This is a genomic window from Nocardia spumae, assembly GCF_020733635.1.
Lineage (GTDB): Bacteria > Actinomycetota > Actinomycetes > Mycobacteriales > Mycobacteriaceae > Nocardia > Nocardia spumae.
In genome coordinates this window covers 1,268,149-1,325,819 of record NZ_JAJFZL010000001.1, presented here as the reverse complement: position 1 = coordinate 1,325,819, position 57,671 = coordinate 1,268,149, and the positions used below count along the sequence as shown (strand labels likewise).

General features: G+C 68.6%; 51 protein-coding genes and 1 pseudogene (2 of these 52 only partly in view). 18 read left to right on the top strand and 34 right to left on the bottom strand.

Annotated elements, in window-relative coordinates:
* Positions 1-135 carry the beginning of an FUSC family protein gene (locus LKD76_RS05085; protein WP_227979795.1) on the bottom strand. 1,641 nt of this gene lie to the left of the window's left edge, so only the first 135 of its 1,776 coding nucleotides appear in the window; the start codon lies at positions 133-135; its stop codon lies off the left edge, out of view.
* A gap of 241 nt (positions 136-376) precedes the next feature.
* Positions 377-1,357 (bottom strand): AraC family transcriptional regulator, encoded by a 981-nt coding sequence (locus LKD76_RS05080; protein WP_227979794.1) that lies wholly within the window; start codon positions 1,355-1,357, stop codon positions 377-379.
* A gap of 212 nt (positions 1,358-1,569) precedes the next feature.
* Here LKD76_RS05080 and LKD76_RS05075 point away from each other — a divergent pair, with 212 nt between their 5' ends.
* A complete protein-coding gene (locus tag LKD76_RS05075) occupies positions 1,570-1,722 on the top strand; it encodes a hypothetical protein (protein WP_227979793.1) in 153 nt (50 codons plus the stop codon).
* A gap of 43 nt (positions 1,723-1,765) precedes the next feature.
* Here the strand turns inward: LKD76_RS05075 and LKD76_RS05070 are convergent, their stop codons facing one another.
* From LKD76_RS05070 to LKD76_RS04985, 18 genes are all read right to left on the bottom strand, one after another.
* Positions 1,766-2,371, bottom strand: coding sequence for a TetR/AcrR family transcriptional regulator (locus LKD76_RS05070; RefSeq protein WP_227979792.1), 606 nt, complete (start codon positions 2,369-2,371; stop codon positions 1,766-1,768).
* The gene (locus tag LKD76_RS05065) at positions 2,361-2,792 is read right to left on the bottom strand and encodes a hypothetical protein (protein WP_227979791.1); all 432 of its coding nucleotides are present in this window, start codon (positions 2,790-2,792) and stop codon (positions 2,361-2,363) included. The genes LKD76_RS05070 and LKD76_RS05065 overlap by 11 nt, the downstream gene beginning before the upstream one ends.
* Positions 2,792-3,097, bottom strand: coding sequence for a hypothetical protein (locus tag LKD76_RS05060; RefSeq protein ID WP_227979790.1), 306 nt, complete (start codon positions 3,095-3,097; stop codon positions 2,792-2,794). Before LKD76_RS05060 ends, LKD76_RS05065 begins: the two co-directional genes overlap by 1 nt.
* Positions 3,098-3,181: 84 nt before the next feature.
* Positions 3,182-4,516 (bottom strand): ACP S-malonyltransferase, encoded by a 1,335-nt coding sequence (fabD, locus tag LKD76_RS05055; RefSeq protein ID WP_227979789.1) that lies wholly within the window; start codon positions 4,514-4,516, stop codon positions 3,182-3,184.
* 1 nt (position 4,517) lies between these two features.
* The gene (locus tag LKD76_RS05050; protein WP_227979788.1) at positions 4,518-5,423 is read right to left on the bottom strand and encodes a 3-oxoacyl-[acyl-carrier-protein] synthase III C-terminal domain-containing protein; all 906 of its coding nucleotides are present in this window, start codon (positions 5,421-5,423) and stop codon (positions 4,518-4,520) included.
* Positions 5,420-11,731 (bottom strand): type I polyketide synthase, encoded by a 6,312-nt coding sequence (locus LKD76_RS05045; protein WP_227979787.1) that lies wholly within the window; start codon positions 11,729-11,731, stop codon positions 5,420-5,422. Before LKD76_RS05045 ends, LKD76_RS05050 begins: the two co-directional genes overlap by 4 nt.
* On the bottom strand, positions 11,728-14,880 hold the full coding sequence (locus tag LKD76_RS05040) for a type I polyketide synthase (RefSeq protein WP_227979786.1): 3,153 nt from the start codon (positions 14,878-14,880) through the stop codon (positions 11,728-11,730). Before LKD76_RS05040 ends, LKD76_RS05045 begins: the two co-directional genes overlap by 4 nt.
* A gap of 5 nt (positions 14,881-14,885) precedes the next feature.
* On the bottom strand, positions 14,886-22,442 hold the full coding sequence (locus LKD76_RS05035; RefSeq protein WP_227979785.1) for an amino acid adenylation domain-containing protein: 7,557 nt from the start codon (positions 22,440-22,442) through the stop codon (positions 14,886-14,888).
* 9 nt (positions 22,443-22,451) lie between these two features.
* Positions 22,452-24,245, bottom strand: coding sequence for a carbamoyltransferase family protein (locus LKD76_RS05030; protein WP_227979784.1), 1,794 nt, complete (start codon positions 24,243-24,245; stop codon positions 22,452-22,454).
* Between the two features lie 12 nt (positions 24,246-24,257).
* Positions 24,258-25,082 (bottom strand): class I SAM-dependent methyltransferase, encoded by an 825-nt coding sequence (locus LKD76_RS05025; protein ID WP_227979783.1) that lies wholly within the window; start codon positions 25,080-25,082, stop codon positions 24,258-24,260.
* Between the two features lie 15 nt (positions 25,083-25,097).
* A complete protein-coding gene (locus tag LKD76_RS05020) occupies positions 25,098-26,243 on the bottom strand; it encodes an acyltransferase (RefSeq protein WP_227979782.1) in 1,146 nt (381 codons plus the stop codon).
* Between the two features lie 2 nt (positions 26,244-26,245).
* Positions 26,246-27,904, bottom strand: a complete 1,659-nt coding sequence (locus LKD76_RS05015) for an AMP-binding protein (RefSeq protein WP_227979781.1) — start codon at positions 27,902-27,904, stop codon at positions 26,246-26,248.
* Positions 27,874-28,131, bottom strand: a complete 258-nt coding sequence (locus LKD76_RS05010; protein WP_227979780.1) for an acyl carrier protein — start codon at positions 28,129-28,131, stop codon at positions 27,874-27,876. The genes LKD76_RS05015 and LKD76_RS05010 overlap by 31 nt, the downstream gene beginning before the upstream one ends.
* A gap of 17 nt (positions 28,132-28,148) precedes the next feature.
* Complete coding sequence (locus tag LKD76_RS05005; RefSeq protein WP_227979779.1) at positions 28,149-29,123, bottom strand: ferritin family protein; 975 nt, start codon at positions 29,121-29,123, stop codon at positions 28,149-28,151.
* A gap of 486 nt (positions 29,124-29,609) precedes the next feature.
* Positions 29,610-30,797 carry a divisome protein SepX/GlpR gene (gene sepX / locus LKD76_RS05000; RefSeq protein WP_227979778.1) on the bottom strand — a complete coding sequence of 396 codons (1,188 nt, stop codon included), beginning with the start codon at positions 30,795-30,797 and terminating at the stop codon, positions 29,610-29,612.
* Positions 30,798-30,975: 178 nt separating this feature from the next.
* A complete protein-coding gene (locus LKD76_RS04995; RefSeq protein ID WP_227979777.1) occupies positions 30,976-31,626 on the bottom strand; it encodes a GNAT family N-acetyltransferase in 651 nt (216 codons plus the stop codon).
* A gap of 9 nt (positions 31,627-31,635) precedes the next feature.
* The gene (gene glp, locus LKD76_RS04990) at positions 31,636-32,889 is read right to left on the bottom strand and encodes a molybdotransferase-like divisome protein Glp (protein ID WP_227979776.1); all 1,254 of its coding nucleotides are present in this window, start codon (positions 32,887-32,889) and stop codon (positions 31,636-31,638) included.
* A 65-nt stretch (positions 32,890-32,954) separates the two neighbouring features.
* On the bottom strand, positions 32,955-33,920 hold the full coding sequence (locus tag LKD76_RS04985; RefSeq protein WP_227979775.1) for a UTP--glucose-1-phosphate uridylyltransferase: 966 nt from the start codon (positions 33,918-33,920) through the stop codon (positions 32,955-32,957).
* Between the two features lie 292 nt (positions 33,921-34,212).
* Here LKD76_RS04985 and LKD76_RS04980 point away from each other — a divergent pair, with 292 nt between their 5' ends.
* The 4 genes from LKD76_RS04980 (at position 34,213) to mscL (ending at position 36,666) form a co-directional block, all read left to right on the top strand.
* On the top strand, positions 34,213-34,827 hold the full coding sequence (locus LKD76_RS04980; RefSeq protein WP_227979774.1) for a 5-formyltetrahydrofolate cyclo-ligase: 615 nt from the start codon (positions 34,213-34,215) through the stop codon (positions 34,825-34,827).
* A gap of 96 nt (positions 34,828-34,923) precedes the next feature.
* On the top strand, positions 34,924-35,259 hold the full coding sequence (locus LKD76_RS04975; protein ID WP_227979773.1) for an FmdB family zinc ribbon protein: 336 nt from the start codon (positions 34,924-34,926) through the stop codon (positions 35,257-35,259).
* A 110-nt stretch (positions 35,260-35,369) separates the two neighbouring features.
* Positions 35,370-36,113, top strand: coding sequence for an RcpC/CpaB family pilus assembly protein (locus LKD76_RS04970; RefSeq protein WP_227979772.1), 744 nt, complete (start codon positions 35,370-35,372; stop codon positions 36,111-36,113).
* 145 nt (positions 36,114-36,258) lie between these two features.
* On the top strand, positions 36,259-36,666 hold the full coding sequence (gene mscL, locus LKD76_RS04965; RefSeq protein WP_227979771.1) for a large conductance mechanosensitive channel protein MscL: 408 nt from the start codon (positions 36,259-36,261) through the stop codon (positions 36,664-36,666).
* Between the two features lie 57 nt (positions 36,667-36,723).
* Here the strand turns inward: mscL and LKD76_RS04960 are convergent, their stop codons facing one another.
* The 6 genes from LKD76_RS04960 to LKD76_RS04935 form a co-directional block, all read right to left on the bottom strand.
* A complete protein-coding gene (locus tag LKD76_RS04960; protein ID WP_227979770.1) occupies positions 36,724-37,398 on the bottom strand; it encodes an MspA family porin in 675 nt (224 codons plus the stop codon).
* A gap of 160 nt (positions 37,399-37,558) precedes the next feature.
* On the bottom strand, positions 37,559-37,783 hold the full coding sequence (locus tag LKD76_RS04955; RefSeq protein ID WP_227979769.1) for a hypothetical protein: 225 nt from the start codon (positions 37,781-37,783) through the stop codon (positions 37,559-37,561).
* 4 nt (positions 37,784-37,787) lie between these two features.
* Positions 37,788-38,282 (bottom strand): MogA/MoaB family molybdenum cofactor biosynthesis protein, encoded by a 495-nt coding sequence (locus LKD76_RS04950; protein ID WP_227979768.1) that lies wholly within the window; start codon positions 38,280-38,282, stop codon positions 37,788-37,790.
* Between the two features lie 98 nt (positions 38,283-38,380).
* The gene (locus tag LKD76_RS04945; protein ID WP_227979767.1) at positions 38,381-39,880 is read right to left on the bottom strand and encodes a S1C family serine protease; all 1,500 of its coding nucleotides are present in this window, start codon (positions 39,878-39,880) and stop codon (positions 38,381-38,383) included.
* Between the two features lie 197 nt (positions 39,881-40,077).
* Positions 40,078-41,475: a sensor histidine kinase gene (locus LKD76_RS04940; RefSeq protein ID WP_227985097.1), complete on the bottom strand. Its 1,398-nt coding sequence runs from the start codon at positions 41,473-41,475 to the stop codon at positions 40,078-40,080.
* A gap of 88 nt (positions 41,476-41,563) precedes the next feature.
* The gene (locus LKD76_RS04935) at positions 41,564-42,253 is read right to left on the bottom strand and encodes a response regulator transcription factor (protein WP_227979766.1); all 690 of its coding nucleotides are present in this window, start codon (positions 42,251-42,253) and stop codon (positions 41,564-41,566) included.
* 319 nt (positions 42,254-42,572) lie between these two features.
* On the opposite strand from LKD76_RS04935, the gene LKD76_RS04930 reads away from it, so the two are divergent.
* From LKD76_RS04930 to LKD76_RS04910, 5 genes are all read left to right on the top strand, one after another.
* Positions 42,573-45,533 (top strand): HAMP domain-containing sensor histidine kinase, encoded by a 2,961-nt coding sequence (locus tag LKD76_RS04930; protein WP_227979765.1) that lies wholly within the window; start codon positions 42,573-42,575, stop codon positions 45,531-45,533.
* Positions 45,530-45,940 carry a roadblock/LC7 domain-containing protein gene (locus LKD76_RS04925; RefSeq protein WP_227979764.1) on the top strand — a complete coding sequence of 137 codons (411 nt, stop codon included), beginning with the start codon at positions 45,530-45,532 and terminating at the stop codon, positions 45,938-45,940. Before LKD76_RS04930 ends, LKD76_RS04925 begins: the two co-directional genes overlap by 4 nt.
* 8 nt (positions 45,941-45,948) lie before the next feature.
* Positions 45,949-46,323, top strand: a complete 375-nt coding sequence (locus LKD76_RS04920; protein WP_227979763.1) for a DUF742 domain-containing protein — start codon at positions 45,949-45,951, stop codon at positions 46,321-46,323.
* A 124-nt stretch (positions 46,324-46,447) separates the two neighbouring features.
* Positions 46,448-47,071, top strand: coding sequence for a GTP-binding protein (locus LKD76_RS04915; protein WP_227979762.1), 624 nt, complete (start codon positions 46,448-46,450; stop codon positions 47,069-47,071).
* A gap of 28 nt (positions 47,072-47,099) precedes the next feature.
* Positions 47,100-47,939 (top strand): MHYT domain-containing protein, encoded by an 840-nt coding sequence (locus LKD76_RS04910; protein WP_227979761.1) that lies wholly within the window; start codon positions 47,100-47,102, stop codon positions 47,937-47,939.
* 88 nt (positions 47,940-48,027) lie between these two features.
* Here the strand turns inward: LKD76_RS04910 and LKD76_RS04905 are convergent, their stop codons facing one another.
* A complete protein-coding gene (locus LKD76_RS04905; protein ID WP_227979760.1) occupies positions 48,028-48,678 on the bottom strand; it encodes a DUF8020 domain-containing protein in 651 nt (216 codons plus the stop codon).
* 631 nt (positions 48,679-49,309) lie between these two features.
* Here LKD76_RS04905 and LKD76_RS04900 point away from each other — a divergent pair.
* Both LKD76_RS04900 and LKD76_RS04895 read left to right on the top strand, forming a co-directional pair.
* Positions 49,310-49,714 carry a hypothetical protein gene (locus tag LKD76_RS04900; RefSeq protein WP_227979759.1) on the top strand — a complete coding sequence of 135 codons (405 nt, stop codon included), beginning with the start codon at positions 49,310-49,312 and terminating at the stop codon, positions 49,712-49,714.
* Between the two features lie 365 nt (positions 49,715-50,079).
* Positions 50,080-50,304, top strand: coding sequence for a hypothetical protein (locus tag LKD76_RS04895; protein WP_227979758.1), 225 nt, complete (start codon positions 50,080-50,082; stop codon positions 50,302-50,304).
* 3 nt (positions 50,305-50,307) lie between these two features.
* Here the strand turns inward: LKD76_RS04895 and LKD76_RS04890 are convergent, their stop codons facing one another.
* The gene (locus LKD76_RS04890; protein WP_227979757.1) at positions 50,308-51,177 is read right to left on the bottom strand and encodes an NAD(P)H-binding protein; all 870 of its coding nucleotides are present in this window, start codon (positions 51,175-51,177) and stop codon (positions 50,308-50,310) included.
* A gap of 135 nt (positions 51,178-51,312) precedes the next feature.
* Between LKD76_RS04890 and LKD76_RS04885 the strand changes: the two are divergent.
* Positions 51,313-51,663 (top strand): annotated as a pseudogene (locus LKD76_RS04885) (winged helix-turn-helix transcriptional regulator); the annotation flags it as partial.
* Between the two features lie 67 nt (positions 51,664-51,730).
* On the opposite strand, the gene rpmF reads toward LKD76_RS04885, so the two are convergent.
* From rpmF to mrf, 3 genes are read right to left on the bottom strand one after another with little or no spacing between them, the layout of a single operon-like run.
* The gene (rpmF, locus tag LKD76_RS04880) at positions 51,731-51,904 is read right to left on the bottom strand and encodes a 50S ribosomal protein L32 (protein ID WP_227979756.1); all 174 of its coding nucleotides are present in this window, start codon (positions 51,902-51,904) and stop codon (positions 51,731-51,733) included.
* Position 51,905: 1 nt separating this feature from the next.
* Positions 51,906-52,184 (bottom strand): type B 50S ribosomal protein L31, encoded by a 279-nt coding sequence (locus tag LKD76_RS04875; RefSeq protein WP_227979755.1) that lies wholly within the window; start codon positions 52,182-52,184, stop codon positions 51,906-51,908.
* 4 nt (positions 52,185-52,188) lie between these two features.
* Positions 52,189-53,493, bottom strand: a complete 1,305-nt coding sequence (gene mrf, locus LKD76_RS04870) for a ribosome hibernation factor-recruiting GTPase MRF (RefSeq protein ID WP_227979754.1) — start codon at positions 53,491-53,493, stop codon at positions 52,189-52,191.
* Between the two features lie 95 nt (positions 53,494-53,588).
* Here mrf and rpmB point away from each other — a divergent pair, with 95 nt between their 5' ends.
* The 4 genes from rpmB (at position 53,589) to rpsR (ending at position 54,642) form a co-directional block, all read left to right on the top strand.
* Positions 53,589-53,825: a 50S ribosomal protein L28 gene (gene rpmB, locus LKD76_RS04865; protein WP_227979753.1), complete on the top strand. Its 237-nt coding sequence runs from the start codon at positions 53,589-53,591 to the stop codon at positions 53,823-53,825.
* A complete protein-coding gene (gene rpmG, locus LKD76_RS04860; RefSeq protein WP_227979752.1) occupies positions 53,825-53,992 on the top strand; it encodes a 50S ribosomal protein L33 in 168 nt (55 codons plus the stop codon). Before rpmB ends, rpmG begins: the two co-directional genes overlap by 1 nt.
* Entirely contained in the window at positions 53,992-54,297 is a 306-nt protein-coding gene (gene rpsN / locus LKD76_RS04855; RefSeq protein ID WP_227979751.1) for a 30S ribosomal protein S14, read from the top strand. The genes rpmG and rpsN overlap by 1 nt, the downstream gene beginning before the upstream one ends.
* A gap of 90 nt (positions 54,298-54,387) precedes the next feature.
* On the top strand, positions 54,388-54,642 hold the full coding sequence (rpsR, locus tag LKD76_RS04850) for a 30S ribosomal protein S18 (RefSeq protein ID WP_227979750.1): 255 nt from the start codon (positions 54,388-54,390) through the stop codon (positions 54,640-54,642).
* 124 nt (positions 54,643-54,766) lie between these two features.
* Here rpsR and LKD76_RS04845 read toward each other — a convergent pair whose 3' ends face one another.
* Positions 54,767-55,153, bottom strand: coding sequence for a hypothetical protein (locus tag LKD76_RS04845; RefSeq protein WP_227979749.1), 387 nt, complete (start codon positions 55,151-55,153; stop codon positions 54,767-54,769).
* A gap of 189 nt (positions 55,154-55,342) precedes the next feature.
* On the opposite strand from LKD76_RS04845, the gene LKD76_RS04840 reads away from it, so the two are divergent.
* A complete protein-coding gene (locus LKD76_RS04840; RefSeq protein WP_227979748.1) occupies positions 55,343-55,804 on the top strand; it encodes a hypothetical protein in 462 nt (153 codons plus the stop codon).
* A gap of 80 nt (positions 55,805-55,884) precedes the next feature.
* On the opposite strand, the gene purH is transcribed toward LKD76_RS04840, so the two are convergent.
* Together purH and purN are read right to left on the bottom strand one after the other, a co-directional pair.
* Positions 55,885-57,459, bottom strand: coding sequence for a bifunctional phosphoribosylaminoimidazolecarboxamide formyltransferase/IMP cyclohydrolase (gene purH / locus LKD76_RS04835; RefSeq protein ID WP_227979747.1), 1,575 nt, complete (start codon positions 57,457-57,459; stop codon positions 55,885-55,887).
* Positions 57,452-57,671: the final stretch of a phosphoribosylglycinamide formyltransferase gene (gene purN / locus LKD76_RS04830; protein WP_227985096.1), read on the bottom strand. 425 nt of this gene lie beyond the right edge of the window; 220 of the gene's 645 nt are visible here — the last part of the coding sequence; its start codon lies beyond the right edge, outside the window; the stop codon is at positions 57,452-57,454. Before purN ends, purH begins: the two co-directional genes overlap by 8 nt.

The following is a 57,671-nucleotide window of genomic DNA, read 5'->3' as shown; positions in this document are numbered from 1 at the left end:
GCCGATGGCGAGCACGGCACACAGCGCCGACTGGTACCAGGTGTCGGCCACCGGCCGCATCCGGAACACACCGCGCAGCGACAGCATCCGCGAGACGGCGCGGAGGCGGGCGGGGAGTGCGGGACGAGGCGGCATCCCAGAAGCTTAACAGGTATTTTACTAGGAAACTATACAGGTGACCGGTGCCACTTCCGGCCGCGGCCGAGAGGTAAGGAATGCCACCACGCAATTCACCGGCATTCGATCGCCATATTGCGAACGCAAAATTCTCACACGTGTTCTCGCGGAGAAATCCGAAACACCTTGTTACACATTCTTGCGACGGCGCGCAATCGAAGACTCCCGGAAATCCGAAAGCGCGCTCGGGCACAATCCGCTAACGATCGCGAGTGAGCGACCTCCGATATGCCCGCGGCGACATCCCCATCCAGCGAGTGAAGGCATGGGTGAAATTCGCCGTCTCCGCATAGCCCAGCCGCCGGGCCACATCCTCGACCGTCGAACCCGCGCGCAGCAGTTCCGAAGCCGTGCTCTCGCGCACGGTGTTGAGCAGGCCACGGAAGCTGGAACCCTCCGCGGCCAGCTGGCGACGCAGCGTCCGGACGTTGATGTGCAGCTCAGCGGCCACTTCGGCCATCGACGGGACGGTGCCCGGATCGCGCAGCAGGCGTTCACGCACGGCCGTCGACAACTTCCATCCACCACTCAGCAGCAGCTGCAACGCCTCCCGGCACTGCCGCTCGATCAGGCTGGCGGTATGCGAATCGGCATGCGGCATGGTCAGTTCCAGGAACGACCGTGGCAGCACCAGCGCCGTACGCTCGCATCCGGACAGGATCTGTTCCACCGACGCGAACTCGGCCAGCGCCGCGGCGCGCTCGGCGTCGAGCTCGAGTTCCAGTCGCACCGCGGGTATCTCGACATCCAGCGCCCGGCCCGCGACGAAGATCAGCGCGACCTCCCGCTCGACGAAGAAACCCCGCAGGTCGGCGGGTATCGCGGAACCGTCGGCCACCAGGGCGACCTCATCGCCACCGGAATCCTCGAGGTGGTATCGCGCGGCGACCGACACCAGATCCTGGTAACGGATCGCGATGGTGAGGACATCACGCATCGTCGCACTGGCCAGGGCCGCCAGGCCGACCAGACCGGCCTTGCCGAGGGTGGCCTGGGCGGCGGTCTGGGCCCCGAGTCCGGGCCGATCGCCGACAGCGCGAATCAGATTGCGAGCGACCGCGAATTCCTGTTCCGGCCAAATTCGCGGCTCCTCATCCGTCAGATCGGCGGGCGTGATTCCGGTGCCGGCCAATAACAGCGTTTCGTCCAATCCGTGCGCGAGCCCTACAGCAATCATCATGCGCACACTGACACTGCCGTGCGGTAGCACATCCGACGGCGTACCGGTCCCAACCACAGTCCGAAATTACCAATATTCGGCCCGATCGGCACATTCCACACTTCGAAACCATGGGCATAACCTCAACGAACCGCCATCGGCACGGGATGGCCGATCGGGCAGGCAGGGATCGAGGAGGGCGACGGACCGTGGATATGTTCAGTACTTGTTGGATGGAACCCCTCGATCTCACGGCGCAGAAGGCGCACCAGATCATGCAGATGCATCGCGGCTGCCGCACCGACGAATGCCCGCGCCGCCGGGCGGCGTTGCGCGTTCTGGTGGAGGCGGGCCGGTTGATACCGGACTCCTCGCGGGTGCACTGAGAACGAGTCGTGCGGAACGGGCGCGCCGCGGTCGATGCCGCGGCTACCCCACCCAGCGATCGGTCCAGCCGAGCGCGATCCGGCGAGCACGGGCGGGCGGCATCCGATCGGGTTCGGTCAGCACCGCGAGGGTGAGACCGTCGAGCAGGGCGAGCAATTCCGCCGCCGCGTCCTCGGATTCGCCCGCACGTTCCGGATTCACCGCGACCAGCGCCCGGGTGACCAATTCCTCGGTGCGCCGCCATTGATCACGATGGAGCTCCGCGATCCGCGGGTCGTGCGCCGCGCGGGCCACCAGCGCCAACCACACCCGAGCCAGCCGGTCGTCACTACCGGGCGCGATGAGCAGGTCGACGAGGCGTGACAAGCGTTCCCGCGGTTCCAGCCGGGCCACCGCCGCGACATCGAAACGCGCCGCGGCCTCGTCGCGAACGTACTCCCAAACACGGTGCAGCAGCTCACTTTTCGTCGAAAAGTAGTACTGAACGGTGCCGATCGACACTCCGGCACGACCGGCCAGGGTGCGAATACTGACCCCCTCGATGCCGTCGTCGGCGATCACATCGGCCAGACGGTCCAGCAGTTGGCGACGGCGATCCAGCACACCCCCGGCGGCAACGGTCGAGCCCGCCGCTCGCTCAGCGCCCATCGCCCCGACTCCTCTCCCGCTGATTGCGGACCTGATAGTAATGCCAGGCCTGTGCGCCCACCCGGCGTGCCACGGCCACCGGTTCACGACGGCCGTCGCCACGCGACTCCCGCTCCACCACCGCCGCGAAGAACAGCAGCAGCACACCGATTCCGCCGAGTCCGAAGTAGACGGTGTCACCCAGCAGGTTGACGAGCATGCGGGCCGAGTCGTGTTCGGCGCCCTCGAGCGCGGGCAGGACGGCCTCGAGCTGAATCAACCGCAGCCCCTCGGCGAGCGACCACACCACTGCCGCACCCGCCAGCGACCAGCCCGCGACGCGGTAGTCGCGGGCCAGCCGCATCCCGACCAGCAGCGACACCACCGCCAGGACCACCACCGCCAGCTCCCCGGCGCCGAAGACCCACTGCGCGCCGCTCATCACACCCGCTCCCCTCGTGCGGGCCGGCGCGCGGCGGCGAGGAGCAACAGCGCCCAGGCGAACACCAGCAGCAGATTGCGGACGCCGGCCCCGAATTCCATGCGATGGGTTATCCCCTCCGCACCACCGGATCCGAACCACATGGCCCGGCTGGTGATCAGCCCGACCACGGTGCCGAGTACGGCCACGACCGCCGCGAGTATCGCGCTGCCGAAGGCGCGCCCCAGCCGCCGCCGGTAGTACAGCACCATCGCCACACCGAGCAACGGTGCGCAGAGTCCGAGCAATTCGACCAGGCGAAACATGTGCGGCCACCCCTTTCATACATTCGTATGGGACCGACCATACGCATGTATGAGACGGCCGTCAATACGATTGTATGAGAGCGGTCAGCCGGCGGTGAAACTCCACTCGTCGCCATCGGACCAGACAACCCGGCTGCCGTCGGTGCGGCGCATGGTGCCCGCGGCATCCACCGTCCACTCCCCCGGGTCGAAGGTTTCTCGACGCCCCGCGGGATGCACCACGCCGGTATGGTCCGCGCGCAGGTAGGCGCCGTCCTCCCGCGCGCGCCACGCGACCGGGTCGAAGGTGTGCAGCCGATCGTCCGGCGTGATCATCGCGAGCGCGCCGTAGCGGTGCATCCGGCTGCCGTCGGGCAGCGCGGTCCAGGCGTCGGCGGTCACCGGTTCCGGGTCGTTCGCACCCGCCCACACGATCTCCGCCGCGCCGGGCGCGTACAGGTCGCCACCGTCACCGACATGCCACTGCCCCAACTCACGTCGTAGCCACGGCGACTCACCGAGCAACTCCGCGACCGTGGCCAGATCCTCGGGATCGCCGAAATGCGCTGTCCGAATACTCTTTTCCGCGCGCCGCAGCATCGAGGTGAGGCGAGCGCCGGGGCCGACCTCGATCGCGTATCGCACCCCGTGCGCCGACAGTCCGGCCATCACCGCGTCCCAGCGCACCGGCGCGCAGATCTGCGCGGCCAGCGATCCGACGGTATCCGCACCGGCGCGGCGCCACACCCCGGAAGTACCGTCCACCACCGGAATTCGGGGTTGCGCGACATCGACCTCGGCCAGCGCGGCCCGGAAACGCGCCGCCGCCGGTTCCATCAGCGGGCAGTGGAAGGGCGCACTGACGTCGAGTTCGCGGGTGATCGCGCCGCGCTCCTCGGCCAGCGATCGGACCCGCCCGACCGCGGCGCGATGCCCGGAGATCACCAGCTGACCGGCCCCGTTGTAGTTGGCCACCGCGACCACCTCGGACTGAGCCGCCGCATCGCAGAGCCCGTCGACCACCTCGGCCGCCAATCCCATCACCGCGACCATCGCACCCGCTCCGGCGCCGACGGCCTCCTGCATCAGCGCGCCGCGACGGCGGACCAGGCGCAATGCGCTATCGAAGTCCAGGGCTCCGGCGCACACGTGCGCGGTGATCTCGCCGAGGCTGTGCCCGGCGACGACCAGCGGATGACATCCCGTCTCCGCCACCAGCACCCGGTAGGCGGCCACACTCACCGCGAGGATCGCGGGCTGGGCGTACTCGGTCCGGGACAGCCGGTCCGGATCACCGTGGAAGCACAACTCGCCCAGACCGAATCCCAGTGCCGCGTCGGCGGATTCGAAGGTCTCGCGCGCGATCGCCGAGGTGTCGGCCAGCGCCTTGCCCATTCCGGGGAATTGCGCGCCCTGACCCGGGAATACGAATGCGAGCATGTCAGCAGATCCTCAACAGTGCGACACCCCAGGTTCCGAACCCGTGGCTGATGGTCATGACGACCTCCCCCGGCGCGACACCGTCCTCGAGGTAGGTCTGCAGATTGATCAGATTGTCGGCGGAGTGCACGTGCGCGTAGTCGCCGACGTTGTCCAGGTAGCACAGGTCGTGCTCGAGACCGGCGGATTCGGCCATGAACCGCACCGCTTCCTCGTTGACGTTGTTGGCGATGATCCGCCGCACATCGCCGCGATCGAGCCCCGCGCGGTCGAGCATGTCGGCCACCGCACGCGACAGTCCGCGCTTGGTCAGGCCCGCCAGCGCCGGCATCGTGGCAACCCGGATCAGCTGGTTCGTCCCCTGATTGGCGCCCAGCACCTCGATCCGCGACGGATGCGCCGAGGTGATCAGACAGCTCGCGGCGCCATCACTGAGCACCGACACCGCGTCGCGCAGGATGCGGGCGTCGGGATCCGGGCACGCGTCGGCGGTGATCACCAGGACATTGCGCGCCGATCCCGCGGCCACCAGGCTGTGCGCGATCCGCAGCGCACTGCCGAAGTTCGCGCATTCGGCCAGCGTCACGCCGATCGGGGTCGCCCGGGTGAGTCCGAAACGCTCACAGAAGCGCAGGAATTCACCACCTGCGAGCGTGCCGCTCTCCGGACTCGAGGTGGCGTAGATCAGCAGATCGATCTCGGCCGCGTCCACCGGGACGCGGGCCAGAGTCGCGCTGACCACCTCGGCGGCGAGCTCCAGCGGAGACTGCTCGGCGCGACAGTAGTGGTTCAGCCCCAGACCGCGCATATCCCGCAGCAGCGCGGGGTCGGCCCGCAGCGGCGGGAGCGAGGCGATCGGCTCGCGGGCGCCGACCGCGTAGGCGATCCCGTGCAGGTAGACGTTCATCGGACGGCCGCGTCCTCTCGCAGCCGTGCGGACAGATAGGTGTGCATCGCCCGCACGGTCGGATGGTCCCAGTGCACGGCGCCGGGCAGATCGATACCGAGCGCGGCCGCCAGTCCGTTCTTGTACTCGAGCAGCGCCAGCGAACTCATCCCGAGCTCCAGAAACGGTTTGCCCGGGTCGATCTCGTCGGCATCGATGCGCAGCACGGCCGCCGTCCTGTCGGTCAGCAGCTGCCACAGTGCGGCGTCCCGCTCCTCGACCGGCAGCGTGCGCAACTCGTCGGCGAGCACCGGGACGGAGCCGCCGCCCGTGGCGCGCAACGAATCGTAGAGCGGGATCGATCGGGCGTACGGGTGCGCGCCCAGCCACGCCTCGGGATCGATATCGATGACCGCCGCACGGGCCCGCCCGTCGTCGAGCAACGTCCGCAACAGGGTGTGCGCGACCGCTGGTGCCAGCGATCGGATTCCGCGCCCCGCCAGATAGTCCCGGGTCGCGGCGTCGCGGGCAGCCAGGCCCACCGCACCGAACGGACCCCATGCCACCGCGGTCGCGGCCAGCCCCTGACTGCGGCGATAGTTCGCCAAGCCGTCGAGAAACGCGTTGGCGGCGGCATAGTTCAGCTGACCGCCGGAGGGCAGCAGGGTGGCGGTCGAGGAGTACATCACGAAATACTCCACCGGATCGCCGGCGACGGCACGATGCAGATTCCAGGCGCCCAATGCCTTCGCGCGCAGGACCGTATCGAATTGGGACCAGCTCTGATTCGTCAGCACGCCGTCGCGTAGCACCGCGGCCAAGTGGAAGACACCGCGCACCGGGCCGACCCGCGCCCGAAGCCGGGCCACCGCCGTCCGGACCTGGTCCTCGTCGCCGACATCGGCCAGTGCCACCGACACCCGTTCGCCGTCGGCGTTCAACTCGTCCAGAACCGCGCGCTCGGCGGCGGTCGGCTCCCGGCGCGCCAGCAGCGCGATATGCGCGACACCGTGCCCGGCCAGGGTGCGGGCCAATTCGAGTCCGAGTCCGCCCAGGCCGCCGGTGATCAGATGGCAGCCGGGTTCGCCCCATGCCTGGGCGGCACCACGGACCATCTCGGTCGCCGCGGCTTCGTCGGTGGTCAGCACCAGTTTGCCGATATGCGCGCCGGAACTCATGGTCCGGAATACCTCGGCGGCCCGGGCAATCGGATACGACTGCACCGGAAGCGTTGTCAACTCGCCGGCGACCACTCGGCCGAGGGTGTGGTGGAGCAGATCGGCGAAGCGGTCCGGGCGCTCGCGATGCAGGCCGGCCATATCGACGGCGGTATAGGTGATGCGGCGTTTGAAGTACTCCAGCGGCAGCCGGCCCGACGCGTAGATATCGCGTTTGCCCAGCTCCAGGAAGATGCCGTCGGCGGCGAGCGTGCGCATACTCGCCTCGGCGGCCGCACCGGTGAGCGAATTGAGCACGACATCCACGCCGGCGCCGTCGGTGACCGCGCGGACCTGATGCTCGAATTCCATACTGCGCGAGTCGAATACGTGCTCGACGCCGGCCGCGCGGAGATAGGCGCGCTTGTCCTCGGTACCGGCGGTGGCGATGACCTCACACCCGTGCCGGCGCGCCACCGCGATCGCGGCCAGACCCGTACCACCGGATCCGGAATGGATGAGAATGCGCTGTCCCGCCCGGACCCGGGCGAGATGTTCGAGGGCATAGCAGGCGGTGGTGTACGCGGTGGGCAGTGCCGCGGCGTCGGTGAACGCGAACGTCTCCGGTAGCCGGTGGACCAGCGCGGCATCCGCGACCGCGTGGGTGGCCAGGCAGTTCGACGCCACCGCGGCCACGCGGTCACCGACCTGTACCGAATCCACCGCCGCGCCGACGGCCACCACGGTGCCCGCGCATTCGGAGCCCAGTGGCACCGCGGCCGACTCCGGATCGGTGAAAAAGCCCATCGCCCACATGACATCGGCGAAATTCAGCCCGGCCGCGGCCACCGCGATCACCACCTCGTGCGGTGCGGGTCGCGGCCGGGCGCGCCCGCGCAGGGTCAGCGTCTCCAGGCGGCCGGGCTCATCGATATCGACGCCGAAGCCGCGCGACTGCGCGCGGCCCCTCGGCGGCTCGGGTTCGAGCCGGACCCGGTCCAGGCGCGCCACGTGACGAATTCCGTTGCGCAGCGCGATATGCCGCTCACCACCGTCGGACAGTTCGGCCACCAGGTCGGCCACATCGTCACGATCCACACCGGCGTCGGCGGCGAGATCGACCAGGGTGGTCTGCAATTCGGGATGTTCGGCCGCCAGTGCCGTACCGAACCCCCAGAGGGTGGCCTGCCAGGGATCCACACATTCGCCCGCGACCGCCTGGCCGCCGCGCGTGACCACCCACAGTCGCGGCGCCGGAGCCCGGAGCGCCAGTGCGCGAGCCAGCGTGAGCAGAGCGGACAGATCCTCGAAAGCGGTGGCGCCGTCCTCGGTCCCGGCGAGACAGACGACGTTGTCGGCGGATCCGAGATCCGGCAGCGGCGCGGCCACATCCGGCTCGGTCGCACCGGTGACGGGCGGGTGTGCGATCGTCACCACGCCGCCCGCCGCGGTGAGATACCTGGCCAGCCCCCGCACCGATACCGGTGATTCGTCCTCGTCGGTCGCACCGACGACCAGCCAGTGCCCAGACAGCGGGGCGGCGGCCGCGAGCGGTCGCCGCTGCCAGTCGATCGCCAATACCTGTGCGGTGGACCGGGATTCGGTGTCGTCCACGCGCTGGGCGGTCAGGCCTCGCACGGTGGCGACGAGCGACCCGTCGTCGGCGTAGATATCGAGATCGGCGGTCTGGAGCCGGCCGTCCCGAGCGTAGTCGCGGACGTGGACGTGCACCTGAGCCGGAATGTGGTCGGGAATATGCAACTCACCGATCCCCGAGGGCAGGAACAGTTCCGAACCGGCCAGCGCCCCCACGACCTGGAAGCACCCGTCGAGGACCGGCGCGATCGCCACCCCGTCCTCCGGATCGCGGGCCCCGGACGCCGCGCACACCCGGCCCAATGCCTGACCGTCGCCGACGAACAGCTCCGTCACCGTGCGGAAGGCCGGTCCGTAGCGGGTCCCGGTGCGGGCGTAGGCGGCGTAGAGCTCCTGCGGCTCGACCGTCGTCGTACAGATTCGCTGCGCCACAGCCAATCCCGGCGCATCCGATTCCGGCGCCGTGTCGGCCGGCTCCGCGTCGGCGATGCGGCCGCGCACATGTTCGGTCCACCCCGTCGCGGTCCCGGCCGGTGTACCTATCCGGAATTCCCGGTCACGCAGGACCACCTGTACCTCGCGCCGGCTGCCGGCGGTGAAGGTGAGGACCTTCTCGAACCGTACATCGGTGAAGCGGCAGCCCGGTCCGAGACCGTGCCGGCGCCGCGCGGCCGCCGCGAGGTTGACCGACCACGCCCCGGCGGCGACCACGAGTTCGCCGACGGCGTGGTCGGCCAGCCACGGGCTGCGGCCGAGATCGACCACGCGCGCCAGGATGCGTTCCCCGGTGAACGGTGATTCCAGCACCGCCTGTCCCCCGGTGCCCGCTCTGTCGGCATCCCAATCCGATCGCGCCCAGAACCGCTTGTGCTGCCACGGATAGGACGGCAGCTCGGTGATCCGTCCGGTGACCCCGGCGGCCGCCCAGTCCACCGCGAGCCCGTGCACGAACAACCGGGCGACCAGTTCCAGCACGTCCCGCCGCGCGTACCCGTTGCGTTTGAGCGATCCGACGACCCCGGCCCGTGCCCCGGACGCTTCGATGCGGGCTCGGATACCGTCGACCAGCACCGGATTGGGCCCGATCTCGACGAAGGTAGCGGGTCCCTCGGCCAGCGCCCGCTGGACCGCGGCATCGAGCCGGACCGTATGGCGCAGGTTACGAACCCAGTAGTCGGCAGACAGGGTGCCGGTCGGCTGATACTCGGCGTCGACGGTGGACAGGAATGCGGCGCGTCCGCCGGGTACCGGGCGCACGGCCTCGATGCGTCCGGCGAATACCGGGAGATGCGGATCGAGCTGGCGGCTGTGCGCGGCCGATTCGATCTTCACCCGGCGTGGGTCGTATCCCGCCGCGGCCAGGGCCTTTTCCAGGCGATCCAGATCCGCGACGGTTCCGGAAACCACCACCTGGGATGGGCCGTTCATCGCGGCGAGATCGACATCGCCCTCGATCTGCCCGGTCCACTGCCGGAGTTCCTCGGCACCCATCGGGATCGACAGCATGCCCCCGGCGCCCTCGACCGCGCGCAGCACCTGATTGCGGTGATAGATGATCGCGGCCGCGTCGGCGAGGGTCAGGGCGCCCGCCACATGGGCGGCCGCGATTTCGCCGACGCTGTGGCCGATCACGGCATCGGGGCGAAAACCCTGTTCGGCCAGCAACTCCGACAGCGCGACCTGCACGGCGAACGACATCGGCTGCGCGAGATCGATACGCCCGCCGTCGGATTCGCCCGCGGCCAGCACATCGGCGATATCCACATCCAGATACGGCGCGAAGGCGGCCGCGCACCGGCGCACTGCGTCGGCGAACACCGCGCTCTCGGCCATCAGCTGTGCGCCCATCCCCGCCCAGTGCCCGCCGAAGCCGGCGAAGACGAAGATCAGCGCACCGGTTTCACCGGCCCGGCGACCCCGGATCACCCCGGCGCGATCGCGATCCTCCGCGATCGCGGTGAGACCGCGGTGCAGTGCGGCGCCCGTCTCACCGATCACCACGGCACGGTGTTCGAGCGCGGCCCGGCGCGACGCGGTGAAGCACAGATCGCGGCACTGCTCCGGCGTAATGCCGGCCACTCGGTCCTGCCATCGGACGGCGGTGTCCCGCAGCGCCTGCTCCGATGCCGCGGACAGCGGCAGTACCAGCAGCTCCCGGCCGGGCTCGGGGGCGGCGTCGACGGCCACACCGGTCTCGCGCGGGCCGGTGACGATGGTGTGCGCGTTCGTTCCGCTGAATCCGAAAGCGCTGACCCCGGCGTAGACGGGTTCGGAGCCCGGCAGCTCCTGCGTCCGGGTCGGCACCACGATCGGCATCCGGTCCCAGTCCACCAGCGGATTCGGCGCGTCGAAATGCAGGGTGGGCGGGATCACCCGATCGCGCACCACGGTGATCGCCTTGAGCAGGCCCGCGATCCCCGCTGCCGGTTCCAGGTGACCCAGATTGCTCTTCGCCGAACCCACCGGCAGTGGGCGCTGCCGTCCGGGCCCGAAAACAGCTGCCAGGGCGCGTAGTTCGATGGGGTCGCCGAGCGGGGTGCCGGTGCCGTGCGCCTCGATGTAGTCGATCCGGTCGGGCTCGATTCTGGCCTCGCGCAACGCATCCCGCAGTACCTGCTCCTGAGCGCGGCCGTTCGGCGCGGTCAGGCCGTTACTTCGCCCGTCCTGATCGACCGCGGTACCGACGATCGACGCCAGTACCCGATCACCGGCATCCCGCGCGACGGATTCGCGCTTCAGTACGACCACTCCGCAGCCCTCGCCGCGCACCAGTCCGTCGGCGGCGGCCGCGAACGGCGCGCATCGGTCGGTCGGCGAAGGCGCCCGCAGCTTCGACATCGAGATCATCGACTGCGGCGAGACGATCAGATTGACCCCGGCGACCAGCGCCAGCTCACATTCGCCCGCGCGCAGGCTCTGCACGGCCAGGTGCAGCGCCACCAGCGCCGACGAACAGGCGGTGTCGACCACCAGGGCGGGGCCTCGAAGTCCGAGATGGTAGGCGATCCGCCCGGCCGCCACCGACGGCGCCAGTCCGGTGGCCGAATAGATATCGATCGCGGCCGGCTCGGACGCGGCGGCGGCGTAGTCGTTGGGACACATTCCGACGAAGACGCCGGTCCGGCTCTCGCGCAGGGTTTCCGGCGGGATCGCGGCGTGTTCCAATGCCTCCCAGACGACCTCGAGCAGCACCCGCTGTTGCGGATCCATCGCCTCGGCCTCGCGCGGGGAGATACCGAAGAACGCGGCGTCGAAATCGCCGATATCGGTGAGCGCGCCCAGCTTTCCGATATAGGTCCGGCCCGGCGCCTCGGTGTCCGGGTCGTAGTAGTGCCCGACATCCCAGCGGCCCTCGGGGACATCGACCACACCGTCGCCACCCGCGCGCAGGAATTCGGCGAAGCCGTCGAGGGAGACGACCCCGCCGGGCAGCCGGCATCCCGCACCGATGACCGCCACCGGCTCGCTGCGCTGCGCCAGCACTCCCCGTGCCGTACGCAACGCGGCGATGGTCTCGCGCAGCGCGTCGTTGCTGTCGGCGCCGTCGGCGAGCGGGTTGGGGGGTGTGGGGGTCAAGGCAGTACCTCTTCCAGAGCGGCCAGTTCGGCGCGGGCCAGCGCGATGAGGTCGGATTCGTCCGCACGGGTGGTGGTGTCGGCGGGTCCGGCGACCGGGGCGGGCCGGGGTTCGGGTGCCGGGGCGGATTCGGGCGGCGCCGGTGCCGCGGCCGAGAGCCGGATACTGATCTCGGCCGCTTGCGCTGCCGCCGTCGGGAATTCGAATGCGAAGGCGGCCTCGATCGGCAGGGCCAGGGCCCGGCTCAGGACCGCGCGCAACTCGAGCGCCATCAGCGAGTCGAAGCCCAGCTCCTGCAGCGGGGTATGCGGATCGAGCGTGTCGGTGTCGGCCATCTCGAAGACCCGCCGAATGCTCGCGGCCACCACCGCGTTCACCCGTCGGCGCAACAGGAACAGATCGGCCTCGGCGACCGCGGGCACTGCGGTGGCCACCTCGGGAACAATCGGATCGGAGGCCGGTCGCGGGGTGCGGGCCGGGACGGGCGCCGGCGTACCGGTCTCCCCCGCGACGGATTCGGCGGCGTCGAGCCAGTACCGACGGCGTTGAAACGGATAGGTGGGCAGCGTCGTTCGCCGGTAACGCTCGGCGTGCAGATCACCGAGATCGTCCACGGCCCCGGCAGCGAACAATCCGGCTACCCCGCGCACCTGTTCGGCATGGGTGGTGCCGGTGCTGAGCCAGCGGCGGTCCTCCGCCCACGGGCGAGATCGGCCGATATCGCTCAGCGCCGCGCCGCCCGCCTCCACCAGCACCGAGCAATCCAGTTCCCCGATGGTGTCGAAGGCCTGTTCCACCGCGGCCGGCCACAGCGGGCGGGAGGCCCAGTACTGCGCCCGCGCCGCCTCGGCGCCCATACGGACACCGGTGTGCGCGGAGACCACGGTGAATTCGGGCGCGCTCGGGGATGCCTGATCCGGCACACCCGCGCCCACCCGATCGCGCAGGTCGGCGCGCGTGGTCACCGCGATGCCGGCGGCACGCAACCGATTCAGCAGCAATTCCCGGCCACCGGGCTCCGCCTGCAGCAGATACCGATCACCGATGCGGCCGCACACCGCCGCACCGGTTTCGCTCACCACGGCGGCGAGCAGTTCCGGGTCGTCGGTGCGCGCCATCGCCCGCTCGTCGACCAGTGCGGCGGCGGTCACCGACGCACGCAGTGCCGCGGCGGGTTCCAGAATTCCGGAGATGGCGGCGGCCACGTACTCACCGACGCCCACCCCCAGGACGGCCGCCGGGCGCAGACCGAGCGACTGCAATCGGCGGACCAGGGCATACCGGTGGACGAAGGCCAGGGCGTCCGCCAGACCGGGCACGCGCTGCGCCTGATTCGGAGCCAGACCGGCGAAGAGGGCGGTCCGGAAGCTGTCCCGCGACACGGTGGCGGCCAGACATTCGTCGACGGCCGCCCGGAAGGCGGCCGACCCCGCATAACTCGCGCGATCGAGGGCCTCCACCCCCGGACCGCGATGTCCGATCAGCAATGCGGTCCGCACCGAACCGCCGCGGGGCACGTGGCCGGAAGCCACCGTCGGATGATCGTCCCCGGCCGCGTGCGCGTCCAGGCCGACGGCCAGTGCCGTCGTGCTGCCCGCCACCACCGCCAGTCTGTGCTCGAACTGTCCGCGACCGAGATTGGCGGTAGCGCAGACGGATTCGAGATCGCCGGGTTCGGCGGTGCGCAACGCGACCGCGAAGCGCCGGGCCTGTGCGCGCAGGGCCTCGGAGGTGCGCGCGGACAGGGTCAGCAGGCCCGAGGAGACCGGACCGCCGGATGCCGGCGCCGCCACCGGAGGTTGCTCGACGACGATGTGCGCATTGGTCCCGCTGAAACCGAACGAGCTGACTCCGGCGATCCGCGGCGCCCTCGGCCATGCGGTGGTCTCCGTCGCCACCCGCACCGATCCACTCGCCCAGTCGATACGCGGATTGAGCCGCCGCACATGCAGAGTGGGGGGAATCGCGTCCCGCTGCACCGCCAGCGCCGCTTTGATCAGCCCGGCGATACCGGCGGCCGTCTCGGCGTGGCCGAAGTTCGATTTGATCGAGCCCACCCACAGCGGTGTCCGCCGGGAGCCGAATACGGAATTGAGCGCGCCGATTTCGATCGGATCGCCGAGCGCGGTCCCGGTGCCGTGCGCTTCCACGTAGTTCACCTGTGCCGGTTCGATATTCGCCACCCGCAGCGCGGACCGCACCACCGCTTCCTGCGCACGGGCACTCGGCACGGTCAGCCCGCCGGTGCGGCCGTCGTGATTCACCGCCGAGCCACGGATCACCGCGTGGATCCGGTCGCCGTCGCGCTGCGCCTGCGACAGCCGTTTCAGCACCACCAGCCCGCAACCTTCGGCACGTCCGTAGCCGTCGGCCGCGGCATCGAAGGTCTTGCAGCGTCCATCCGCCGACAATGCCCGGATGCGGCAGCAGAACATGGTCGACAGCGGCGACAGGATCAGATTCACGCCGCCGGCCAGTGCGGTCGAACAATCGCCGTTACGCAGACTCTGCACCGCCTGGTGCACCGCCACCAGCGACGAGGAGCACGCGGTGTCGACCAGCGATACCGGCCCGTGCAGATCCAGCGCGTAGGCCACCCGTCCCACCGCGATACTGGGCGTATTACCCAGCCCCGCATAGGCGTTCATCGCCTCGGGCAGACTCGCCACCGCGATGCGGTCGTAATCGCGCCAGCTGAGTCCGACGAACACGCCGGTGTCGGTTCCGCGCAGCCGCTGCGGCGCGATCCCGGCGTTCTCCAGTGCCTCCCAGGCTATTTCGAGCAGCAGCCGCTGCTGTGGATCCATCGCGTGCGCTTCTCGCGGGGAGATGCCGAAGAACTCCGCGTCGAACATGTCCACCGACTCGAGGAAACCGCCGCGAGTGGTGTAGATGGTGCCGGGCTTATCCGGATCCGGATCGTAGAAGCGCCGCACATCCCACCGATCGGCGGGCTGCTCGGCGGTGGCGTCGACTCCGTCGGAGACCAGCTCCCACAGCGAATCCGGCCCGGTGATCCCGCCGGGGAAGCGACAACCGATGCCCACGATCGCGATGGGTTCCGCGGGCCGGGGTTCGGCGAGCCGCTGCCGGGCCGCCCGCAGGGCTTGCGCGATGCGCTGCTGTTGTTCGGAATTCGCTGCGGACATATCCCTCACCACTGTGCGTCGCTGTGTAAGGCCGCTTCGAGCAGAGCCAGTTCGGCGGCGATCGGATCCTCGGACGGCGCCGGTACCGCCACCCCGCCGGGCGCGACCGCCGCGATCGGCTCCGGCGGCGCTGCCGGTTCGGGACCGGATGCCGGGTCGTCCTCGGATTCGATGGCGGCCAGCAGGTATTCGGCCGCGGCATCGATGGTCGGATAGTCGAAGCCGAAGGTCGCGGGCAGCGCGAGCCCGAACCCGTCCTGCAGGCGCGCCCGCAGCTCGACCACAGCGAGGGAATCCATCCCCAGCCGGGTGAACCCCTCGTCCGGGTCGACCGGGTGCGCGTGCTCCAGACCCAGCACCGCCTTCACCTCCGCGGCGGTGAGCTCGGCCACGAGGGCGCGCCGGTCGGTGCGCGCACCCGCGCGCACCCGCTCACGGAGCGCGGCGCCGGAGCGTCCGGCCATCGCGGTGGCCGCGGCCGGTGTTCCGTACCACGGATCACCACCGGCGGCAGCGGCGAGTTTCGGCCAGTCCACCTCGGCCGCGACCACCGTCGCACCGGCGGCGTGCAGATTGCCCGCGAGCAGCCGCAACCCCTGCTCCGGTGACAGCGGCCGATAGCCTCGCAGCCGAGCGCGCTCCCGCTCGTCCACGTCGAGCCGGGCGGCCATGCCGATCTCGGCCCACGGCCCCCAGGCGATGCTGGTGGCGGTGACGCCCTGTGCCCGTAGAATCGAGGCCCAGCCGTCCAGATACGCGTTGGCCGCGGCGTAATTGGCCTGTCCGCCCGCTCCGACGGTCGCGGTCAGCGAGGAGAAGAAGACGACGAAATCGGTCTGCGCGCCGATCACCTCGCGCAGGGTGCGCAGCCCGCCCACCTTGGGTGCGAGCACGCGCTCGAACCGGTCCGCGTTCAGCCCGGCGAGGGTCGCGTCGTCGAGCACACCGGCGGCATGCACGATGCCACCGAGCGGCCAGGGCGCCTCGGCGACCACGTGGGTCAGCGAGTCCGCGGCGATATCGGCGATCCGCACCGTCACCGAACAGCCCTGCGCACGGATATCGGCCAGCAGCTGTTCCACGTCGCTGTCCGGTGCGGTGCGTCCGACCAGCACCAGATGTCCCGCGCCTCGTTCCGCCAGCGACCGCGCCACCCGAGGGCCGATCCCGCGCAGACCGCCGGTGACCAGATAGGCACGGTCGGACCGGATGGTGACGTCGGTGCCGGGTTGTGCCCGGCGCAGCCGCGCGACCCGGCGCTGTCCGCGCCGATTCGCGATCCGCAGCTCCGGGGACCAGCGCTGGATCTCGGTGACCAGCGAGCGCAGCGACTCGTCAGCGTCATCGTCGAGATCGACCGTGCTGCATCGTAACTCGGGAAACTCCCGGCGCACCACGGTAGCGATTCCCCAGCGCGTGGTCGCGGACGGGTCGGTGACGTCGCGGTCGCCGGTGACCGGTTGCGCGCATCGGGTCGGCCACCACACCCGGATGCCTCCGGCGGCGAGCCCGGGCAGTGGCCGCACGGCCTCCGCGCATCGCCGGGCGACCTCGCGGAGGTACTCGCCGGTGTCCACCTCGGGCACTTCGGCCGACAGTCCGCGCAGGTCGACGAATCCCCGATACGCCGACGCCGCGAGTTCGGCAGGCCACGAACCGTATTCGGCGGCTGCCGGCACGGCCCGGGTGATGTTCGCCCCCTGGGGCACCTCGGTGCGGCCGATCAGGACGGTCACGGCGTCGATACGCCGTTGTCGCAGGATCTCGGCGAACCGGCTCAACCGATCCGGTTCGTCGTCGACCACCAGCAGCGATACCGCATTCGCCGGCCCGTCGTCACCGGTGCGCACCCAGTGCTGTTCGTAGGTGATGTCGGCGGTCTTGTGTGCCAGCGCCCGCTCCACCCGGTCGCGGCTGATGCGCCGCGATTCGAATCCATCGACCGCGACCACCAATTCGCCGGTGGCACTGTACATCCGGATATGGGCGGTGAACGCCTCGTCCCCGGCGTCGTGGCCACCGGCCAGCCGCGCGTGAATCCACAGCGGCCCCTCGGTCCGGCGGCCGTCACAGTAGTAGCGGTCGATACTGAAGGGGACGTAGATGTGCTCCTGCGCCCGCAACGCGTCGTTGTCGTACTTCCAGCAGCTGTTGAGGACCTGGAAGGCCGCTTCCACCAGTCCGGGGTGCAGCGGCTCCGGCCCGGTCGCCAGGCCGGCGGGACGCACGGTCCGGCACAGGGCTTCGTTGTCGCCGCGCCAGATGGTGTCGATCCAGTGGAAGGAGTTGCCGGTGTCCAGGCCCGGCACCCACACATCGCGATAGAACTCGAGGCCGGACAGTTCCTCCGGGCAGCGCGCGAGAATCTCCTCGCGACCGGTATCGGGGAGCTCCGAATCCGGTTCGGCCACCGTACTTTCCAGTGCGGTGCGAAACAGCGACGGCCAGGCCGCGCCGGTGACCCCGGCGGTGGTTTCCTCGGCCGCGCAGAGGGTGACATCCCAGCCGGATCCGTTGGGCCGCAGCACCAGCTGCGCCCGCCGGCTGCCGCCGTCGGAGACCGCGAACGGGTTGAGGAACAGGGTGTCCCGCAGTGCGAAGGGGCCATCGATATGGTTGGCGGCCGCCGCCAGCACCATGGCGATATGCGAGGCGCCGGGTACCACCGCGGTGCCGAACAGCCGGTGGTCGTTCACATAGGCCGGTGCATCGCAGGCGAACTCGCGTTCGTAGCGGATCTCGTCCGACAGCGGCAGTTCGACCGGGCGGCCGAGCAGTGCCGAATCGTCGCCGGCATCGACTCGGCGGCGCGCCCGCTGAGGTTCCACCCAGTAGCTCTTGCGCTGGAAAGCGTAGGTGGGCAGAGGAATCCGGTGGCCGAACGCGAAGGGCCCCCACGGCGTGAGACAGATATCCAGGCCGTCGGTATACAGTTTCGCGGCCGAGATCAGCAGTGCCCGCCCGAATTCGTGCGGTCCGTCGGCCGCGAGGACGGTACGCGCGCCGTGCCGGTCGGCGGCCAGCCGCAGCCGGGCGCGGTCGTCGCCGCGCCGGCTCAGCACCAGCAGCCGGGAGTGTCCGGCCGCCACGGCGGCCGTCACGCACGTATCGAGCGGAGTATCCGTCTCCCCCGCCGCCGAGGCGAGCCACAGGCCGGGGCGAGATTCCGGTCCCGCGGCGGCCGGCGTTCCCGACGCCGCCCGCCGCAGCGCGGTCGTCAGGTCGAGCGCACCGGCTGCGACAGCGGCCGCGTATTCGCCGGTGCCGTAACCGATCACCGCCTGCCATCGCAGACCACATGCCTGCCACACCCGGGTCAGGAGGTACTGACGCACCAGTTCCTCCGATACCGGGGTGTGCTCGAGTTCCGCCCGCGCCGCCTCGACCTCGGCCCGCGCGTGCCGGAGGACGGGATCGTCGGAGTATTCGGCCAGGAATCGCTCGGCATCCGGAGGCGCGTCACCGAGGACCAGGCAGACGCCGCGTCCCGCCGCTGTGTCCGGTGCGGTGAACAGCGCGGCCGCGGGTACGCCGTCCAGATAGGCGGCCAGCGCGGACCGCAGTTCCGGCACCGAGGCCGTCACCACCGCCAGCCGATGCGCATGATGGGCGCGCCCGAAACCGGTGGTGTAGCAGAGATCGTCGATCGCGATACCGGGTTCGGCATGGAGCCGGTCGAGATAGCGCCGGACCAGGTCGCGCAGGGCGTCCTCGGTGCGGGCCGACAGCCGGAACAGTCCCGTCCATCCCGCCGGAACGGGTGTGGTCGCACGCGCCGGCGCGGCTTCCAGGACCGCGTGCGCGTTGGTGCCGCCGATCCCGAACGCCGACACCGTCGCGATGCGCGGCCGGCCCGAGGGCCACGGCCTCGAGTCCGGCGATACCCGGAACGGCGTGGCATCCCACGGGATTCGGGTACTGGGCCGGGTCAGGTCGGCCAGCCCCGGCAGCACCGCGTGTTCCAGCGCCAGGACCGTCTTGATGAATCCGGCGATGCCGGCCGCGGTATCGAGGTGGCCGATATTGGCCTTCACCGAGCCGACCTCGCACGGCACTTCGCGTGGCCCGCCGAATGCCTCGGTGAGCGCGGCGATCTCCATCGGATCACCGAGCGCGGTCGCGGTACCGTGCGCCTCGACGTAGCCGATCTCCCCGGGCGCCACGCCCGCCGCCCGGTGCGCACGCCGAATGACCTCGACCTGCCCGTCGACGCCCGGGGCGGTGAAACCGACCTTGGCGGCCCCGTCGTTGTTGATCGCGCTGCCGCGCACCACGGCGACGATCCGGTCGCCGTCGCGCACCGCGTCGGCGAGCCGCTTGACCACGACCAGCCCGGCGCCGTTGCCGAAGATCGTGCCCGCGGCCCGCTCGTCGAAGGCCCGGCAGTGTCCGTCCGGGGAGGCGACCATCCCTTCCTGATGCAGATAGCCGACCCGATCGGGGATCCGTATCGCCACCCCGCCGGCCAGGGCGATCTCGCATTCACCCCGTGCGATGGACTGGCAGGCCAGATGGACCGCGACCAGTGAGGTCGAGCACGCGCTCTGCACCGTGACCGCCGGACCACGCAGATCCAGCCGGTAGGCGATCGAGGTGGGCAGGAAGTCGGGTTCGTTGCCCACCTTGATCTGATAGTGCTGGGTCGAGGGCAGCCGGGTGAAGTCATCGGCGAAGTAGCGGTGGAAATAGCTACTGGGCAGACCACCCACGAAGACCCCGGTGCGCGGACGTTGCGGTGCGCCACCGTAACCCGCGTGCTCGAGCGCCTCTACGGCACATTCGAGCAGCAATCGGTGCTGCGGATCGGTGACCTGCGCCTCGCGGGCGGTGAACCCGAAGTAGTCGGCATCGAATCCGGCGATGTCGTCGAGGAGCGCCGCGGTCCTGACATAGTTCGCCGCGGCGGTCCGATCCGCGGATTCACCGGCGGCGCGCAACTGTTCGTCGTCGAGTTCGGTCATCGTGGTGCGAGCGTCGGCGATGACCTGCCAGAACTCGTCCAGATCGGCCGCACCCGGCACCCGCGCCGCCATCCCGATCACCGCGAAAGGTCCATCGCGGTCGACGGCTTCCGTGTCGTCACCGGCGTCGCGGACCGCCGCCGATCCGGCCAGTGCCGCGGTCAGTGTCGCGACGGTCGGATATCGGAACAGATCGGTCCGGGCGATCGCGATGCCCAGGGTCTGCTCCAACGCGAGATGGACTCGCGCGACGAGCAGCGAATTGCCGCCCAGATCGAAGAAATTCGCGGTATCGGGCACGGTGTCGCGATCGAGAACCCGCGCCCAGACCGCCGCGATGGCGGCGGACAGTTCGGAAGCGGCGCCGCCGGGCGCCGAGGCCGGACGCATCGGATCGGTGGGTGCGGGCAAGTGCGCGCGATCGATCTTTCCCGCGGACGTGCGCGGGAACTCCTCCAGCACAACGATTTTCGACGGCACCATATAGGCCGGCAGGACGGCACGGACATGAGCGCGCACCTGGTCCGGGTCGGGAACCGCGCCGTCTCGGCCGTCGACGTGGCCGACCAGTTCCCGCCGTTGCGGATCATCGCCGACTATCGAGACCACGGCTTCGGCGACGCCGTCGGCCGTCCGCAGTGCCGCCTCCACCTCGCCCGCCTCGATCCGCAGGCCTCGCAGCTTCAGCTGGTGATCGGTGCGGCCGAGATACTCCAGGCGGCCGTCGGGCAACCGGCGCACCCGATCGCCGGTGGCGTACAGCCGCTCTCCGGTACCCCGGTCCGCCACGAAGCGCCCGGCCTCTTCGGCGGGATCGACATATCCCCGCGCCAGGCAGACCCCGGCCAGATGCAGCTGTCCCGGAACCCCCACGGGGACAAGCTGTCCCGCGGCGTCCAGCACCAGGGTGCGAACGTTCTCGATCGGCCGTCCGATGGTGACCGGCAGGTTCGGCCGCACCCGTTCGCAGGTGACGTCGACGGCCGCCTCGGTCGGGCCATAGTAGTTGTACAGCGCCGTATCCGGCAGCAGGCGATGGAATTCGGCGGCCACGTCCTCGGGTAGCGCCTCACCGCTGGTGGTGACGTATCGCAGCGAGGTACACGCCCGCACGCCGGGTTCGGCCAGCCACGTCCGCAGCATCGAGGGCACGAAGTGGACGACGGTGATCGACTGCGCGCGCACGGTATCCACCAGATAGCGCGAATCGCGATGACCATCGGGGCCGGCCAGGACCGACTGCGCACCGTGCACGAGCGGATAGAACAGGTCCCATATCGAGACGTCGAAGGTCAGCGGGGTCTTCTGCAGCACACGGTCCGCGACGTCGATGCGAATCTCGTCGTGCAGCAGTCGATTACAGATCGCCGCGTGCTCGATCAGCACCCCCTTGGGGCGACCGGTCGAGCCGGAGGTGTAGAGAACGTAGGCCAGGTCGGTCGGCGCCCCGGCCCGCTGCGGCGCGGGTGCTGTCTGTTCGATATCGGCCCACACCGCGTCCAGGTCGATCGCGGTGATTCCGTCCTGATCCGCCAGCCGGGCGGAGATTTCGGCGTTGTCGCACAACACCACCGACGCTCCGGAGTCGGCGAGGATCGTCGCCAACCGCGGATCCGGATCGGCGGGATCCAGCGGCAGGTAGGCGGCCCCGGCTTTCATGATCCCGAGCGCGAGCACCGGCACCCGGGCGGATCGGCGCACGCACAGGGCGACGATGCTCCGCGGTCGGATACCGAGTGTGGTGAGGTAGCCCGCCACCCGCGCGGCTCGATCGTCCAGCTCGGCATAGGTCAGCGTCGCCGTCTCGGAGATCACCGCGGTGTGATCCGGTTGCGCCGCGGCACGTTCCGCGATCAATGCGTGCAGCGTGGTCGCGGGTCGTTCCACCCGGGGGCCGGCGGACCGGTCGGTGACCTCACGCTCGGCCTCGGGCAACATGGCCAGCGCGTCGAGGGCGGCGTCCGGATCGGTGGTGACCGATTCGATCAGCGCCGCCCACTGCGACAGCAACCGCCGCACCGTGGCCGGTTCGAAGAGTTCGGCGTCGTACTCACAGCGCAGGGTGCCGGCATCGCGATCGTCGACGAAGACCAGATCACAGCCGACCACCGCGTCGAACGCCGCTTCCGCGGCGGCCGGATCGATCCGCCGATCGGCGGCGGCGCCCTGTTCGAAACAGGCGACCGTGAACAACGGATGACGATCGAATACCGGTGTGGCGCAGAGTTTCCCGATGAGCTCGTCGATGTCGTCCGGCGCCTTGTCGGCGAGGATCCGCGCCCGGGCGGTCTCCGCGATCGACGCCAGTTCACCGGCCGTCATATCCGGCCGCACCGTCGTGCGCAGGCAGTGCACCACGGGCGAATCACCGTCTGGCGCGACCACACCGAGAGTGATGTCGGTGTGTTCACCGCGGCGATGGATCAACGCGATCAGCGCCGCCAGCGCCGCCGGGCCCCGGCTCGGCGCGGTGAGGCGGTACTCGTCCCGGTCACGCAGGAAACGTTGCACCGGTGGCCGCGGGCGATCGGACGCGATGGCGATGACGCCGGGTTCGAAGTCCGCCGGGTCCCCCGGAAGATGGTCCGCTTGCACAGTCACTCGATCCACTTATCCGGCGTGTGCCGGTTCGACCAGATAATTGCCGATCGCCAGCACATCCAGCCCGGCGGTCACGAACGTCTCGAGCGCCTCGGCGGGAGTGCACACGATCGGCTGGCCCTTCACGTTGAACGAGGTGTTCAGCAGGATCGGCGTGCCGGTCTCCCGCCGGAACGCGTCGATCACGGTCCAGAATCGCTCGTTTCGCTCGCGCGATACCGTCTGCACCCGGGCCGACCCGTCGACATGGGTGACGGCCGGCAGGTCCGCGCGGAACTCCGGGCGCACCGCCGTGATGAACAACATCCAGGCGTAGGTGTCGACCTGGCTGTCCTTGATATCGAAATAGGTCGTCGCGAACTCGTCGAGAACCGCGGGGGCGAAGGGGCGGAAGGCCTCGCGCTTCTTCACTTTCGCGTTGATGATGTCGCGCATCCGCGGGTGCCGCGGATCACCGAGGATGCTGCGATTGCCCAGGGCCCGCGGACCGTACTCCAGCCGGCCCTGGAACAGCGCCGCGATCTGCCCTGCCGCGAGCCGGCGTCCCAGTTCGGCGGCGAGTGCCCCGAAATCGTCGAACCGAGTCGCGGTGCAGTCGGTCCGGGTCGCCAGCGCGGCGGCTATCTCGTCGGCACCGAATTCGGGCCCGTTGAGCGGGGTGTCGATACCCGCTATCGGCCCGGCGGATTCGCGCTGATGATGGACGTACAGCGCCGCGCCCAGTGCGGTGCCGTCGTCACCGGCCGCGGACTGGATGAACATGCGCTTGAACTGCCGGCTGCGCAGAATCACACCGTTGGCCGTGCAGTTGAGCGCGACCCCGCCCGCCATGCACAGATTCGTCGCACCGGTCTCCTTGCGGAAGTGGCGCAGTGTGTGCAGCAGCGTCGCCTCGAGTGCCGCCTGCAGCGCCGCCGCGATATCGCGATGGTGATCGGTCAGCTCGTCCTCGGGGGCGCGGGCAGGGCCGAAGAGCTCCTCGAGCGCCTTCAGCGTGCCGCGATAAGTTTCTCGGTCCCAATCGGTTTCGTTGCGGTACAGGATGGGAATCGTAAAGGTGCCGTCCGGACGTAGATGGATCAGATCCATCACCGTCGCGAAATGTTTGCGGTGATCGCCGTACGGCGCCAGTCCCATGATCTTGTATTCGTCGAGACCGAATGCGAAGCCCAGATAGTAGGTGAAGACACCGTAGAGAATGCCGAGCGAATTCAGCTCCGAGACAGTGGCGATCGGCTCGATACCGGCGTCGGATCCCACCGCGACGGTCGCGCTGTGCTGCTCCCCCATGCCGTCGGCCACCAGAATCAGCGCCTCGTCGAATCCACTCGGATAGAAGGTGCTGGCCGCGTGCGCGAGATGATGCGGTACCTGGACCAGCCGGTCGTCCCAGTCACCGCCGAAGGTGTCCGAGAGTCGGTCGAGCAGGACCTGCCGGGCGAAGACCTCGCGAAAACGTGCCCGCCCCAGCTCACTGTGCTCGAATTCCGCCCGCAGCGGTTCGTAGCAGAAACCGTGAGCCAGCACGTCGAGCGAATCGATCGAGATCCCAGCGCGCTCGAGACCGAATCGGATGGCCTGTTCCGGAAAGGCGCCGGTCGCCTTCTCTCCGGTGAACCGCTCCTCGGCGACCGCGCTGATCAGCTCGCCGTCGTGCAGCAGTGCCGCCGCGGAATCGAAACCCTGGGTGATGCGGTAGTCCCGCCACTCCAAACCCGGAAAACGGGCCTGTTTGAACGGCACGCTCTTGTGCAGACCGCTGATCCCCATGATCGACTTCGGTTGCGCGGCTGGCATTCTCATGATGGCGGATGCTCACAATCTTCGAGCCCGCGGACGCTTGCGGGCGAAATACTGGCTGGTCGAATACAGTTCGACCGCGACTTCGGTATCGGGGACGACGCGCTCCAGGAAGGCACGGTGGGCGTCTATTTCGGCCGGATCGGCTCCGGCGATCTCCAAGTAGGCCGGCACGCACTGTTCGAAGCCCAAGGCGTGCAACATCTTCGCCTCCGGCATCGCCGACACCGGTTGGAAACGGTCACTGCGCGCGATGATGAATCCGGCGTCGGTCAGCAGACGCGGCGTGCGGTCGCAGATATCGTGTGCGGCGCCGCGCGCGCGACCGAGGGCGAACCACCACTGCCGCCACAGGTCAGCGGCCGGGTCGTGGCCGGGAACGAAACGCAGCGCGCCGACATCCGACATCTCCAGCAGGAGGGCCCCGTCGTCGTCGAGCATGCGCTCCATCGCGCCGATCGCGGCGGCGGGATCGGCGACGTGCATCAGCAGGAATCGGCTGTACACCCAGTCCACCGCACCGACCTCCAGCGGCGCGTCCTCGATGCGGGCGTGGATGTACTGCACCTGGGGCAGTTCACCCACCATGCGGCGGGCGATATCGAGCTGTTCGACCGAGGAGTCGATCGCGTACACCAGCCCGTCGGGGCCGACCCGCTCGGCCAGCCACGCGGTCATGGTGCCGTGCCCGCAGCCGATATCGGCGACCGTCGCACCGGCGGTGAGTCCAACGGATTCCAGGAAGGCACGGGAACTGGGGTTGTAGTGCTGATCGAGCAGGGCCAGGCGCGCCGCGTCGCGATCGCCGACGGCCATGCTGTAGGTCATCGCTGCAGCCATGCGGATTCGCTCTCTCTACGAATGCCGAGCCGGTTCGTGCTCGAGGGTGGACGTCCAGTGCAGGCTGTGCGTCCGCTCCGGATCGGGCAGCAGGTAGCACCCGTGCTGCCGCGGCCGGCGACTCGGCGTCACCAGACGCGCCGGCGGTCCGGCTCCGAAGTCCAGCCAGGAGGCCGGGATTCGGGACAGATCGCTCACCAGGAATCCCGATCGCGGCGGATAACCCCACACCCGCGCCAGCCCGTCCAACCCGTGTACCTCGAGGAACACCTCGAGTTCGGCGACCGCGTCGTCGATACGTGCGGGCGCCGTCGCGATCTCGTCGCGCACCCAGGCGGCGATCTCGGGCACCGAAGCGCGGCGAACCCGCTCGGTCTCGACATCGAGCAGGACCTGGATGAACCCGTTGCCGAAATAGGTGGGGCCCAGCTCCCGGACGTGGCGGCGGATATCGACCGGGCAGGCGAGGGTCACCTGTTCGGCCGCACTGGCCGCGGCGTAGTCGCGAAACAGGCTCGCCGCCACCAGATCCGAGGTCGACAGCGGCGAAGCGGCGGCCTGCGCCTCGAATTCGGTGAGGTCCAGCCGTCCGGTGCCCACCTCGAGCTCGGGCAGTGCCGCATCCGGCTCCACGAGCACGAATCCCGCTCGGCGCAACGCCTCCGGATCGACTCGATCGCGGGTGCGCGCCTGCGGCCGGGTCAGCACGGTGCGATCGCAGCGCGGCGCCAGGAACCGGGCACCCCGGGCGCGGGCCGCCCAGGCGGCCAGGAAGAAGAACATGCCGTAGCCGTCGGCCAGTCCGTGTGACATCGACAGGCCGACGGCCGTGCGATGGCCACGCGTGACCACCCGGCCCCGGGCCAGGACGTTGCCCTCGCCGATCTGGACCGGGTCGAGGCATTCGCTCAGTGGGGCTTCGGACTCGGCCACCGTGGCGCGAATTCCCGGTTGCGGATCATCCACATCCATCCCCAGTGTGCGATCGTCGAGTCGCACCAGTGCCGCATCCGCGCCGACGAATTCGCGCGCGGTCTCCGCGTAGGCGCGGACGAGCTGGTCGGGATCGAGTACGGCATCGAATTCCACCACGAACTGCAGCGGACCGGCCATATTCGCCGTCCACATGTGGTCGACGGTCGACAGCGGTACCGGCGCCATCGTCAACTCCTCTCCAGTGCGTCGAAGTCGCCCTGCAGCAACTGGTTCCACATCACCCGCCGGCGCGGTTTACCGCTCGTGGTCCGCGCGATGAGGCCCCGATCACCGATGAACAGTCGCAGCGAGGTGTCCGTCCCGAGCTGCCCGGCCAGCACCTGCCGTAGCCGGACCGGTTCCACCGGCCGATCCTCGACCAGCACCGCCACCCGCGCGGCGCCCAGGGCGTTACCGGCCAGCACCACCACCCGATTGGCGGGCACACCGAAGGCCTCGGCCACGGCCGCCTCGATATCCTCGGCGTAGACGGTGCGGCCGCGCACCTTCACCGCATCACCGACCCGGCCGATCGGATACACCTGCCCGTCCACCAGCAGACCGGCGTCACCGGTCGCCAGGGCGCCGTCCTCGGCCCGTGCCAGATCCCGGGTGCCCTCGGCCGACTGATAGTCCTGAGCGACACTGAGACCACCGACGATCAATTCGCCGGGCGCACCGGCGTATTCGTCGCGATCGTCCAGTCGCGCGGTCACCCCGTCCAGCGGTGCACCGCAGCCCACCAGCCAGCGGCGCCCGTCGTCGAGCGGCGCCGACATCAGGTCGTACGGTCCGTCGACCGCACCGGAGTCCGGGGTCACCGCGGTCACCCGCACCGGTTCGGCCGGACGCAGCCCCGATACCGCCAAGGTGCCCTCGGCCAGTCCGTAGGCCGGACACGGTGTGCGCGAATCGAATCCGTAGGGGATCAGTCGCTCCGCGAAGTTCCGCAGAATCGCCGGATCGATACGTTCGGCGCCGACGATCATGACCCGCCAGGGTTCGAAATCCATTCCGGCCAAGGCCTCGTCGGTCATCTTCCGCAGCAGATATCCGAGTGCGAAGTTCGGTGTCGCGGTGATCGTCGCGCCGTCGCGGCCGAAACACGCCAACCACGACAGCGGGTCCCGAATGAAATCGAGCGGTGTCATCGCCTGAATGTCCAAATTCAGGATGGTCGGCGTGATGATGCAGCCGATCAGCCCCATATCGTGATACGGCGGCAGCCAGGTCGCGATCCGGTCGGTCGGCCGAAACTCCAGCCACCGGTCGATGGCCGCGCAATTGGCTTCCAGATTGGCCACCGAGACCCGCACCGCTTTCGGCGATCCACTACTGCCCGAGGTGAATTGGAGCAGCCCGATCCGATCGGGCGTACAACCCGGAAGTTCGGTGAGCGCCGGCGCCGCCTCCGAGTGTCCGATCAGCGTTACCCCGCCCATCGATTCGATGACCGGATGGACCACCGCGGCGAGCTCTTCGGCCACGATGACGGCCGACGGCGCCGCCGCGGCCAGCAGGGCCGACAGTTGCTGCCGATACGCCGACTCGTTCTGCAACGGCAGCGGCGGCGCCAGCGGGTTCGGCGTCGCACCAGCGGCCAGCACACCGAAGAAGTTCGTCATGAATCGGTCGGGAGCCGATTCCAGGATGGATACCACCGCCCCCGGCCGTACACCGGCTTCCAGACAGGCCGCGGCCACCCGCCGCACCTGCTCGGCCAGCCGCGGATAAGCGACGTGTCGCCATTCGCCCTCACCGGCGATGGTCCAGCCGCGCTCGTCCCCGTCGTAGGCCAGCCAATCCAGCAGACCGGTCACGGTTGTTTCGCCCGCAGTGCGTCGCACACCATCTGCTCGATATCGCCGACGGTGACCGCATCGGTCGCGCCGGAGTCGCCTCCGGCGTCGATCCCGAACCGCACCTGGATACCGAGAGCGAGCTCGATCAACGCCAGCGAGTCGTAGCCCAGCCGTTCGGCCAGCACATCGTCGGTGGCCAATTCCGCCGGAGGTTGCGGTGCGTGCCGACGGACCAGCTCACGCACCTGGTCGCGCACTTCATTTTCGTCCACGAAATGCTCCCGAATATCTATTCGTCCGCCCGATCCAGATATGTGATCGGATGGGGTTCACCATGAATACGACCGTATTCCGCTGCGGCTGCCGAACAGGCTTGCCGCCAATTCTCCGAAAGATCGGCGATGATATCCTCGGAAATTCCGATGGAACTCATTCTCCGCGTTAGAGAACTCGCAGCGAATTCCCATTGCTCGTCGAGTAATTCCGCCCGCTTGCGCAATACCGGGACCAATCGAGGAAAGGGATCCCTGGTTTCCGGGTCCACCAGCGTGCGCGCGGCGGCCGGAATATGTTTACGAATCATATCCACGATATGCCCGCGATGACCGTCGCGAACTCCGTTGCGCAATGCCAGAACACCGAAAGAAATATGCCGCGACTCGTCGCGGGCGACATTGGTGATTCCGGTGCGCAGAATGTCGAACCCCGACAGCGCGCGCACGGTACCGAGGAGGGTGTGCAGGCCGGTCATCGCCACCGCGCCCTCCACCAGCAGGTGGTACACCACCACGCCCTCGTACCAGGCGGCCGTGTCGTAGGGATCGGCCCGCACTCGCTCCACCGCGTCCAGCAGTGCGTTCTCGAACAGGTCGCCGACCTTGTCAACCCCACTGACCTGTGACAACTCCTCATTGCCGAGGGTCTCGGACAGGAAAGCCAGATAGTGCCGGAAGAAGACGGTATGACGGGCCTCGTCGGCCAGCTGGGTGGCCAGATACATCTTGTAGTCGACGTCGGGCGCGGCATAGGCCAGCGGCGCCAACGTCTCGGTCACCGTCGTCTCGCCCACCAGGAAGCGCGCCAGGGTGGCCAGCAGCGGCAGCCGCGCGAAGGCGGGCAGCCCGAGCCAGCCGTCTCCGTCGCGCTCGTATTCCAGGCTCTGCGCCTGCCATTGCTGCAATTCCCAGCGGCGATACAGATCGAGTGCGGTTACCCGTTCGGCCGGATCGATATCGATCTCGTCGATGACGGTCGAATTATTCATCGCGATTTCTCGATCTGTTACGGCAACAGGACGGCGGAAATCGACAGCAGCGTGCGTCCATTCACATCGATCAGCCCTTCCAACCGCCCAGCTACCCCACGCACAGCGTTCCTCCGCTGCGGCGCGTCAATACCCGTGACTACGCATCCGTACCGGAAGGATTAAATCCCTCGATCGTGTGGACAGCGATTCTGCACGGTTACGGAGCTTACTCCCGAAATAGCTCTCCGGCCACTCGTAACGGCTAGATCACAGAGCGAAAAGGTTACCTATGAATTAGCCGTCCGCGAGGCGTTCCCACTGAGTGGACACTCGCGTTTCACATTCCGGCTGCCAGCCCACCGCGCCCACCCCGCCGCATCGATAGCCAGCGATTGGCTACCGGTCGGTCGGGTTGCCGAGATCGGCGATGAAAACGGGCCCGAAACACCGCGGCGGCCGCCGCGCGCAGCTCCTGGCTACGATGCGGCGGCCGCCGTGCGGTCCCTATTCGCCTGCGGCGCGGCGGATTTCACCGCCCGCGGCGCGATGCCGGGTAGCCCGGGCCGCGGCCGCGTCGAAATGCTCCAGATGGTCGAACAGCGGGTCCTCGTCGTCGACGTCGAGGACCACCGCACGCCGCCGCAGCGCACGAGCGGCATCCCTGTCCATACCCGGTCGGCGTTCGGTTCGAACATCCTCCGGGGCAACCGGTTCGGACTTCTCGGCTGGGCGCTGCCGCGCTCCGGACAACCGCGCCGCGCGCCGTCGCCGGATATCCTCCTCGAACCGGACCTGTCGCCGCAGATAGGCCAGATAGGCCCCGAACGCCACCAGCGAGAGCGCGCAGCCCCACCACAGGACCGCGTTCATCAGCACCGCGAAGATGCCGAAAAGCAGTGTGCTCGCGATCAATCCGAGCGCCATGCGCTGCCGGAACCGGTAGCGCGCCGCCCGCGCGATGGCATCGGCCTCCGGATCGAACCCACCCCGACCGCGTCGCGACGGCACGAAATCGCGTGCCACGGACTCCGGTTCGTCCTCGTAGTCGAAGTCGGAGTCATCGTCCGGTTCGTCCAGACGCGCGGGAACCGCCGCGGACGGCGCGGGGGGAATACGGGCCATGGAGGCGTGGGAGGGTTCCTCGTCCGACTCCGGTTCGTCGGAAACCTGGTCGTCGGCGCCGGAATCGAGTTCGGCCGCTTCGGGTTCGGCCTCGCCCATGTCGTCGGCGCCGGTGTCGGCGCCGTCGGCGTCCGTGTCCGTCTCCGTGTCCACGAGACCGTCGTCGGTGAATCCGGCTACGCCGGCGTCGTCCGCACCGGCACGGACATCGGGGGCGCCGAGATCGCCGGCGCGGCGATCGGCCTTCGACATCGCCGAATCGGCGCGGCCGTCTGCGTTCTGCTCATCCTCGGTGACGGGCTCGTCGGCCGTATTCGTCATCCGATCCTCCGCATCATCGCCGTGAGAAAGCCTTTTCTGCCGAGGGGCAGGCACCCAATCCGGATCGGTCTCATGTCCGGTGGCCGGCCCTTTCTTCGCACGTCGTCTCGTTCCGCCTCGATGCAGCACCCGGGTCGCCAGGGCGGCATCCGTCGTACGGCGGATGCGCGGATGCCGGTCGGCGAGCATGGGGAACAGCACGCAGACCCAGAGCACGACCAGAGCGATCCACAAGATCGAATTCGGCATCGCGCTCTCACCTCCGTCCCCGCCTGACCGCTGTCCCTTCGACAGTTCTCGCCACCTGTTTCGTCCCGGCACCGGACGCACCACCGACGTCCGTAGGTTAATGGGGCGTCACAGGAATATCCCGAAGGCGCGCCGCCCACACCTGTCCCACGCGTCACAAGCCGGTCATGGCTGCCGGTCACGGCCGAGCGGCACGTCCGGACCGAATCAGCCGGTCGACGACCGTGCCCGAAACCTCCTCGACGGTCATCGCCACCAGCAGATGGTCCCGCCACGCGCCGTCCACGTCGAGGTAGCGGCGCAGTACGCCCTCCTCGCGAAAGCCCACGTTGCGCAGTACCGCCTGGCTGGCCAGATTCTCCGGCCGCACCGTCGCCTCGACCCGATGCAGGCCGACCTGACCGAAGCAGTGGTCCAGTCCCAGCGCCAGAGCCGCGGTCGCCACCCCCTGCCCGCCGACATCCTTGGCCACCCAGTAGCCGATCCACGCCGAACGCAGCGCGCCGCGCACGATATTGCCGATGGTCAGCTGACCGCCGAACGACCCGTCGACCTCGATCACCAACGGCACCATCGCACCGCGCCGCGCCTCGGCCTTGAGACTCGACCACAACGCGGGCCAGTTGGAGGCGTGATTGCGGGCCTCCCAGGTGCCGCGGCCGGTCGGCTCCCACGGCTCCAGATGTTCGCGATCACGCAGGCGAATACGCGACCACGCGGCCGCGTCCCGCAGCCGGACGGGGCGCAGGGTCACCCGACCACCCGCGACGCGCACGGGTCCGAGATGGGCGGGCCAGCCGGGATGCTGCGCGGCCCGGAACACATTCATGTCCACATCTCACCCGCGCTGTGCGAGAAACGCGACCTGCACCTCGTCACCGGTGCGAACATCGGTGACCTCCGGGTCGATGACGATCAGGCTGTTGGCCTCGGCCAGGGTGGACAACAGATGTGACGATCCGTTGACCCCGAGCGGCTGCACCAGGTAATCGCCGGTCTGCTCATCGCGCATCAGCTGTGCGCGCAGATAGCCGCGGCGGCCTTCCATCGAGGTGATCGGCATGATCGTACGAGCCCGCACCATCCGTCGCATCGGATGCCGCCGGCCCAGCGCGATACGGATCAGGGGGCGCACCATGATCTCGAAAACTACCAGTGCGCCAACGGGATTCGACGGTAATAGGAAGGTCGGCACCTCATCGCGCCCCAGACGCCCGAAACCCTGGACCGAACCCGGATGCATGGCCACCCGATCGATCGTCAGCTCGCCCATACCCTCCAGGGCCTCGCGGATCTGGTCGGAGGCCCAGCCACCGACCGCGCCCGCGATCACCACGACCTCCGAGCGGACCAGCTGCCCCTCCACCACATCGCGTAGCCGCTTCGGATCGGCGCTCACGATGCCGACCCGGTTCACATCGGCACCGGCGTCGCGGGCCGCGGCGGCCAGTGCGTAGGAGTTGACGTCGTAGACCTGCCCCGGTCCGGGGGTGCGATCGATATCGACGAGCTCACCACCGATCGAGATGACCGACAATCGCGGCCGGGGATGCACCAGCACCTTGTCCCGGCCGACCGCCGCCAGCAGACCGACCTGGGCCGCGCCGATGATGGTTCCGGCCCGGACCGCGACATCACCGGGCTGCACATCGTCACCGATGCGCCGCACGTAGTCGCCGGACCGGACCGGTTCGTAGATCTTGATCCGGGCACGGCCGCCGTCGGTGAAGTCCAGCGGCAGCACCGCATCGGCGAGCGTCGGCAGCGGCGCGCCGGTATCGATGCGCACCGACTGGCGCGGCTGCAGGCGGATCGGCTGCCGCGAGCCCGCGGCGACCTCACCGACCACCGGCAGGGTCAGATCGACGGGATCGCCCTCCTCGGTGCGGACGTCGGCGCCCGCGCCCTGCACATCGACACTGCGCACGGCGTAGCCGTCGATCGCGGCCTGATCGAATCCCGGCAGCGGACGTTCCGTGACGACATCCTCGGCACACAGCAGACCCTGAGCCTCGGAAATCGCGACCCGGACGGGCCGCGGGGCGACGGCCGCCGCGGTCACCTTGATCTGCTGGTCCTCAACCGAGCGCATGCCGCCCTTCCCCTTCACTCCGACTGATCACCCGATCCCGTGGTGACGGGATCGGGCCGACCCCGTCATTGCGACGAGGTGAGCTGCGGGTTCCAATCCGGAGCGAGCCGACGCTGCAACCACTCGCGCAAGGCGGGGCCGTATTCGTCTCGCTCCAAAGCGAAATCGACCGCAGCACGAAGATAACCGCCAGGGTTGCCCAGGTCGTGGCGCGACCCACGGTGGACCACCACATGAACCGGATGTCCTTCCGCGATCAGCAGCGAAATCGCGTCGGTGAGCTGCAGTTCCCCGCCCGCACCGGGTTCGATGCGACGCAGCGCGTCGAAGATCGCGCGATCGAGCAGATACCGCCCCGCGGCCGCGAAGGTCGAGGGCGCGTCGGCCAATGTCGGCTTCTCCACCATGCCGACCACCCGCAGCACATCGGGGTTGGTGGCATCCGGAACGGGCGCGACGTCGAACACGCCGTAGGCGCTGACCTCCTGCTTCGGCACGTCGATCGCGCACAGCACCGATCCGCCGCGCTTGCGGCGCACGCGGGTCATCACGTCCAGCACGCCGCACGGCAGCACCAGATCATCGGGCAGCAGCACCGCGATGGCGTCCTCATCGGGATCGAGCGCCTGCTCGGCCTGTGCCACCGCGTGTCCGAGCCCCAGCGGCTCCTCCTGGACCACGGAGGACACATCGAGCAGACCCGGCGCCTTGCGCACCTTCTCCAGCAGATGGAACTTGCCGCGTTCGGCCAGGGTGCTCTCGAGTACCAGATCCTCGACGAAATGAGCGACCACACCGTCCTTGCCCGGCGAGGTCACGATCACCAGGCGCTCGGCGCCGGAACCCGCGGCCTCGGCGGCCACCAATTCGATTCCGGGTGTGTCGACCACCGGCAGCAGCTCTTTCGGCACGGTCTTGGTCGCGGGCAGAAACCGTGTCCCGAGTCCGGCCGCGGGTACCACCGCAGTGCGGAAACAGGACGTCGCGGAGGTCACGGCCTGCTTCGCGTCCGATCCGGCGTCAGCTGTCATAAGTGCACACCCTATCCATCCATCTCGTCGTCGGACCGGCGCAGCACCGGCCCGGCACCTGGGAAGCCTAGGTGGCCGCGGCGGCGCCGTCGCACCGATCGGTGCCGCGGCAACCGCGCCGCGGTCCACCGCCGAGCGTCGGGCCTCGTCGCCTCGACTCCGGCCGGGACCATTGTTTCGCGGCATCACCAGCGTCTTCGCGTTACCGCGTCGGGTCAGCGATTCCCCGTCCCGGCGCCCGGGAAACACCAGGAGGAGCAAGCTCACGATTCACCCACCTAGGGTTGACGTCGTGGACAGCGGCGGTCAGCGGGACAAGCAGTGGTGGCGCACGGAATTGCTGGCCCGCCGGGCCGCGGTGACACCCGAGGCCCGGACCGCGGAGGCCGCCGCACTGGCGCGGTCGGTCCGCGCGCTACTCGGCGCGAGCACCTCGGCCGAGTGGATCGGCGGTTACATCCCGGTCGGCACCGAACCGGGCTCCCTGGCGATGCTCGACGCGTTGCGGGCCGCCGGGGCGCGGGTGCTGGTGCCGGTGACCGGACCGCCCGGCCCGCTGGATTGGGCGGAGTACACCGGCGCCGAGGCGCTGCGCCGCGCCCGCTACGGCCTGCTGGAACCCGACGGCCCCCGGCTGGGCCCGAAGGCGCTGGGGTGGCCGCGCGTCGTGCTGATTCCGGCGCTCGCGGTCGATCGGCGTGGTGTCCGGCTGGGCCGCGGCGCCGGGTATTACGACCGCAGCCTGCCCGCGGCCCGGCCGGATGCCCGCCTGGTGGCCGTGGTCCGCGACGAGGAGCTGGTCGACCGGCTACCGGAACAACCCCACGACCGGCGAATGAGCTGGGCGCTGCTGCCGTTCGGCGGGCTGTGCGAACTCGATGCCGACGAGCCCCGGGCGGACCGCTGACGGCGGTCGGAGCGGGTCGGGAATCAGCGGCGGATTGGCACTGTTGGCACTGTCAGCTGTAGAGTGCTAAAAGACGAAAACCGTGGAGGTTCGCAGGTGCCTACTTACTCGTATCAGTGCACGCAGTGTGGTGACAAGTTCGACATCGTGCAGTCGTTCTCCGACGACGCCCTGACCACCTGCGAGAAGTGCGACGGCAAGCTCCGCAAGCTGTTCAACTCGGTCGGCATCGTATTCAAGGGCAGCGGTTTCTACCGGACCGACAGCCGCAACGGTTCGTCGTCGGCCAGTGAGCCGGCCGCCAAGTCGAGCGAAACCAAGTCCAGCGATTCGACCAGCTCGTCCGGATCGTCGTCGACCAGCTCCGGTTCTTCGTCGACCGGTTCCGGTTCGTCGTCGAGTTCGTCGGCCACCAGCACCGCCGTCGCCTGACCCGTCCCCCGACGGCGTAGGTTTTCCACAGTCTGCCGGTTATCCACAAACCGGTTTCGACCTGCGTTGTCATCGCGTTCCGGCGACCGGCCGACCGTAGCGTGACCGCCATGCGGCACTTGCGATTCGATCACCTGCACTCCGGCCCGGATGCCGATCTGGGCCGCACCCGGGGCACCGAAATCCTGGCCCGGCTGCGGCCACCGTGGCTCGATCTCACCCTGGTGCGACGCTCGGCGGCCGCCGCGCTCGCCGTACTGGCGGCCGTCGTCGCACTCCGTGGTGACCCCGGCGGACATCGCGCGCCGGTCGTGGTCGCCGCCCGCGACCTGACACCCGGTGCGATCCTCACCCCGGCCGATCTGCACCGCACCGACCTGCCCTCGGAAGCGTTACCCGAGGGCGCGATCGACGATCCGGCACGACTGGTCGGCGCGACCTCCACAGGCGCCGTGCACGCCGGGGAGGTCCTCACCGATCTGCGGATCGTCGGCCCGCGCCTCGCGGCCGCGACCACCGGTGCGGCCGATGCCCGCATCGTGCCGATGCGCTTGGCGGACAATGCCGTAACGGCCATCCTGCGGGCCGGCGATCGGGTGGATGTGGTGGCCGCCGACGAGTCACGTTCCGATTCCGATGATTCCGGCCCCGGCCCGCAGCGCCGGGAGCACGCACCGGCCGCGCGCACACTCGCCGTCGACGCCGCGGTCGTCCTGGTCTCCGCCGCTACGGATGCCGCGGCCCGGCCGCACACCAGCACCGAGCGAATCGTGTTGCTGGCACTGGATCCGGAGCATGCCACCACCGTGGCGGCGGCTTCCCTCCATACCGCATTGACCGTGGTGTTTCACTGACATTCGCTGTGTTCGCCAAGCATTTGCCACAACTGTCCGTTAGCATCCCGAGTAGCTCATCCGATAGCGGATAGCAATCGCCTCGGATGCCATGACCAGACCATTCGGTGCGGCCCCGGGCACGCCCGATGAGACAGGAGCCGCAATGCTGAAGGGTTTCAAGGACTTTCTGCTCCGTGGGAATGTCATCGAACTGGCGGTCGCGGTGGTGATGGGTACGGCGTTCACCGCGGTCGTCACCGCGATCGTCGACGGATTCGTCAATCCGATTCTGGATCTGTTCGGCGGCGCGAACGAACACGGCTGGGGCTTCTATCTGGATTCCAGTAAACCGTCCACCTTCGTGGCGCTCGGGCCGATCGTCACCGCGGCGATCAACTTCATCATGATCGCGGCGATCCTGTACTTCATCCTGGTGCTGCCCGCCTCGCGCGCCATGGCCAAACGCACGTCGGTCAAGGAGCTCGAACAGTCCGAGGTGGCGTTGCTGACCGAAATCCGTGATCTGCTCTCCGAGAGCAGCAAGAGCTCGGGTGGCCGGCACGAATTCTGAACTCCGACGATCGTTTACATCCCGGGCCGGCGCCGATGCGCCGGCCCGCGATCGTTGTCAGTCCAGGCCGAACGGCTGACCCCACAGGGTCACCCAGGAGATGACGCTGTCGGTCTCGACCTCGACGTTGACGAATGCGCGCGCCTGTGCGGGCCCGGCACATCCGGTGAGGCCGATCATCTCGCCGGACCAGGACACCGAACCGTCGGCGCCCTCGAACTTGTTGCGGGGCCGGTGCGCGTCGTCACCGAAATCGTCCCGTTCCTCGCCATCGAGGACGTAGAACGATGTGGCCTGTCCCGGCCCCAGGGTCAGATTGCCGCCGACATTGCCACCAGCGGTGGGCTTGGCGTTCTCCCCGCCACTCCACGTCGTGCCGGCGCTCGGACCGCCGTCGGCGCCGTCGCCGGAGATGTCGGCCTGACACCCCACGGTGTAGCCGGGGTAGATACTGCCGCCGACCGCCGTGGTACCGCCGGACAGTTCGACGTGGGCATTACCCGATACCGAGGCAGTGCGACGGATCGCGCCCAGCGACGGACCGATACCGGCCGATTCGCCGTCCAGCCGAACGTGCACCACGGTGCCGTCGGACAGCGTCTTGGACAGATCTCCGCCCGGCAGCGAGACGAAGGCGTCGGCATCGGCGGCACCGGTGGACGACAACCCGAGCGCGGCGGTGGCCGCCGCCGCGGCGCAGGTCAGCCGGGCCGCGGTTGCGTGGAACTTCATATCAGGTATTCCTCTGGATCAATTACTCTGCGCGAGAAACGATTCCACGGAGACCGATCAGCCCTGGATCTCGGTCTCCGTGTCCTGATATTCCACGCTATGTGCCCCGGCTCGCGGGGAGCCGTGAACAGAGGGTTTGTCGGTGCGCGGTCGCGGGTGCTCAGCCGTGATGCGGTGGCACCTGCGAGCGCAACCACTCGTCGGACGACCGCGGCAGTTCACCGTCGGGCGCCCGTTCGTCACTGCTGGCCCGCGGCAGCGTCTCCCCGAAGACGCGGGCCAAACGGGCGGCATCTTCGGCCGAGCGGGCGCGACGCCGCCCCGGGCGATCCGCTGTCGGCGAATCACCCGGGTGCTGATCGTCAGCGGGCCGCTCGGTCGTCACGCGATCATTCCGCCAGACCGGACAGTTCGTCGACGACCTTGCTGACCAGCGGGCCCAGGGTGGCCATTCCATCGCGGATGGCGTCGCGGGTGCCCGGCAGGTTGACCACGAGGGTGCTGCCCGAGACGCCGGCCAGACCACGCGACAGCCCCGCGTCGAGCGATCCGGCGGCCAGGCCCGACGCGCGCAGCGCCTCGCTGATACCGGGCAACTCGCGATCGAGCACCTCGAGCGTCGCCTCCGGGGTCACATCACGCGGTGACATGCCGGTGCCACCGACGGAGATCACCAGGTCGACACCGCCGATCACCGCGGTGTTGAGGGCATTGCGAATCTCGATCTCGTCGCCGGCGACCGAGATCGTGGCATCGACCAGGAACCCGAATTCGGTGAGCAACTCGGTCACCAGCGGGCCCTGCGAGTCCACCCCGCCATGTGCGGTTCGATCATCCACGACCACAACTAGTGCACGGCCCGCCACAGGAGCATCGATTTCCATATCGCTCACCGTAGCGTCCGTGGGCGACAACCACTCCGGTCCCCCGGCCTCGTCGTCGTCCGGCGGGCGAAGCACTGTCAATGGGCGCGGTTCACGGATCATCTGCCACCTTCCGCGGGTGCGGCGCCGAGGGTCACCTCGACGGTTTTCGGATTCTTTCCCTGAGCGTCGGTGTAGGTCACCTTCACCTTGTCACCGGGTTGATGCGACCGCACGGCGGCGATCAAAGAGTTACCGGAATCGATGACCTGATCGTCGACCTTGGTCACGATCGCACCGGTGGGAATCCCCGCCTTGGCGGCCGGTCCGTCGGGCGTGACGTCGAGGACCCGGGCGCCGTTGGCGTCGTCCTGAGCACGGACCGAGATTCCGATCTGAGCGTAGGTCGCATGACCGGTCTTAATCAGTTCGTCGGCGACGCGACGGGCCTGATCCACCGGGATCGCGAAGCCCAGGCCGATCGACCCGCTCTGTGACCCGCCCGGCATCTCGGAGGCGCCCAGCGTCGCGATCGCGGTATTGATGCCGATCAGCTTGCCGTTGGTATCGACCAGGGCGCCGCCCGAATTGCCGGGATTGATCGCCGCGTCGGTCTGGATGGCGGAGATGACCGTGCCCTGCGAGCCCGCCTCCCCGCTGGTCGAGACCGGCCGGCTCAGCGCCGAGACGATACCGGTGGTCACGGTGCCCGCCAGCCCCAGCGGCGAGCCGACCGCCACGACCGACTGGCCGACCTGCAGATTGTTCGAGGTGCCCAGTTCGATCGGGGTCAGATTGCTCTTACCCGCCACCTTGATGACGGCCAGATCGGAGACCGGGTCGACGCCGACGACCGAGGCGGTGGCGGTGGTGCCGTCCTGGAAGGCGACCTCCATCTTGGCGTTGGGGCCCGCACCGCTGGCGACGTGGTTGTTGGTCAGGATCAGCCCGTCCGAGGACAACACCACCCCCGAACCCTCCCCCTCGGCGCGCGCACCGGCGACCCGGATCATCACCACGCTGGGCAGGACCTTCTGCGCCACCGCCGGGACCGATCCCGGGGGCGCGATGGCCGAAGCCGGATTCGCCGGCGCGGGCGCGCTGAGGGCGTTGTTCACCGGCCCGCTGTTGTTGTCCGAACGGGTGGCCAGGGTGCCGACCGCGCCACCGATACCGCCGGCGAACAGGGCAAGTACCACGGCGCCGACGAGCAGACCGGCGCGGCCGCGCGAGCGCGGAGCCGGGCCCGCGGCCGGGACGCCGCCGTATGGTTCGCCGGGGCCGGGGGCGCCGGGATAGGGCGCGCCCGGGCCCGGCTGGTACGCACCCGGATGGCCCGGCTGAGGCGACGTCTGCTCGGCGGAGGCGTAGGGGTTGTACGGCGGCAGCGGCGCGGTGTGCCCCGCGTCCGGGTAGCCCGGCACCGGCCCGCCCGCCGGCGGATTCGCGGAGAACTGTTCGGTCCGTCCCCCGCCCGATTCCGGCGGCACCGAGCCCGTGGTGCCGGCACCTCCCGGCTGTGCGGCCGCCTCGGGCCCTCCCGACTGCGACGCGGTCCCCTCCGACGGTGGAGTCGAACCGGCCGGCTCGTCCCGCCTGTCCTTCGAATCCTCGGTCATATTTCTCGTTTCTCCTCGAGTCTGTCGCCCAGCCTGGTGACAGCGACTGAGAGCGGACTGAGACCGTGCTATCAGTTCTCGGTGACTCCTACCGCATACGGGCGGTGTGCGACACCGGAGACAGCTTATGGCTTTACCTTTGCGCACCTGCGGTTTCCGTGTGGGGAACGACCTCGAACCGTGATCATTCCCGGCACTCACCCACGACGGTCCTCGGCCGTGGGCGCCTCGCCCGGCAAGACGATGCGGACCAGCGTGCCACCGCGATCGGAGGTGTCGACGGTGATCGTGCCACCGTGTTTGGACACCACCTGCTTGACGATCGCCAGTCCCAGCCCCGACCCGGGCATCGATCGCGATGCCGTGGTCCGGTAGAAGCGTTCGAACACCAGCTCACGTTCCTCCGGCGGGATTCCCGGCCCGGCGTCGTCGATGGTGATCTCCATGAGGCCGGGCCCGGTTTCGCGCATGGTCAGCACGACCTGCACACCCGGCGGACTCCATTTCGCCGCGTTGTCGAGGACGTTCAGAATCGCGCGTTCCAGCCCCGCGTCGTGCCCGTAGACGAACCACGACTGGGTCCGGGCGGAGAAATCCACATCGACGCGACGGCGCCGCACCCGCTCCAGGGCCCGCTCGGCGACCTCACCGAGATCGACCCGCTCGTAGACGGTTTCGGGCGCGTCTTCGCGAGCCAGATCCACCAGATCGCCGACCAGTGTCGACAGCTCCTCGATCTGGGCGATCACATCCGAGCGCAGACCCGCCATGTCCTCCTCGGGAATCGGCGGTGCGTCCGGACGCGACGAGGCGATCAGCAGTTCCATATTGGTGCGCAGAGAGGTCAGCGGCGTACGCAGCTCGTGCCCGGCGTCGGCGACGAGCCGCCGCTGCCGGTCCCGCGATTCCGCGAGCGCACGCAACATCAGATTGAAACTCTCGGTCAGCCGGGCCAGTTCGTCGTCACCGGTGACCGGAATCGGCGTCAGATCGTCGGTGCGCGCGACGCGTTCGGTGGCGGCGGTCAGACGGGCGATGGGCCGCAGCCCCGTGCGTCCCACCGTGGCGCCGGCCGCGCCGGCCACCAGCACACCGCAGCCGCCGATGGTGAACAGCAGCCATGCGAGCCGGTCGAGCACTTCCCGGGTCGGCTGCAGGGATCGCGAAATCACCAGGGTGGCACCGGACTCGGTGCGGCGAGCCAAGACCCGCTGGTTGCTCGCGGTCCGCAGGGAGACATCGACCTTCCCGTGCGCGACCGCCATTTCGGCCGGGCCGATGGGCGGATCCATCGGTTGTGGTGGCGCATACGGGACATCGCCCTCCGGGTAGATGAGCGCGATCCCGATATCGTTGGAATACAGGCTGCTGAACATCAGGATCGCCTGGAAGCCCTGCAGATCGATGTTGTTCTTGACCATCACGTCCGAACGACTGCGCAGCTGACTGTCCACATCCGCGTACAACGCGCGCGCCACCAGCGCATATGCGGCGATCGAGGTGACCGCGACCGCGATGGCCACCACCGATGCCGCCAGCAGGGTGACCCGCCAGCGCAGCGACACCGATCGGGTCAGCGGCATGGGCGGGCGCATGGCGTGCGGATCGGGACGCGGTCGCAATCGCGCCACGCGATCGGGGCGGCCGGCGCTGCCCGGATGAGTTCTCGCCACGACGCCAGGCCTACGGAGGGGTCTCGCGCAGCACATATCCGACACCGCGAACGGTGTGGATCAACCGCGGCTCCCCCTCCGCCTCGGTTTTGCGGCGCAGATAGCCGATATAGACCTCGAGCGCATTACCGGAGGTCGGGAAGTCGTAACCCCAGACTTCTTCCAGAATGCGGCCGCGGGTCAGTACCCGGCGCGGATTCGCCATCAGCATTTCCATCAGCGAGAATTCGGTCCGAGTCAGACTGATGGGACGCTCACCGCGCGACACTTCACGCGTTACCGGATCCAGGGACAGATCGGCGAAAGACATCCGCTCGGAGGAATCCGCGGCGGCTTCGGCGGTCGTCCGGCGCAACAGTGCGCGCAATCGCGCCAGCAATTCCTCGAGGGCGAACGGTTTCGGCAGGTAGTCGTCCGCGCCTGCATCGAGCCCGGCGACCCGCTCGGAGACCGAATCCCGGGCGGTCAGTACGAGAATTGGCAGATCATCGCCGGTGCTGCGCAAGCGGCGGCAGACCTCCAGGCCGTCCAGCCGCGGCATCATGACATCGAGCACCAGGGCATCGGGCCGGGACGCCTTCACCTTCTCCAGCGCGTCGAGGCCGTCGACAGCCAGCTCGACGGTATATCCGTTGAAGGTGAGCGACCGGCGCAGCGACTCGCGCACCGCGCGATCATCGTCGACTACCAGAATTCGCATGGCTTCCAGTTTGACCGGATCGACTGAGAGCCGACTGAGAACAGACCATTCGACACGCCGACCGCCTACAAGTGATGACCTGCGAATTCATCAAAAATCTTCCGAACGGTGTCGGCTGCGAGCGAAAGTTGTTGCGCCGAGCGGAAATAGACCGCTGTCGCGGAAACCCTCCAAATTGCCGTAGCCGTGCTCGCACGGTATGTTGCCAGCGGTAAAAGTAGACCTCTAGTTGGTTCTCGAACCCGTTGGACCCGACGGCCAGATACGGGCGGCGGCCGGAACCCGGGGCACGTGCGCGAGCGGAGGCGACGGAAGCGGGATGGGCACTGCACCGCGTCCATGGCAGAAGAGTCTGTCCAACCTGTCCGTAACCAGCAAGGTCGGCATCGTGCTACTGCTGCCGGTTGTGCTGGCATCGGCCTTCGCCATCCTTCGGATCAAGGACGAACTGGGCACGATCTCACAGCTGAACACGGCCAGTGAGCAGGCCCGGATCATTCGGCCGACACTCGATTTCGGCTCGGCGGCCAATAATCTCGCCGTCACGGTGGGCAATATCGGTGTGCCGCAATCGACGCTGGACCAATCCGCCGCGCGCTTCGATCAGGCCGCGGCCGATCTGCAGACAGCGCTGCAGAATTCGTCCGCCGAGAAGCGGGTCGCCACCGAACTGACCGAGGCCCTGGCGGCCGGGCGCACCCTGCGCAACAGCCTGCACGGCGGTGCGCCGCAGGAGGTGGTGAAGCAGGCGGGCGAGGTCAACAGCCACGTCAGCAACGCCGTGTCCTCGCTGGCGACGCCCAAGGAAACCACCATCGAGCGGTATTACGTGCAGATGGGTGTCATCGCGATCGCCCGCCAGATGTTCACCCAGCAGCAGCTGGCGCTCGAGAGCGGCGAGATCGGCAACAATCCGGCGGTGCTGGCCCAGGTGCTGACCGCCACCGGCGCCGAGATGACGATGATCAACCAGTACGCGGTGGTGCAGCCGGAATCGGCGCTGAAACCGGATGTGCTGCTGGGCGCGCTGCAGGCGCGTATCGCCGCGCTGAGTCAGAACGCGGTCGAGCCGATCCGGGTGCCGGGTGTGGCGGAATCGCTGCAAACCAGCACCCAGACCTACAACGAGGCCACCGGCCATCTGGTCGACCTGATCACCTCCGGACTGTCCGATCGTTCGATCGATGCGCGCGGCACCGTCCTGCGCGATGTGGCGCTCGTGGTGGTGACTCTGCTCGCCGGCCTGGCGCTGGCGCTGGCGGTCGCCCGGTCGCTGGTCGTCCCGATCCGCCGCCTGCGTCGTGATTCGCTGCAGGTCGCCCACACCGACCTGCCCGCCGAGCTCGCGGTCGTGCGCGGCGGCGGGGCCACTCCCGAGATCGTCCCGGTCGATGTGCAGACCACCGAGGAGATCGGTCAGCTGGCCCGCGCCGTCGACGACATGCACCGCCAAGCGCTCTACCTCGCCGCCGAGCAGGCGCGCTTGCGACTGCAGATCAGCAATATGTTCGAGACGCTGTCGCGCCGCAGCCAGTCCCTGGTGGAACAGCAGCTGTCGCTGATCGAGGATCTGGAACGCGACGAGGACGATTCCGGTCGCCTGCAGAGCCTGTTCCGCCTCGACCACCTCGCCACCCGCATGCGGCGCAACGGCGACAACCTGCTGGTGCTGGCGGGAACCGCGTTGCGTCGCGGTCATCTGCCGCCGGTGCCGCTGTCGGACATGCTGTGGAGTGCGGTCTCACAGGTCGAGGACTATCAGCGGGTCGAGATCGGTTCGGTGCCCGACGGCATCGTCGCCGGTGAACCCGCGGTCGACATCGAACATCTGCTCGCCGAGCTGATCGACAACTCGCTGCGCTATTCACCGCCGAACACGCCGGTCGCGGTCTCGGTGTCGCGCGCGGTCGACGGCGGCTATCTGATCGAGATCACCGACCGCGGTCTGGGTATGTCGGCGGAGGATATGCGCACGACCAACGAGCGCTTGGCCTCCGGTGGTGAGGTCACCATCGAAACCGCGCGCCGCATGGGTCTTTTCGTCGTCGGCAGGCTCGCCAGCCGGCACACCATCACCGTCAGCCTGCGCCGCACCTCGACGATGGCGCAGCAGCCGGGCATCACCGCCAGCGTGCACCTGCCGGGCGCCCTGGTCTCCCCGGCCGACGTCGCGGCGCCGCCGCCGATCACCACGACCTTCACCACACCGGTTCCCGACTTCCCGGCACCGGTCACCGACTTCCCCGCGCCCGGCCGCACCCTCACCGCGGTGCCGAACCCGCCGGAGCGTTTCGGCGACAGCGCATCGGGCGACGAGGCGGAACCGCCCCGGTTCACCAGTGCCGGTCTGCCGCAGCGCCGCCCGAGCGGGCACTCCGGAGCCGACAGCGCGACCCCGGTCACCCGCCTCACCCCTCTCCCGGACGCCTCCGAGAGCGAGCACCCGGCACCCGAGCCGGCCGAGGACGGCGTATTGCGCGGCCTCGATCTCTTCCGGGAGAACACCGACACCGACGACGAGGCGACCGCCCGCGAGGAGCCGGAGCTCACCGAGGATCCGGCCGCGCGCGAGGAAGCGGCCGCGCGCGAGGAAGCGGCGTTGCGTGCGGAGCCGGACTTCCACGACGATCACCCGACCGCCACGAATATGGCTCCGCCACCGCGTGACGAGGTCTTCGACCCGGCCTCGGATTCGTGGGCCCCGGTGACCGAACGCGATCTCGAACCTCCGGCGCCGCCCGCGCGACGTCCGGCTCCGGCCGATCCTCGGCCGCAACCACAGCCGCAGCCCATCGATATCTGGGCCGAGACAGCGATCATGGCGCCGGCGCAGCGATCCCCGGATCTCGAACCCACGCCGCTGTCACGACACGGCGCGACCCTCGCGCCGCCCCGGCCGGATGCGGACACGCCGGCCAAACCCGAATCTCCGACACCCATCTATCAGCGGATGGTGTCGGAGTGGCTGGTCGAACCGTCCTCGAACGGTCCGAGCGGCGCGTGGTCCTCCCCGGCCGATGCCGGCTGGGCGGCCGCGGCGGATGCCAGCGCACCCACCGCGTCCGCCCGTACCACGGGTGGCCTGCCCATCCGCCGACCCGGTGCGCAGCTGGTGCCCGGCGGCCTGACGCAGGACGACGCCGCCGAGGCTCGCGACCCGGAGGAAATCCGCGCCAACTTGTCCAGGCACCTGAGCGGCGTTCGCAGCGGACGTGTCAGCGCCCAGCAGACCGCGGCCCAGCACAACGACGCTCAGCAGAACGACGGAGGCTTTGCATGACCGACACTGCGCAGAATTCGACCGACGAGAATTTGAACTGGCTCGTCACCAGATTCACCAGAGAGGTGCCTGGGGTCTCGCATGCGGTGCTCGTCTCTGCCGACGGCCTGCTCCAGGCGACCAGCCCGAACCTGCCCGCCGATCGCTCCGAGCAACTGTCCGCGGTGACCGCCGGTCTGGCGAGTCTGTCCGCGGGCGCGGCGCAATTGTTCAACGGCGGCAAGGTGATGCAGTCGATTGTCGATATGCAGCGCGGCTATCTGCTGGTGATGAGCGTGGGCAACGGCTCGCATCTGGCGGTCCTGGCGAACAAGCAACACGATATCGGCCGCATCGGGTATGAAATGGCCCTGCTGGTCGACCGTGTCGGATCCGTCGTGCAAGCCACGGCCCGTTCGGCGGTTTGACGATTGTCATGACCAGCTCCTTCGGAGCCGGGTCCGGCCGGCCGACAACACGCGTTCGTCCCTACGCACTGACTGCGGGGCGCACCGAGCCCGCGGTGGAGCTTCCGCTCGAGGCAGTCGTGGAGACTTTGCCCTATGCCAATCAATTCGATTGGCCCGCAGGCGATATACGAACAGATATTCTGCGTCTGGGCGCGGGTCGGCTCTCGGTTGCCGAAATCGCCGCCCACCTGCAACGTCCACTGGGCATGATCCGGGTCGTCATCGGCGACCTGGTGGTGGCCGGCACGCTGCGGGTGCACACCACCCTCAGCGAGGACGCCAGTTTCGACGAGCGGCGATCACTGATGGAGAGGACCCTGCGTGGACTCCGTGCCCTCTGATCCGGACGCGACTTCCGATCCAGCGGCGCCCTCTGCCAACATTGCCGAACGTTATCCTCCCGCATCACAACCGAATTCCCCGAGCTCGTCCCCCCAACCGCCGCTCCCATACCAGAATCCCTCCATGCAACTTCAGAATTCGACGGCTCCGATGCCGCCCCACCCGGAGCCCGAAAGCCGCACCGCGTCGACCAAGATCGTCGTCGCGGGTGGCTTCGGCGCCGGGAAGACCACATTCGTCGGCGCGGTCTCCGAGATCGTGCCGCTGCGCACCGAGGCCATGGTGACCGGTGTATCCGACGGTATCGATGATCTGTCGGCCACACCGGGCAAGGAAACCACCACGGTGGCCATGGATTTCGGCCGCATCATCCTGCCCGGCAATCTGACCCTGTACCTGTTCGGCACGCCCGGGCAGCGCCGGTTCTGGTTCATGTGGGACGACCTGATCCGCGGCGCGATCGGCGCGGTCGTCCTGGTGGACACCCGCCGGATCGAGGACAGCTTCGCCGCGGTCGATTTCTTCGAGGCCCGCGGACTGCCGTTCCTGGTGGCGGTCAACAGGTTTCCGGGCGCACCGCGCTTCCCCGTCGCGGAACTACGGGAGGCGCTGTCGATCCGTGACGGTGTGCCGGTGGTCGATATCGACGCCCGCGATGCCGACGAGGTGCGGCGTGCCCTCGCCGCTGTCACCGAATACGCGATTCAGCGGCTCACCGCCGCGCACGCGACCGTGGGACAGAGCTGAACGCCGCAACCCGAGGGGATGGGAACGGATGAACTACTTCACCATGGGCTACTGGGTGCTGGGGCTGGCGCTCGGGGTGTCCGCGGCCGGCGCCGTCGTGGGTCTGGCCTGCGTCCGGCAGTCGACACTGTCGGTGACCGCCCGGTTCCGAATGGTGTGGCTCACCGCGGCCGCGGTGTCCATCGGCGGGGTCGGCACCTGGCTGACCGTCTACGTGACCATGCTCGGGGTCGGGGTCTCCACCGGTGAGATCCGTTACGACATCACCGCGATGGTGGTGGCGGCGCTGATCGCGGTGGCGGCGGTGCTGGCCGGACTGCTGATCGCGGGACGGGAGAGCACCCTGGCTCGCGTGATCGGCGGCGGCGCCGTGATGGGTATCGGCATCGGCGTGATGCATATGCTCGCCATGGGCGCTGTCCGAGTGCAGGGTTCGGCCGATGTGAACATCTGGCTCTCCGTGGCCGCCGGCGCCCTGGCGGTAGCGACCTCCATCGGATTGCTGTGGGCCACCACGCATACCCGCTCCATACTTCTGCTGGCCGGGGTCGCGGTGTTGTACGCGCTGGCGATCACCGCCGTGCACTATCTCGGACAGGCCGGCCTGCACGTCGATCTGGATTCCGCGTCCGGTGAACCGGACGGCGAAGACCTGTTCACCTTGTTCGTGCCGGTCTTCGTCGTGGGCACACTGTCGCTCGCGGTGCCGATCACCGCGGTGCTGGTGGCGCCCGACCGGACCGGCACCACGCGCTCCCGCCAATTGGCGCAGGCGGCGCAGCACACGAACGCGCAGAACACGAACTCCGCCGCTCCCCAAGCCGATTCGCCCCGGCCCGGTGGCCGGGTGCCTCAGCCGATCGGCTGACGGGCGACGCGGACGGCATCGCGAGACGAACAGCGATCGGGGCGGGCCGCAACTGCGGCCCGCCCCGATCATGGTGTGCTGTCTGCTGTTACCCCTCGGCCGGTGCGTTGATCCGGTTGAAGTACTCGACCGCGACCAGCACGCCGGAGATACCGCCGACGCCGACCAGACCGGCAGCGGCACCCAGCGGGGCGCCCAGCGCGGCGCCGGTCAGGCAGCCGCCGATCCAACCCGGGATGACCAGGAACGCGGTGCCGAGAGCCGCCCCGAGGACACAGCCACCGGCCAGGCCGATCGCGGTGCCGACCAGGGTGCCGATGCTGGTGGCGATACCGAGCTCGTTGATGGCGCTCTGGTTGGCCGCGTCCAGATCCGAACGGCTGGCGGTGTCGTGCAGCATCGGCGCCGGGTGCGCCGTCGCCGGATCCGTGCTCGGGGCCAGGACCGCCTGGTTACCGTCGATCTGCGCGGCGATCGGATACTCCAGGCCGTCGTGCTGGTAGCTCAGCGGGAAGCCCGCTACGACCTTGCCCGCGTTGTCCCGTACCTGGAATGAGTTGCCCTCCGTGGTCAGCGAGCCGGCGTCGGTCTTCACCACAACGGTCTTGTCGACAACATTCGCCGTGTAGTGAATGTCGGGGTTGGCGGCCGGTGCCGGAGCCGCGAAGCTGGTGCCGGTGGAGATTCCCAGCGCGGCGATGACCAGAGCCGACGTGGCGGCGAACTTCCTGAGCTTCATACCCTCATCACTTTCTCATCAGTTGCGGCACCGATAGCGGCGCCTCGGTCCGACTCGAAATCGGACCCTTAGACAGGCTGCTCCGCACCCATTACAGCCACGTAACAAAGGCCGTTAATAAGCCGCCAAGAAGATGCCAGGAATGTTAAGAACTCGAAAATTCGGACATTTCACGACTTCCGGTACACGTTTCCGCAACCACGCAGCCTCCATGCGCGACCTGTCGCGGCCACTATGGAAACGCACCGTGAGCTGGGACACCTCATATCCGGCGACACGCTTCCGCGCGGTTTCGGCCCGCACTCCGGCGCAGCGGTCGCCACACCGACGAAGGCGCGGTCACCGCGTTACTCGATACATCAACGGCCCGGCGGCGAAACCACACCAGCTACACCACCGGCTTATCCGACACGCCGAAAATGCTATTTCGAGGAACATATCTCCGGCGATTCGAGAATTGTCGATCTTCGTCGATCCAGGCACCTCACGGCAACCGGAACCGAATGTTTCGCGCCGACCAGGCCACGCGAATTACAGTGTGGACCATGCGTTTCGGCGCGGCCCGAGCAGCGGCGCCGGGGTGCGCCACGGGGCCGGACCGGCAGCGCGGGCACAGGAGAGGTAGGCGGATGTGACTCCGGAGCAGGAAGCGATATTGCGCGATGTGCAGGTCCAGTTGCGCGGCCCCGGCCTGAGCGGCTGGCCCCAGCTGGGCGAGGTGGGTGAGACCGGCGATCGGACGGTCGTGGAGGCGTTGGCCGCGGCCCTGCGGCAGATCGACGAGTTGCGCACGGAAATCGGAGATCTGGAGACGACAGTGGCGGAGCTGACCCGGCAGGTTCAGCCGCCGGCGCAGCTGCCGTGGCCGCTGTCGCTGTTGGCCGCACTGCTGCAGAATCCGGCCGAGGTGATCGGCGAGCAGATCGCACGCTGGGAAGCACTGCTGGAGGACCTGTTGCGGAAGCCCGACGAGGAGGGCGAGGAGGAGAGCCGACCGGCTCTGGAAGCGGCACCACAACGAGCTGTACAGGGGTGAACCGGCCCGAGAGTGGCGATGAGCGGGTTCTCCTGTTTCCAGGAGAACCCGCCCTCAGCCACGAGGGTACCCGGATGTGCGCTGGAAGGCAGCGCTTCCGCCGGACTTTTTCAGGCCCAAAAACCTACCAGCAGTTGGCAATTCGGGCGGTAGTTACCGCCTCGCAAGCCACTGTACATCGACAGTCCTGCTGATGGGGATTTATTCAATAACCGAATGATCGCTGAATTCGGGCAAACGGCACAATATTTCGGTCACCGCTACCCGTCGGGCCGGTAAACAATTGTCAAACCACCTCCGCGGCAGCACACTGCGAGCTATCGTCTGCGCGGACGACGAATACGACATGCTCCCAAGGAGATCCCATGGCAGTTTCGGTGGTGCTCGACAAGGTCCTCGACAAGGCATACGAGAACAAATCTCTGGCAGAGATCCTCGCCGCTCCGCCCTCCGCGCTGGCCGGCCTGACCGAGAAGCACGATGCGCAACTGCTCGAGGCGCTGGGCGTCAAGACCGTGGGCGATCTGGCGAACAACAAGTACATCCAGCTCGCCGCCGCCCTCTCCGCGCTCGCCACCAAGGCCGGCTGACACTCACCCGAGCGATCCGGCCGCCAGCCGTATCACGTCGGCCGGATCGCTCGGTTCGTCTCCGAGCAGCCCGGGCAGATCGGAAGCGGAACTCTCCAGCAACCCGGCCTGGATCACCGACGAGGTCGAGAGCATATGCCCGACCTGGTAGGGCAGGAGGCCGAAGCCGACGAGTTCGGCCCGTGCGTCGGCCAATGCGGTCGGCCGATATTCGACCGTACGACCCGCGATCCGCGCGGCCAGTTCCGCGAGCTCCGCACCCCCCACCGCCCGGGGTCCACCCAACTCGTACACCGCGCCGGCATGGCGGACCTGCGCACCGGCGGCGCGATCGGCGTCGATCTCCCGCACCACTGTCGCGGCGGCGGCCGCCAGATCGTCCCGGGCAACCGGGTACGCCCGGCCCGTTCCCCACGGAACCGACAGATGCCCCGCATGGACCGCGCGGATCACCTCGCCCGCGAACAGTTCGGTGTACAGGCCGTTGCGCAGAATCGTCGTGTCGACCGGCGCGGCCGCGAACAGGGCTTCGGTATAGCGATGCGGGGTCGCGATGGACAGCTGATCGCCGGCGCCGATCAGACTCGTGTAGACGATATGCCGCACCCCGGTCGCGACCGCCGCGTCGATCGCCTGCCGGTGCCGCCGCATCACGACGTCGTCCTCGGCGAACCCGGCCGAGACGAGCAACAGCGTACGAATGCCGGTCATCGCCACGGTCATGGTGTCCACATCGTCGAAATCCACTCGGCGAACCGGAGACTCCACCCCGTCCGGCCGGCTGGATCCCGCCACCACCTCGGCGCCCACCGCACGCAGTCGTGCGAGTACGGCACCGCCCAGTCCACCCGCAGCCCCGGTGACCATGATCATCCCGCACCTCCTGTCCGATCGAATATGCCGCGCCGCAGAGCATTTCGTCGCTCGCCGACGAATCACGCTCATGCGCCGGGGATCTCACCCGCTCATCGTGGCTAGGCTGAGCCGGGTGCGACAGGAGGCACATTCATGGGAACAGGGCACACCGAGGTAACCGACCAGGCCGGCACCGCCGCGCACGACGGACCCTGTGACGGAGAGCACTGCGGGCTCAAAGAGGTGCTCGAACGCCTCGGCGACCGATGGAGTCTGCTGATCCTGGTGGAACTGGACAAGGGCCCCCGGCGCTTTCGCGAACTCCAGCGGGCGATCCCGAACATCTCCCAGCGCATGCTGACCCTCACCACCCGGCACCTACTGCGCGACGACCTGATCAGCCGGACCGTTTTCGCCACCTCCCCACCGCAGGTCGAGTACGCCCTCACCGATATCGGGCACGAACTCGCGGTCGCGGTCGAACCGGTGGTCGGCTGGGCCCGGCTGCACCACGATCGAATCCGGTCCAGCCGGGCCGCCTTCGACGCCGCACGCGGCGAAAGCGCCTCCCCTACAGCCGAGTCGGATCGATCACACCGCGCCGGACCCCGGCGACCAGGCGACGCGGAATCCGATAGACGGCACCTCCGACACTGATCGGTACCAGATCGGGAGGTTTCGCCTTCCAGTTCGAACGACGGCTGCGGGTGTTGGCACGCGACATCCGCCGCTTCGGCACCGCCATCTCAGCTCTCCCCCCGTGCGGAGCCGGTGCGCGGTGTGCGCCTGCCGTATTTGCGTTCGAACTTCTCCACCCGTCCCTGGGTATCCAGGACGCGATGCGCCCCGGTCCAGAACGGATGCGAGTCCGAGGTGACATCGACAGTGATCAGTGGATAGCTGTTGCCATCGGACCAATCGACAGTCCGGGTGCCGGTCGCCGTCGAGCGGGTGAGGAACCGCTTGCCGGTACTCACATCCTCGAACACCACCGGGTGATAGTCCGGATGAATTCCTGATTTCATGGCTCTACCTCTCCTTCGGCCGAGACTCGACACCACGGCTGCCGGTGGCGTCGGATTCGATTGCTTCACAAAGGTCTTCGTGGAACTCGCCGAACGGATCGGCCCAGTGCGCGACCAGTTCGGGCGCACTGCGCAGCAGGATCAGCTCGGCATCGTCGAGCAGGGCCCGGTGCAGTGCGGCGCGGATCTCGTCCGGATCGGCGCCGCAGGTGAGCACGGTCAGCGAGATATCGCGATCACCGAAATCGGAGTCCCAGCGCAGCGCGGCCAGGGCCCGCCGAGCGGGATCGGCGGCGGCGACTTCCGCGGAGCTCATCGCGGCGAGCCAGGTCCCGGCGTCGCCGACGCGCAGTCCCCCGCCGGCCGATTCCAGCCACACCACCCGGTCGGGCTGAGTGGCCAGCCAGATCCGCCCGCGGGCCGTGATCACGCCCTCGAACAACACATCCAGGGCCTCGTGCAGACGGGCGGGATGGAACGGCCGATCGGTGGCGAATTCGATCAGCCCGACACCGTTCTCCTCGATCAGCGGCGGCTGCCCCCGCAACAGTGGTTCGTGCGCGTCGAAGACGCGGCCGCGCCGGCTATCGGCGGGAATCCGGTCCAGCAGCATATCGATGCGCCCGCCGCCGATGTCCCGGCCGTCCCCGGCCCAGATCGACGGCGCCCGCGGAGTCAGCCGGTCCAGGACCGACCGCAACACCTCACGTTCCCCGTCACTCACCCCGTCGGAGCCGAAAATCACCGTGGCGTCGGCGAATTCGACCTGACCGACCGCGAGCTGGGCGACCGTGCGGTCATCCTCGCCGACGCCGCCCTCTCGCTCGCCGAGCGTCTCGTCACTCAACGCCTCCGCCAGCCACGTCCGCGCGTCCAGACCCGTGATCACCGCTTCGATACGGACATCGCGACCGGCCGGACCGTCCACCCGGCCCACCGTTCCGGCCACCGGAACCTGGTCGATCGCATGGCATACCGCCTCGGCCTCGAACGCGGGATCCAGGGCGATCACGATGCGGTGCACCGAATCTCGCGCCGCCAATCGCAACAGCAGTGGCAGCAGGTCGGCCCGCAGCGTGCAGGAGATACAGCCGTGCGCGAGTTCGTGCACGGTCTCGGTCTCGTAGCCGCCGAGCCGGACGCCGCGGCGGACCACACCCTCGTGCAGTGAGCTCAGGTCGTGTCGCACGACCACGGTGCCGGGCACCTCGCCCAGTAGCCGCGCGATGTGATCCATACCGTCCGCGACCGGTCCTCGAAAGCCCGCCAACAGCACGACGGGCGTGCGGCGGTCGGGATGTGACACCACCGAAACCCCTTTCGATAATGATTTTCATTTCCTGAACTCACACGGTACAGTCCGCTTCGGTCATTGTCGAAAATGATTTTCAGAAAGGCGGCCCCATGTCGGCCCACTGCCAGGTCACCGGCCGCAAGCCGGGCTTCGGCCGATCCGTATCGCACTCCCACGTCCGGACCAACCGGCGCTGGGATCCGAATATCCAGCGCAAGACCTACTTCCTGCCCAGCGAGGGCCGCCGCGTCACCCTGCGGGTCTCGGCCAAAGGCATCAAGACCATCGATCGCGACGGCATCGAGGCGGTCGTGGCGCGTCTGCGCTCTCGTGGCGAGAAGATCTGATGGCGCGCAGCAACGAGATTCGGCCCATCGTCAAACTCCGTTCCACCGGCGGCACCGGGTACACCTACGTCACCCGCAAGAACCGCCGCAACGACCCCGACCGCCTGGTGCTGCGCAAATACGATCCGATCCTGCGCCGCCACGTCGACTTCCGCGAGGATCGCTGATGGCCAAGAAGTCCAAGATCGCCCGCGACGAACAGCGCCGTACGATCGTGGCGCGCTACGCCGAGCGCCGCGCGGAACTCAAGGAGCTGATCCGGCACCCCGCCACATCCGACGAGCAGCGGACGGCCGCACAGCTCGCGCTCCAGCGACTGCCGCGTGATGCCAGTCCGGTACGATTGCGCAATCGGGACGCCACCGATGGCCGCCCCCGCGGCCATCTCCGCAAGTTCGGACTATCCCGGGTACGTGTGCGCGAGCTGGCCCACCGGGGGGAGCTGCCCGGTGTACACAAATCGAGTTGGTAGACCCACCGCAGATTTCGTCGGAGGGACCCGAGGGAGGCAGCTTGCGTCACCTCGTAGGGCCCGGATTTCATGCCGAGAAAGGATACTGACATGGCAGTCAAGCGAGCTCCATCGAAGCGGATCCGGGCCGAACAGGCACGCCGGCCGAAGAAGAACCCGCTCATCGCCGCCGGCATCGAAGTCGTCGACTACAAGGATGTGAACCTGCTGCGCACGTTCATCTCCGATCGCGGCAAGATCCGTAGCCGCCGGGTCACCGGCCTGACGCCGCAGCAGCAGCGACAGGTCGCGGTCGCGGTGAAGAACGCGCGCGAGATGGCACTGCTACCGTTCACCAGCCGCTAGGAATTCCACCAGCGGGGTGGGTCGTGGCGCTCGGAGCGCCGCGACCCACCCCGCCGCGGCGACTGTCACATCAGCACAGCCGATTTCGCGCGAACACGGGCAGCTCGCCGGATGCGCCCGAAAACTAGGGGCCCTCGACCGGCGCCGCGGCGACCGACTCCTCCAGCACGATCGGATTGTCGGTATTGGTGCCCGACGCCCACAGCGACGCGCCGTCACGCCCGTAGAGGACGATGTTGCGGTCCGGTTGCACAAGCAGATGAACTGCCTCTTGGCCGCTGGTGCCGGTGGCCCAGACCGGGCCCCTGCCGGAGTAGAGCACGAAGTTGCCGTCCTCCTGCAGGACGGCCCGCTCCACACCCTTCTGCTGTGTCATGGTCGACCACACCACGGTGCCGTCCGGCGCGGAAAGCACCAAGTTGCCATCATTTTGGAGAGTCAACGTGTACGCGCCGGCCTCCAGAGCCTGCCCCAGGCCGAGTTCCTCACCTACCTGCAACGTATCGCCCACGCGATGAGTCCTTTCGAGAAGACAGTCTTGCCGATTGCCGATTCGATGGCGCAGAGCCGCATTCGCTCAACGTTTGCGCACATTACTTCCCGGCCCCCGGATCAGGGCGGAGGAACGCGCGGTCGTACGCGGAAAGTTCACTGCGACGTCGGCCACAGCCCGCGCCGGCCGCCCACTAGGGTGTGGCCTATGGATTCGATCCCGGGACGACGCCGCTTCGGCGCGGCAGCCATCGCAGTACTGGCACTACCAGCCCTACTGTCCGCCGCCTGTGGGAGTTCCGATAACGGTGGGACACAGTCGAATACGAGTACCTCAGCGGCGATCACGCCCACCGAGCAGAATCCGCCCCAGCCGGGCCGCGCCTTCACCGCCGACCCCACGATCACCAACACCCACCCGCTCCAGTTCGATAGCTGGAGTCGCCTCGCACCCGATCGCATCGCCGTCAACTTCCAGATCGGGTCGCCCGAGTGCTACGGCGTCGATGCCACCACCACAGAAACCGACAGCACGGTCACTGTGAATCTGACCGCCGGCACCCTGCCCCAGGCCGTCGGACGCATGTGCACCATGATCGCGGTCTTCGGCACCCTGGAGATCCCGCTGAAGCAGCCGCTGGGCGATCGAAAGGTCGTGAGCGCCAACTGAAGGCCCGGAAACGACACCGTCCCCTTCGGCGGATCGAGGATGATCCGCGGAAGGGGACGTTCGTTCCGTACGCCCCGGACTCAGTGCGCGAAGTGGCGCGCCCCGGTGAGGTACATGGTGACCCCGGCCTCGCGGCAAGCGTCGATGGTGAGCTGATCGCGTACCGAACCACCCGGCTGCACAATCGCTTTCACGCCCGCGGCGATCAGCTGCTGCGGCCCGTCGGGGAACGGGAAGTACGCGTCGGAGGCCGCGACCGAGCCCTTGGCCCGATCACCCGCGCGCAGCACCGCCAGATGGACGGCGTCGACCCGGTTGACCTGCCCCATGCCGACGCCGACCGAGGCACCATCGGACGCCAGCAGGATCGCATTGGATTTCACGGCCCGGCAGGCGCGCCAGGCGAAGGCGAGATCCGCCAGGGTGGCCGCATCGGCCGCCTCGCCGGTCGCGAGCGTCCAGTTGGCGGGATCGTCACCCTCGGCGTCGACGATATCGGTCTGCTGCAGCAGCGCGCCGCCGCTGATCGGCCGCAGCTCGACACCGCCGCGACGCGGCTCCTCGGCGATCAGGATGCGCACATTCTTCTTGCGTTGCAACACTTCCACCGCGCCGTCGGCATAGCCCGGCGCCACGATCACCTCGGTGAAGATCTCGGCCACCTGCTCGGCCATCTCGATGGTCACCTCGCGATTGGCCGCGATCACACCACCGAAGGCACTCACCGGATCGCAGGCGTGCGCCTTGCGGTGCGCCTCGGCGATATCGGCGCCGACCGCGATACCGCACGGATTGGCGTGCTTGATGATGGCCACCGCGGGCTCGGCGTGATCCCACGCCGCCCGCCAGGCCGCATCGGCATCGGTGTAGTTGTTGTACGACATCTCCTTGCCGTGCAACTGCTTCGCCTGCGCCAGCCCCGCCGGTCCCGATTCGTTGCGGTACAGGGCCGCGGCCTGATGCGGATTCTCGCCGTAGCGCAGCACCGCCTCACGGGTCCAGGCGCCACCCATCCAGGCCGGGAACTGCTGTGCGGCAGCCGAATCGGTGGAATCGTCCGCGGTCAGCACGTTGGTCATCCAGCTCGCCACCGCCACGTCGTAACTCGCGGTGTGCTGGAAAGCCTTGGCCGCCAGCACAGTTCGTTCGGACAGGGTGAAACCGCCCCCCTGGACCGCGGTCAGGACCTCGTCGTAGTCCCCGGTGTCGACCACCACTGCCACCGACGGGTGGTTCTTCGCCGCGGCACGTACCATCGACGGGCCACCGATATCGATCTGCTCGACGCATTCGTCGGGTGAGGCACCACTGGCGACGGTCTGGGTGAACGGGTACAGGTTCACGACCACCAGCTGGAAGGCCTCCACCTGCAGCTCGACCAGTTGATCGAGATGTTCCTGCTTGCGGGTGTCGGCGAGGATGCCGGCATGCACCCGAGGATGCAGCGTCTTCACCCGGCCGTCCAGGGTTTCGGGGAATCCGGTGAGATCCTCGACCTTGGTCACCGGAATGCCCGCGTCGGCGATGCGGGCCGCGGTCGAACCGGTCGACACCAGCTCGACACCCGCGGCGTGCAGCCCGGTGGCCAGCTCGATGAGCCCGGTTTTGTCGTAGACGCTCACCAGCGCCCGGCGAACCGCTCGACGCTCACTCATCTGGGATTTCTGCCTTTCGTCCGTCGCAGACAATGCCTCGGGTAGCGACGGCGGCCACGGTCTCCGCCAGCAGTCGTCGCTCCACAACTTTGATTCGCTCGTGCAGGGTCGCCTCGTCGTCGCCGGGCAGCACCGCCACCGCCTCCTGCGCGAGGATCGGTCCGGTGTCGACACCCGCGTCGACCAGATGCACGGTCGAACCTGTCACCCGC

Excerpts from the sequence above, each read along its gene's own strand:
- LKD76_RS04905 (WP_227979760.1), bottom strand. The coding sequence starts at position 48,678 with ATGAAGCTCAGGAAGTTCGCCGCCACGTCGGCTCTGGTCATCGCCGCG.
- LKD76_RS04945 (WP_227979767.1), bottom strand. The coding sequence starts at position 39,880 with ATGACCGAGGATTCGAAGGACAGGCGGGACGAGCCGGCCGGTTCGACT.
- LKD76_RS05075 (WP_227979793.1), top strand. The coding sequence starts at position 1,570 with ATGGAACCCCTCGATCTCACGGCGCAGAAGGCGCACCAGATCATGCAG.
- LKD76_RS05070 (WP_227979792.1), bottom strand. The coding sequence starts at position 2,371 with ATGGGCGCTGAGCGAGCGGCGGGCTCGACCGTTGCCGCCGGGGGTGTG.
- rpmB (WP_227979753.1), top strand. The coding sequence starts at position 53,589 with ATGTCGGCCCACTGCCAGGTCACCGGCCGCAAGCCGGGCTTCGGCCGA.
- LKD76_RS05020 (WP_227979782.1), bottom strand. The coding sequence starts at position 26,243 with ATGGCGCCGGTACCGCTGTCGACCGTCGACCACATGTGGACGGCGAAT.
- fabD (WP_227979789.1), bottom strand. The coding sequence starts at position 4,516 with ATGCTCGCATTCGTATTCCCGGGTCAGGGCGCGCAATTCCCCGGAATG.
- LKD76_RS04960 (WP_227979770.1), bottom strand. The coding sequence starts at position 37,398 with ATGAAGTTCCACGCAACCGCGGCCCGGCTGACCTGCGCCGCGGCGGCG.
- LKD76_RS05025 (WP_227979783.1), bottom strand. The coding sequence starts at position 25,082 with ATGGCTGCAGCGATGACCTACAGCATGGCCGTCGGCGATCGCGACGCG.
- LKD76_RS04985 (WP_227979775.1), bottom strand. The coding sequence starts at position 33,920 with ATGACAGCTGACGCCGGATCGGACGCGAAGCAGGCCGTGACCTCCGCG.
- LKD76_RS05005 (WP_227979779.1), bottom strand. The coding sequence starts at position 29,123 with ATGAATAATTCGACCGTCATCGACGAGATCGATATCGATCCGGCCGAA.
- sepX (WP_227979778.1), bottom strand. The coding sequence starts at position 30,797 with ATGCCGAATTCGATCTTGTGGATCGCTCTGGTCGTGCTCTGGGTCTGC.
- LKD76_RS04915 (WP_227979762.1), top strand. The coding sequence starts at position 46,448 with ATGCAACTTCAGAATTCGACGGCTCCGATGCCGCCCCACCCGGAGCCC.
- LKD76_RS05065 (WP_227979791.1), bottom strand. The coding sequence starts at position 2,792 with ATGAGCGGCGCGCAGTGGGTCTTCGGCGCCGGGGAGCTGGCGGTGGTG.
- LKD76_RS05060 (WP_227979790.1), bottom strand. The coding sequence starts at position 3,097 with ATGTTTCGCCTGGTCGAATTGCTCGGACTCTGCGCACCGTTGCTCGGT.
- LKD76_RS04970 (WP_227979772.1), top strand. The coding sequence starts at position 35,370 with ATGCGGCACTTGCGATTCGATCACCTGCACTCCGGCCCGGATGCCGAT.
- LKD76_RS04920 (WP_227979763.1), top strand. The coding sequence starts at position 45,949 with ATGACCAGCTCCTTCGGAGCCGGGTCCGGCCGGCCGACAACACGCGTT.
- purH (WP_227979747.1), bottom strand. The coding sequence starts at position 57,459 with ATGAGTGAGCGTCGAGCGGTTCGCCGGGCGCTGGTGAGCGTCTACGAC.
- LKD76_RS05050 (WP_227979788.1), bottom strand. The coding sequence starts at position 5,423 with ATGAACGTCTACCTGCACGGGATCGCCTACGCGGTCGGCGCCCGCGAG.
- LKD76_RS04910 (WP_227979761.1), top strand. The coding sequence starts at position 47,100 with ATGAACTACTTCACCATGGGCTACTGGGTGCTGGGGCTGGCGCTCGGG.
- LKD76_RS04950 (WP_227979768.1), bottom strand. The coding sequence starts at position 38,282 with ATGGAAATCGATGCTCCTGTGGCGGGCCGTGCACTAGTTGTGGTCGTG.
- LKD76_RS04930 (WP_227979765.1), top strand. The coding sequence starts at position 42,573 with ATGGGCACTGCACCGCGTCCATGGCAGAAGAGTCTGTCCAACCTGTCC.
- LKD76_RS04890 (WP_227979757.1), bottom strand. The coding sequence starts at position 51,177 with ATGATCATGGTCACCGGGGCTGCGGGTGGACTGGGCGGTGCCGTACTC.
- LKD76_RS05080 (WP_227979794.1), bottom strand. The coding sequence starts at position 1,357 with ATGATGATTGCTGTAGGGCTCGCGCACGGATTGGACGAAACGCTGTTA.
- rpsN (WP_227979751.1), top strand. The coding sequence starts at position 53,992 with ATGGCCAAGAAGTCCAAGATCGCCCGCGACGAACAGCGCCGTACGATC.
- mscL (WP_227979771.1), top strand. The coding sequence starts at position 36,259 with ATGCTGAAGGGTTTCAAGGACTTTCTGCTCCGTGGGAATGTCATCGAA.
- LKD76_RS05030 (WP_227979784.1), bottom strand. The coding sequence starts at position 24,245 with ATGAGAATGCCAGCCGCGCAACCGAAGTCGATCATGGGGATCAGCGGT.
- rpmF (WP_227979756.1), bottom strand. The coding sequence starts at position 51,904 with ATGGCGGTGCCGAAGCGGCGGATGTCGCGTGCCAACACCCGCAGCCGT.
- LKD76_RS04940 (WP_227985097.1), bottom strand. The coding sequence starts at position 41,475 with ATGCGCCCGCCCATGCCGCTGACCCGATCGGTGTCGCTGCGCTGGCGG.
- LKD76_RS04995 (WP_227979777.1), bottom strand. The coding sequence starts at position 31,626 with ATGAATGTGTTCCGGGCCGCGCAGCATCCCGGCTGGCCCGCCCATCTC.
- rpmG (WP_227979752.1), top strand. The coding sequence starts at position 53,825 with ATGGCGCGCAGCAACGAGATTCGGCCCATCGTCAAACTCCGTTCCACC.
- LKD76_RS04935 (WP_227979766.1), bottom strand. The coding sequence starts at position 42,253 with ATGCGAATTCTGGTAGTCGACGATGATCGCGCGGTGCGCGAGTCGCTG.
- LKD76_RS04840 (WP_227979748.1), top strand. The coding sequence starts at position 55,343 with ATGGATTCGATCCCGGGACGACGCCGCTTCGGCGCGGCAGCCATCGCA.
- LKD76_RS05040 (WP_227979786.1), bottom strand. The coding sequence starts at position 14,880 with ATGTCCGCAGCGAATTCCGAACAACAGCAGCGCATCGCGCAAGCCCTG.
- LKD76_RS04875 (WP_227979755.1), bottom strand. The coding sequence starts at position 52,184 with ATGAAATCAGGAATTCATCCGGACTATCACCCGGTGGTGTTCGAGGAT.
- LKD76_RS04895 (WP_227979758.1), top strand. The coding sequence starts at position 50,080 with ATGGCAGTTTCGGTGGTGCTCGACAAGGTCCTCGACAAGGCATACGAG.
- rpsR (WP_227979750.1), top strand. The coding sequence starts at position 54,388 with ATGGCAGTCAAGCGAGCTCCATCGAAGCGGATCCGGGCCGAACAGGCA.
- glp (WP_227979776.1), bottom strand. The coding sequence starts at position 32,889 with ATGCGCTCGGTTGAGGACCAGCAGATCAAGGTGACCGCGGCGGCCGTC.
- LKD76_RS04925 (WP_227979764.1), top strand. The coding sequence starts at position 45,530 with ATGACCGACACTGCGCAGAATTCGACCGACGAGAATTTGAACTGGCTC.